This window comes from Janthinobacterium sp. GW460-12-1-14-LB5 (assembly GCF_059423585.1).
Genome location: NZ_JBWKYD010000004.1, coordinates 1 through 57,671 on the forward strand (window position 1 = coordinate 1; position 57,671 = coordinate 57,671).

Annotated in this window: 46 protein-coding genes (1 of these 46 running past the window's edge); 19 read left to right on the forward strand and 27 right to left on the reverse strand. The window is 63.3% G+C overall.

Translation table 11 applies throughout. The features are described from left to right. Window positions 1–357: 357 nt before the first annotated feature. Together AC07X6_RS04635 and AC07X6_RS04640 are read right to left on the reverse strand one after the other, a co-directional pair. Window positions 358–2,493, reverse strand: coding sequence for a DEAD/DEAH box helicase (locus AC07X6_RS04635; protein WP_494790240.1), 2,136 nt, complete (start codon window positions 2,491–2,493; stop codon window positions 358–360). Between the two features lie 200 nt (window positions 2,494–2,693). Further along, window positions 2,694–3,575 carry an alpha/beta fold hydrolase gene (locus AC07X6_RS04640; RefSeq protein ID WP_494790241.1) on the reverse strand — a complete coding sequence of 294 codons (882 nt, stop codon included), beginning with the start codon at window positions 3,573–3,575 and terminating at the stop codon, window positions 2,694–2,696. Window positions 3,576–3,709: 134 nt separating this feature from the next. On the opposite strand from AC07X6_RS04640, the gene AC07X6_RS04645 reads away from it, so the two are divergent. Next, window positions 3,710–5,326, forward strand: coding sequence for a M28 family peptidase (locus AC07X6_RS04645; protein ID WP_494790242.1), 1,617 nt, complete (start codon window positions 3,710–3,712; stop codon window positions 5,324–5,326). 90 nt (window positions 5,327–5,416) lie between these two features. Here the strand turns inward: AC07X6_RS04645 and AC07X6_RS04650 are convergent, their stop codons facing one another. The 3 genes from AC07X6_RS04650 to AC07X6_RS04660 form a co-directional block, all read right to left on the reverse strand. Further along, window positions 5,417–5,833: an SRPBCC family protein gene (locus AC07X6_RS04650; RefSeq protein ID WP_474294468.1), complete on the reverse strand. Its 417-nt coding sequence runs from the start codon at window positions 5,831–5,833 to the stop codon at window positions 5,417–5,419. 140 nt (window positions 5,834–5,973) lie between these two features. Then, a complete protein-coding gene (locus tag AC07X6_RS04655; RefSeq protein ID WP_494790243.1) occupies window positions 5,974–6,672 on the reverse strand; it encodes a dienelactone hydrolase family protein in 699 nt (232 codons plus the stop codon). An 88-nt stretch (window positions 6,673–6,760) separates the two neighbouring features. After that, window positions 6,761–9,670 carry a DUF6701 domain-containing protein gene (locus tag AC07X6_RS04660; protein WP_494790244.1) on the reverse strand — a complete coding sequence of 970 codons (2,910 nt, stop codon included), beginning with the start codon at window positions 9,668–9,670 and terminating at the stop codon, window positions 6,761–6,763. A 151-nt stretch (window positions 9,671–9,821) separates the two neighbouring features. Between AC07X6_RS04660 and AC07X6_RS04665 the strand changes: the two genes are divergently transcribed. Continuing rightward, entirely contained in the window at window positions 9,822–10,826 is a 1,005-nt protein-coding gene (locus tag AC07X6_RS04665) for a GlxA family transcriptional regulator (protein WP_230541379.1), read from the forward strand. Window positions 10,827–10,848: 22 nt separating this feature from the next. On the opposite strand, the gene AC07X6_RS04670 is transcribed toward AC07X6_RS04665, so the two are convergent. Further along, window positions 10,849–11,082: a hypothetical protein gene (locus AC07X6_RS04670; RefSeq protein ID WP_494790245.1), complete on the reverse strand. Its 234-nt coding sequence runs from the start codon at window positions 11,080–11,082 to the stop codon at window positions 10,849–10,851. Window positions 11,083–11,198: 116 nt separating this feature from the next. Further along, entirely contained in the window at window positions 11,199–12,305 is a 1,107-nt protein-coding gene (locus AC07X6_RS04675) for an S-(hydroxymethyl)glutathione dehydrogenase/class III alcohol dehydrogenase (RefSeq protein WP_230541377.1), read from the reverse strand. Window positions 12,306–12,521: 216 nt separating this feature from the next. Here AC07X6_RS04675 and AC07X6_RS04680 point away from each other — a divergent pair, with 216 nt between their 5' ends. The 3 genes from AC07X6_RS04680 (at window position 12,522) to AC07X6_RS04690 (ending at window position 15,385) form a co-directional block, all read left to right on the forward strand. After that, a complete protein-coding gene (locus tag AC07X6_RS04680; RefSeq protein ID WP_494790246.1) occupies window positions 12,522–13,970 on the forward strand; it encodes a PQQ-dependent sugar dehydrogenase in 1,449 nt (482 codons plus the stop codon). Between the two features lie 115 nt (window positions 13,971–14,085). Continuing rightward, a complete protein-coding gene (locus AC07X6_RS04685; RefSeq protein WP_034784316.1) occupies window positions 14,086–14,529 on the forward strand; it encodes a thioesterase family protein in 444 nt (147 codons plus the stop codon). A gap of 70 nt (window positions 14,530–14,599) precedes the next feature. Continuing rightward, window positions 14,600–15,385 carry a substrate-binding periplasmic protein gene (locus tag AC07X6_RS04690; protein ID WP_474294458.1) on the forward strand — a complete coding sequence of 262 codons (786 nt, stop codon included), beginning with the start codon at window positions 14,600–14,602 and terminating at the stop codon, window positions 15,383–15,385. Between the two features lie 104 nt (window positions 15,386–15,489). Here AC07X6_RS04690 and AC07X6_RS04695 read toward each other — a convergent pair whose 3' ends face one another. Then, window positions 15,490–15,993 (reverse strand): DUF3016 domain-containing protein, encoded by a 504-nt coding sequence (locus AC07X6_RS04695; RefSeq protein ID WP_494790247.1) that lies wholly within the window; start codon window positions 15,991–15,993, stop codon window positions 15,490–15,492. Between the two features lie 437 nt (window positions 15,994–16,430). Here AC07X6_RS04695 and AC07X6_RS04700 point away from each other — a divergent pair, with 437 nt between their 5' ends. Beyond that, window positions 16,431–17,942 (forward strand): DUF3369 domain-containing protein, encoded by a 1,512-nt coding sequence (locus AC07X6_RS04700; protein WP_494790248.1) that lies wholly within the window; start codon window positions 16,431–16,433, stop codon window positions 17,940–17,942. Window positions 17,943–18,197: 255 nt separating this feature from the next. On the opposite strand, the gene AC07X6_RS04705 is transcribed toward AC07X6_RS04700, so the two are convergent. Further along, complete coding sequence (locus AC07X6_RS04705; protein ID WP_494790249.1) at window positions 18,198–20,141, reverse strand: GAF domain-containing sensor histidine kinase; 1,944 nt, start codon at window positions 20,139–20,141, stop codon at window positions 18,198–18,200. A gap of 185 nt (window positions 20,142–20,326) precedes the next feature. Between AC07X6_RS04705 and AC07X6_RS04710 the strand changes: the two genes are divergently transcribed. The 5 genes from AC07X6_RS04710 (at window position 20,327) to AC07X6_RS04730 (ending at window position 28,016) form a co-directional block, all read left to right on the forward strand. Next, entirely contained in the window at window positions 20,327–21,874 is a 1,548-nt protein-coding gene (locus AC07X6_RS04710; RefSeq protein WP_494790250.1) for a C13 family peptidase, read from the forward strand. 29 nt (window positions 21,875–21,903) lie between these two features. Continuing rightward, on the forward strand, window positions 21,904–22,266 hold the full coding sequence (gene czcI, locus AC07X6_RS04715; RefSeq protein WP_230541370.1) for a cation efflux protein, CzcI family: 363 nt from the start codon (window positions 21,904–21,906) through the stop codon (window positions 22,264–22,266). A gap of 105 nt (window positions 22,267–22,371) precedes the next feature. Next, the gene (locus AC07X6_RS04720; RefSeq protein WP_494790251.1) at window positions 22,372–23,604 is read left to right on the forward strand and encodes a TolC family protein; all 1,233 of its coding nucleotides are present in this window, start codon (window positions 22,372–22,374) and stop codon (window positions 23,602–23,604) included. Between the two features lie 10 nt (window positions 23,605–23,614). Beyond that, window positions 23,615–24,820 (forward strand): efflux RND transporter periplasmic adaptor subunit, encoded by a 1,206-nt coding sequence (locus tag AC07X6_RS04725; protein ID WP_494790252.1) that lies wholly within the window; start codon window positions 23,615–23,617, stop codon window positions 24,818–24,820. A gap of 25 nt (window positions 24,821–24,845) precedes the next feature. Continuing rightward, on the forward strand, window positions 24,846–28,016 hold the full coding sequence (locus AC07X6_RS04730; RefSeq protein ID WP_494790253.1) for an efflux RND transporter permease subunit: 3,171 nt from the start codon (window positions 24,846–24,848) through the stop codon (window positions 28,014–28,016). 133 nt (window positions 28,017–28,149) lie between these two features. Here AC07X6_RS04730 and AC07X6_RS04735 read toward each other — a convergent pair whose 3' ends face one another. Continuing rightward, window positions 28,150–28,671 carry a hypothetical protein gene (locus AC07X6_RS04735; protein WP_494790254.1) on the reverse strand — a complete coding sequence of 174 codons (522 nt, stop codon included), beginning with the start codon at window positions 28,669–28,671 and terminating at the stop codon, window positions 28,150–28,152. A gap of 365 nt (window positions 28,672–29,036) precedes the next feature. Here AC07X6_RS04735 and AC07X6_RS04740 point away from each other — a divergent pair, with 365 nt between their 5' ends. Further along, on the forward strand, window positions 29,037–29,672 hold the full coding sequence (locus AC07X6_RS04740) for an Npun_F0296 family exosortase-dependent surface protein (RefSeq protein WP_230541366.1): 636 nt from the start codon (window positions 29,037–29,039) through the stop codon (window positions 29,670–29,672). A gap of 91 nt (window positions 29,673–29,763) precedes the next feature. Here AC07X6_RS04740 and AC07X6_RS04745 read toward each other — a convergent pair whose 3' ends face one another. Further along, complete coding sequence (locus tag AC07X6_RS04745) at window positions 29,764–30,000, reverse strand: hypothetical protein (protein ID WP_141171583.1); 237 nt, start codon at window positions 29,998–30,000, stop codon at window positions 29,764–29,766. Between the two features lie 211 nt (window positions 30,001–30,211). On the opposite strand from AC07X6_RS04745, the gene AC07X6_RS04750 reads away from it, so the two are divergent. Next, entirely contained in the window at window positions 30,212–30,586 is a 375-nt protein-coding gene (locus AC07X6_RS04750; RefSeq protein WP_230541364.1) for a hypothetical protein, read from the forward strand. Here AC07X6_RS04750 and AC07X6_RS04755 read toward each other — a convergent pair whose 3' ends face one another. Continuing rightward, complete coding sequence (locus AC07X6_RS04755; RefSeq protein ID WP_494790255.1) at window positions 30,587–33,631, reverse strand: sensor domain-containing diguanylate cyclase; 3,045 nt, start codon at window positions 33,629–33,631, stop codon at window positions 30,587–30,589. A 172-nt stretch (window positions 33,632–33,803) separates the two neighbouring features. Here AC07X6_RS04755 and AC07X6_RS04760 point away from each other — a divergent pair, with 172 nt between their 5' ends. Then, complete coding sequence (locus tag AC07X6_RS04760; protein WP_494790256.1) at window positions 33,804–34,541, forward strand: helix-turn-helix domain-containing protein; 738 nt, start codon at window positions 33,804–33,806, stop codon at window positions 34,539–34,541. A gap of 4 nt (window positions 34,542–34,545) precedes the next feature. Here AC07X6_RS04760 and AC07X6_RS04765 read toward each other — a convergent pair whose 3' ends face one another. Both AC07X6_RS04765 and queC read right to left on the reverse strand, forming a co-directional pair. Further along, window positions 34,546–35,442 (reverse strand): sterol desaturase family protein, encoded by an 897-nt coding sequence (locus tag AC07X6_RS04765; RefSeq protein WP_494790257.1) that lies wholly within the window; start codon window positions 35,440–35,442, stop codon window positions 34,546–34,548. Between the two features lie 79 nt (window positions 35,443–35,521). Continuing rightward, a complete protein-coding gene (queC, locus tag AC07X6_RS04770; protein WP_230506544.1) occupies window positions 35,522–36,235 on the reverse strand; it encodes a 7-cyano-7-deazaguanine synthase QueC in 714 nt (237 codons plus the stop codon). A gap of 223 nt (window positions 36,236–36,458) precedes the next feature. Here queC and AC07X6_RS04775 point away from each other — a divergent pair, with 223 nt between their 5' ends. The 3 genes from AC07X6_RS04775 (at window position 36,459) to AC07X6_RS04785 (ending at window position 43,310) form a co-directional block, all read left to right on the forward strand. Continuing rightward, entirely contained in the window at window positions 36,459–38,375 is a 1,917-nt protein-coding gene (locus tag AC07X6_RS04775) for an autotransporter assembly complex protein TamA (RefSeq protein ID WP_230541359.1), read from the forward strand. After that, window positions 38,375–42,802 carry a translocation/assembly module TamB domain-containing protein gene (locus AC07X6_RS04780; RefSeq protein WP_494790258.1) on the forward strand — a complete coding sequence of 1,476 codons (4,428 nt, stop codon included), beginning with the start codon at window positions 38,375–38,377 and terminating at the stop codon, window positions 42,800–42,802. The genes AC07X6_RS04775 and AC07X6_RS04780 overlap by 1 nt, the downstream gene beginning before the upstream one ends. 241 nt (window positions 42,803–43,043) lie before the next feature. Continuing rightward, the gene (locus AC07X6_RS04785; protein ID WP_230541357.1) at window positions 43,044–43,310 is read left to right on the forward strand and encodes a DUF6289 family protein; all 267 of its coding nucleotides are present in this window, start codon (window positions 43,044–43,046) and stop codon (window positions 43,308–43,310) included. 269 nt (window positions 43,311–43,579) lie between these two features. Here AC07X6_RS04785 and AC07X6_RS04790 read toward each other — a convergent pair whose 3' ends face one another. Together AC07X6_RS04790 and AC07X6_RS04795 are read right to left on the reverse strand one after the other, a co-directional pair. After that, on the reverse strand, window positions 43,580–43,819 hold the full coding sequence (locus AC07X6_RS04790; protein WP_494790259.1) for a hypothetical protein: 240 nt from the start codon (window positions 43,817–43,819) through the stop codon (window positions 43,580–43,582). A 24-nt stretch (window positions 43,820–43,843) separates the two neighbouring features. Then, complete coding sequence (locus tag AC07X6_RS04795; RefSeq protein WP_168208500.1) at window positions 43,844–43,996, reverse strand: hypothetical protein; 153 nt, start codon at window positions 43,994–43,996, stop codon at window positions 43,844–43,846. 222 nt (window positions 43,997–44,218) lie between these two features. Here AC07X6_RS04795 and AC07X6_RS04800 point away from each other — a divergent pair, with 222 nt between their 5' ends. Beyond that, window positions 44,219–44,737 carry a CcdC protein domain-containing protein gene (locus AC07X6_RS04800; protein ID WP_494790260.1) on the forward strand — a complete coding sequence of 173 codons (519 nt, stop codon included), beginning with the start codon at window positions 44,219–44,221 and terminating at the stop codon, window positions 44,735–44,737. Window position 44,738: 1 nt separating this feature from the next. On the opposite strand, the gene AC07X6_RS04805 is transcribed toward AC07X6_RS04800, so the two are convergent. The 8 genes from AC07X6_RS04805 to AC07X6_RS04840 form a co-directional block, all read right to left on the reverse strand. Next, on the reverse strand, window positions 44,739–45,548 hold the full coding sequence (locus tag AC07X6_RS04805; RefSeq protein WP_494790261.1) for a hypothetical protein: 810 nt from the start codon (window positions 45,546–45,548) through the stop codon (window positions 44,739–44,741). Between the two features lie 72 nt (window positions 45,549–45,620). Beyond that, a complete protein-coding gene (locus AC07X6_RS04810) occupies window positions 45,621–46,214 on the reverse strand; it encodes a nucleotidyltransferase family protein (protein ID WP_494790262.1) in 594 nt (197 codons plus the stop codon). Window positions 46,215–46,216: 2 nt separating this feature from the next. Next, a complete protein-coding gene (locus AC07X6_RS04815) occupies window positions 46,217–47,224 on the reverse strand; it encodes a DUF4424 family protein (protein WP_494790263.1) in 1,008 nt (335 codons plus the stop codon). Further along, window positions 47,221–50,052 carry an ATP-binding protein gene (locus AC07X6_RS04820; RefSeq protein WP_494790264.1) on the reverse strand — a complete coding sequence of 944 codons (2,832 nt, stop codon included), beginning with the start codon at window positions 50,050–50,052 and terminating at the stop codon, window positions 47,221–47,223. The genes AC07X6_RS04815 and AC07X6_RS04820 overlap by 4 nt, the downstream gene beginning before the upstream one ends. Window positions 50,053–50,060: 8 nt before the next feature. Beyond that, window positions 50,061–50,795 (reverse strand): hypothetical protein, encoded by a 735-nt coding sequence (locus AC07X6_RS04825; RefSeq protein ID WP_494790265.1) that lies wholly within the window; start codon window positions 50,793–50,795, stop codon window positions 50,061–50,063. Beyond that, on the reverse strand, window positions 50,788–52,158 hold the full coding sequence (locus tag AC07X6_RS04830) for a hypothetical protein (RefSeq protein ID WP_152284932.1): 1,371 nt from the start codon (window positions 52,156–52,158) through the stop codon (window positions 50,788–50,790). The genes AC07X6_RS04825 and AC07X6_RS04830 overlap by 8 nt, the downstream gene beginning before the upstream one ends. Before the next feature lie 223 nt (window positions 52,159–52,381). Further along, on the reverse strand, window positions 52,382–53,143 hold the full coding sequence (locus AC07X6_RS04835; RefSeq protein WP_230541349.1) for a DUF3108 domain-containing protein: 762 nt from the start codon (window positions 53,141–53,143) through the stop codon (window positions 52,382–52,384). After that, on the reverse strand, window positions 53,144–54,253 hold the full coding sequence (locus AC07X6_RS04840; protein WP_494790266.1) for a DUF3108 domain-containing protein: 1,110 nt from the start codon (window positions 54,251–54,253) through the stop codon (window positions 53,144–53,146). A 149-nt stretch (window positions 54,254–54,402) separates the two neighbouring features. Here AC07X6_RS04840 and AC07X6_RS04845 point away from each other — a divergent pair, with 149 nt between their 5' ends. Then, window positions 54,403–55,107, forward strand: a complete 705-nt coding sequence (locus tag AC07X6_RS04845) for a PhaM family polyhydroxyalkanoate granule multifunctional regulatory protein (protein ID WP_474294407.1) — start codon at window positions 54,403–54,405, stop codon at window positions 55,105–55,107. A 21-nt stretch (window positions 55,108–55,128) separates the two neighbouring features. Here the strand turns inward: AC07X6_RS04845 and AC07X6_RS04850 are convergent, their stop codons facing one another. The 3 genes from AC07X6_RS04850 to AC07X6_RS04860 all read right to left on the reverse strand — a co-directional run. Continuing rightward, the gene (locus AC07X6_RS04850; protein ID WP_034753454.1) at window positions 55,129–55,344 is read right to left on the reverse strand and encodes a hypothetical protein; all 216 of its coding nucleotides are present in this window, start codon (window positions 55,342–55,344) and stop codon (window positions 55,129–55,131) included. Window positions 55,345–55,408: 64 nt separating this feature from the next. Further along, the gene (locus AC07X6_RS04855; protein WP_474294405.1) at window positions 55,409–57,139 is read right to left on the reverse strand and encodes a response regulator; all 1,731 of its coding nucleotides are present in this window, start codon (window positions 57,137–57,139) and stop codon (window positions 55,409–55,411) included. Between the two features lie 11 nt (window positions 57,140–57,150). Further along, on the reverse strand, window positions 57,151–57,671 hold the 3' portion of the coding sequence (locus AC07X6_RS04860) for a sensor histidine kinase (protein ID WP_230541344.1). Its footprint extends 199 nt past the window's final position; only the last 521 of its 720 coding nucleotides appear in the window; its start codon lies beyond the right edge, outside the window; it ends in the stop codon at window positions 57,151–57,153.

A 57,671-nucleotide genomic window follows, 5' to 3' on the forward strand; every position in this document is an offset into this window, starting at 1 on the left:
CGACAGTGACGCCAGTCAAACAATTTAATAAAAGATAATTCATTTATGTTTTAGAATTTACTTTGACTCAACTTGGTTGATTTTATTGAAATGCAAAATTCGAATTGGGTGCATATACAATAATTAATAAAAAATTATGTATCGATGCGGCAAGCAATAAACACGGTACTTGTGCCGATAAAAAGACAGCGAGCGGTTGTAATAACGGCCGGCGCATGGCTACGCCTGCCGCCAACCATAACGCGGCAACAATGTTCATTTCTTGAGGGAAAATAAAAACTGGCGCGAACGCGCCAGTGGGGGATGTGTCTCCAATCCGCGACACAGGCGCCGGAGAGGCGCCTGCGTCGGGATGGCTTACTTGAATGATTTACGCGGCGGCGATTTCGGACGCGGTGACGCGGGCTTGCGCTCCGTCGTGCCGTCGTCGAGGCTGATGCGCAGCTTCTGGCCCGAGACCACGACCGATTTCAGGTGGTCGAGGATTTCCGGCGGCATGCCTTCCGGCAAGTCCAGCACGCTGTAGTTGTCAAAGATATCGATGCGGCCGATATGCTTGGCTTCCAGGTTCGCTTCGTTGGCGATGGCGCCCACGATGTTGCTTGGCGTTACGGCGTGCTCACGGCCCACTTCGATGCGGTATGCCGTCACGCCCGGGCGTGGACGTTCCTTCTTCGGCGCGCGCGGCGCAGGTGCTGCCTCGCCCGCATCCGCTGGCGCGGACTTGGCGGCGAACGGCTTGCGCGGCGCGGCTGGCGGCGCCAGATCCGGCGCGTCGCCGTCGCGGCTGATGCGCAGCTGCTGGCCCGCTACCCACACGGTTTTCAGCTGGTCCAGCAATTCTTTCGGCATGCTGTCTGGCAAGTCCAGGACGCTGTAGTCGTCATAGATTTCGATGCGGCCGATGTTTTTCGAATCGATGCCCGCTTCGTTGGCGATGGCGCCCACGATATTGCCCGGTTTTACGCCATGCTGATGACCTACCTCAATACGGAAGGTCTGCATGCCGGCGTCGGCCGGGCGCTGGATGCGCTCTTTTTTCGGGAAGGCCGGGCGTTCGCTGCGCTCGTTACGGTCGAAGCGGTCGCCCCGTTCCGGACGGTCATTGCGTTCGAAGCGGTCTTGGCGCACAGGACGGTCATCTTGCCACGTGGCTTGCTCGCGCGCCTTGTTCTTGTCCAGCAGCAGCGGCACATTGCCACGTGCCATCTTCGCCAGGGCGGCGGCGATTTCGATGGCGGGAATGTTCTGTTCGCGCTCGAAATCTTCGATCAGCGACTGGAACTGCTCCAGCTCGCCCAGGGCCAGGGTTTCGCTGATCTGTTCCTTGAACTTGGCGATGCGCACGTCGTTGACGGCCTGGATGGTCGGCAGCTCCAGCATGCCGATCGGCTGGCGGGTCGAACGTTCGATGGCTTTGAGCAAGTTCTTTTCACGCGGGGTGATGAACAGGATCGCTTCGCCGCTGCGGCCGGCGCGGCCCGTGCGGCCGATGCGGTGGGTATAGCTTTCCGGATCGTGCGGCACGTCGTAGTTGACGACGTGGCTGATGCGCTCGACGTCCAGGCCGCGGGCGGCCACGTCGGTTGCCACGAGGATGTCGATCTTGCCGTCTTTCAACTGCTGAATCGTGCGCTCGCGCTGCGCTTGCTGGATGTCGCCATTGATGGCGGCTGCCGAGAAACCGCGTGCCTGCAGCTTGCTGGCCAGCTCTTCCGTGCCCAGCTTGGTGCGGGCGAAGATGATCATGCCGTCAAACGCTTCCGCTTCCAGGATGCGGGTCAAGGCGTCGAGCTTGTGCATGCCCGACACCAGCCAGTAGCGCTGGCGGATGTTGTCGGCCGTGCCCGTCTTGGCGGCAACCGTCACTTCGGCCGGGTTCACCAGGTAGGTGGTGGCGATGCGCTTGATGACGGAAGGCATGGTGGCCGAGAACAGCGCCGTTTGATGGCCTTCCGGGGTTTCTTTCAAGATACGTTCAACGTCGTCGATAAAGCCCATGCGCAGCATTTCATCGGCTTCGTCCAGCACCAGGGTTTTCAGCTTGGACAGGTCGAGCGAACCCTTGTCCAGGTGATCGATGACGCGGCCCGGGGTGCCGACGATGACGTGCACGCCGCGGCGCAGGGCCGACAGCTGCGGGCCGTAGCTTTGGCCGCCGTAGATCGGCAGCACGTGGAAGCCGGGAATGTGGGCGGCGTACACCTGGAACGCTTCGGCGACCTGGATGGCCAGTTCGCGCGTCGGTGCCAGGACCAGGGCTTGGGGTGAGCTTTGTTTCAGATCAATGCGCGACAGGATAGGCAAGGCGAAGGCGGCGGTCTTACCCGTGCCCGTTTGCGCCTGGCCCAGCACGTCGCGGTTAGCGAGCAATAATGGAATCGTGGCCGCCTGGATAGGCGACGGTGTTTCGTAACCGACATCCTTGAGCGCGCGAATCAGCGGCTCGCTCAGGTTAAGGTCGGAAAATAAGGAAATTGGTGTATCAGACATGAAATCACTCACAAGTTCGCTCGAATCGCCCAATGCGAAAGAGTGTATCTGCTAGTTTACTCTTTACTGGACCGTACCGGGTGGAACGAGGCGGCAGAACGCCATTTTTTGCATCCTAAAACGCAGAAAAATCGGCGATCCGCACGCAATTGGTGCAAAAACCAAGCAATATTATGTGTTTTGCAATAGATATGCCCGTTTTACAGGTGCGCCTCGATATTGCTTGCCGCATCGACCGAGTGGCGCAAGAACTCCAGCAAGTCCTCGTTCAGCCTGTCCTTGTGCGTCGTCGCCAGGCCATGCGGCGCGCCCGCATACACGAGCAATTTGCTGCCGATGATGAGCTCGGCAGTGCGCCGCGCCGAGGCGGCAATCGGCACGATCTGGTCGTCGTCGCCATGGATCACCAGGGTCGGCACGTCGAATTTGGCCAGGTCGCTTGTGAAATCCGTCTCGGAAAATTGCTTGATGCACAAATAGGATGCCGGCATGCCCGCCTGCATGCCTTGCAGCCAGAAATTCTCGCGCACGCCCTGCGACGGCTTCGCGCCGGGCCGGTTGTAGCCATAGAAGGCCTCGCTCAAGTCGAGGAAGAAGGCGCTGCGGTCAGCCTGCACGCCGGCGCGGATGGCGTCGAACGCGGATAGCGGCAAGCCCAGCGGGTTGTCGGCCGTTTGCAGCATCAGCGGCGGCACGGCGCCCACCAGCACGGCGCCGGCCAGGCGCTGCGTGCCATGGCGGCCGATGTAGCGCGCCACTTCGCCGCCGCCCGTCGAGTGACCCACCAGGGTAGCGCCCGCCAGGTCCAGCGCCTCGATCAGGGTAGCCAGGTCGTCGGCATAGGTATCCATGTCATTGCCCTCGAAGGGCTGGCTGGAGCGGCCATGGCCGCGCCGGTCGTGCGCGATGACGCGGTAGCCGCGCGCGGCGAGATAAAACATCTGGTCTTCCCAGGCGTCGGACGACAAAGGCCAGCCGTGGCTGAAGACGACGGGCGGGCCGCTGCCCCAGTCCTTGTAGTAGATCAAGGTGCCGTCGGCGGTACGCAGGGTATTGTTCGATTGCAAGTCAGGGCTAGTCATGGAACGCTCCTTGTCGGTGGACCAGCGGCCATTGTGGCCGCAACGGCGCGCGCGCGCCGCGCGCTACGCTGGAGCATTGCGGTAGAGTAAGATTGCCGCTGCTTTGCTTTCCCGTATTCACTTTTGGAGTTGTCATGCGTTTTCCCCTCGTCCTCGCCGCCAGCCTGTTCGGCACGGCTGCCCTCGCCCAACCACTCGTCGCCGAAGCGCCCTTGCGCGCCCATCTGTCCTTCCTGGCCGACGACTTGCTGGAAGGACGCGGCACGGGCCAGCGCGGTGGCGACCTTGCCGTGCGCTACCTGGAAACCCAGGCGGCCGTGGCCGGCCTGCAACCGTTGCCGGACGGCAGCTACCGCCAGGCGCTGACCATCGTCGGCAGCAAGGCATTGCCATCGAGCACGGTAACGTTCAGCGCGGGCGGCAAGACCTTGTCTCCCGCCTTCGGCAAGGACATCGTCTTTGGCGCGGCGAATGGCCAGCAGACAGTGGCGTTCGACGCCCCCGTGGTGTTTGCCGGTTACGGCATCCGCGCGCCCGAAGAGCAGTGGGACGATTTCAAGGGCGTTGATTTAAAAGGGAAACTGGTCATCATGATGGTCAACGACCCGCAGCCGACCGCCGCCGAGCCGCAGCGCTTTGCCGGCAAGTCGCTCACGTATTACGGCCGCTGGGTCTACAAGTACGAGGAAGCGCTGCGCCAGGGCGCCGCCGGGGTGCTGCTGATCCACACGACCGAGTCCGCTTCTTACCCATGGTCGGTGCCGGCCAACGGCTTCGGCCACGAGCGCTTCAGCCTGGCCGGCGCGGGCAATGCGATGGAAGGCTGGCTGCAGGAAGACATGGCGCGCGCCCTGTTCCAGCAAGCCGGGCAAGACCTGGACGCCTTGCGCGCGCAGGCGGAAACGCGCGACTTCCGCCCCGTGGCCCTGAACGCGACGGTCAAGGTGGCATTGAACAGCCAGATCCGCAGCATCGAGCAATTCAACGTGGCCGGCATCGTGCCGGGCACGGACCCGAAGCTGAAGGACGAAGCCGTCATTTACTCGGCCCACTGGGACCACCTGGGCAAGGATGACGAAGGCAGCGCCCGCGCAGGGCAAAGCGACCATATCTACAACGGCGCCATCGACAATGCCTCGGGCGCGGCGGCCCTGCTGGCCATGGCGCAAGTGGCCGTAAAACAGCCAGCGCGGCGCACGCAGATCTTCCTGTGGCCGGCCGGCGAGGAAACGGGCATGCTGGGCAGCACGGCCTACACGCGCAAGCCCCTGTGGCCGCTGGCGAAAACGGCCGCCGACCTGAATCTCGACAGCATGAATTTCGTCGGCAAGACGCGCGACATCGGCGTGGCCGGCGCCGAGCGCAGCAGCCTGTACGCGAGCGCCGCCAAAGTCGCCAAACGCATGGGTCTGCGCCTGGCGCCCACCATTCCCGACCTGTCCGGCGCGTTTTACCGGGCCGACCATTTTGCGTTTGCCAAGGCTGGCGTGCCCGCCTTCAACGTGGGCTCGGCCGTGTTTTCCGGCGACGGCTCGTTCGATTTCGTGAAGGAGCCGAAAGCGTCGGGCGAGCGCCTGGTGGCCTTTAAAAAGGATTACCACCAGGTAACGGATGAATACCACCCGTCGTGGGACTTGTCCGGCATGCTGCAGCAGGCGCAATTCACCCTGAACCTCGGCTATGAAGTGGCGAATGACAAGAACTTGCCGACGTGGAACAAGGGCGAGGCGTTTGGCAAAGTCAAACGCTAGGAGGGTAACAACGTTTTAACCCGCAAAGCAGAAAGGCTGGGGTCGGACCCTCAGGGTCCGCCCCCGGCATTTGCTATGGGGTTTGGTGATTCAAATGGCCATGATGCGTTTCAGGTCGACGAATGCCGTCTCATACAGGTGCTGGAACGCACCGATCATGACTTCTTCCACGCCTTCGGCCGCGTCGAACTCGCTCGACCATTCCGCCACGCAGGAAGCGCCGCCCGGTTCACCCGTGACGCGCAGGGTGGAACGGTAGTTCTTGACGGGGATCGGGCCCGAGACGATGGTGTAGCTGTAGCTCTTGTCCGCTTCGCTGTAGCTTTGCAGGCGTTCGGCGATGATGGCGCCGTCCGTGGTTTTCAGGCGGCGCACGCGGCCGCCATGTTCGGACAGGCTGGTCTTGATCGAGCTCGACCATTCATTCAGCGACTGGAAGCCGCCGATAAAATCCCACACGCGTTCGGCGCTTGCCGCCAATGTTACAGAAACAATTACTTGGGCCATCTTTAATTCGGTTCCTCATCCAGGTTTGCCGGGCGCCGCGCCCGGCCGGCCGGAGTTGCCCGGCACAGCCGCTATTTTAGCGCCCATGCGGCTTTGCTGCTGAGCAAACCATGGCAACCGGCCAGCCTGGGCTGGCTCTCTTACAGATTTTCCGCCAAGAAAATCAGGGAATTGCCGTGCGCGTGGGCGGCGGCGCGCTGCTGGTAGCTGTCGCGGTGGGTGCAGTTGAAACCGTGCTCGGCGCCCGGGTAGATATGGATTTCCACGTCTTGCCGGTCTTCGAAGCGCTCGGCGATCTTTTGCACGGCTTGCGGCGGAATATGGCTGTCCTGGCCGCCGAAATGCATGAGCAGCGGCACCTTGATTTGGTCGGCCAGGTCCAGCTTGTTCTGGATGCCGCCGCCGTAATAGGCGATGGCGGCGTCGACCAGGCCGGCCGCGGCCGTCTGGAACGACAAGCGGCCGCCGAAGCAGTAGCCGACCGAGGCCAGCTTGCCCGTCACTTCCGGACGCGCGCGCAGGACGGCGACGGTGGCGGCGATATCGGCATCGGCGTGCGGATTGTCGGTGGCCTGCATCAGTTCGACGGCGCGCTTCCAGCCCTCCGCGTCATAGCCCAGCTCGATGTGCGCGCCGGCGCGCCAGAACAGGTCGGGCACCAGCACCACGTAGCCATCGGCCGCGTACTGGTCGGCCACGGCGCGGATGTGCTCGTTGACGCCGAAAATTTCCTGCAACAGGATGATGGCAGGGCCCTTGCCCACGTGCGGCACGGCCAGGTAAGCCTGGAAGCTGCCGTCCGGGCCGGCGATATCGATCCACTGCGAAGTTGTGCTCATAGAAACTCCAGTCTGAGGTTGGGGGAAATGCCACAGCCAGGCATGTTACTGGTTTTTCCCCCTTTCTGCGCCCACCCTTTGTTCTGGCTCAATACATCTCGCGCAGGTAAATCACGGGACCCGATTTGAAGACGCCGAAGACGACGGTGCCCACCGTGCTGGGCAAGTACGTAATGCCGGGCACGGAAACATCGACGCTGCCCGTCTTGCCCCCGCCGGGCGCCGCCAGGATCAGGCGTCTATTCGGCGGCAAGACGCCCTTGTCGACCGTATAAGTAATAGTAGTGCCAGCGGGGAATGCAAAGTCCTTGCACACCAGGGTTTTCTTGCAATTGGCAAACACCACCAGCGTGTTGTCGAACACACTGATGCTGTCCAGCAGGCTGGTGACCCAGGTCTTGCCGTCCCAGTACTGCGTCTGCACGGCCAGCCGCACGGGATAGCGCTCGGAACCGTAGTCATGCGGCACCATCAGGCGGCCGGTGAGCACGGTCAATTGCGCTTCCTGGCCATCGGCCGGCGCCGAGCTCACATTCCCGGCAGCCGGATAGGCATACGTCGTGCGCAACAGCAGACCCGTCGGCGAGGCCAGTGCTTTCGTCTCCTTGGGCACGGCGTAGGCGGCGGGGAAGCTGTAGGCGATGGGGCGCGTGGCGACGCCATTGCTGAAACTGGTGACGGGGACGCCAGTCACGGCCGCAGGTGCTTTTGCCCCATCCGTCAGCGTGCTGCCCGATGGCGCCGTGGGCGGATAACTGTTCTTTCCCGTGGCCGCGTCATACGGTAGCAGCGTCACTTGCGTTTTGTTGATGTCGTCATTCCTGGCGTCGAAATTCTTGGTATCCACGCCACCGGAGTTCTGGGCGCGGATGGTCAGATCGAAGGGCTGGCGCGAATACACGGCGCGGTTGCCTGAGCAGGCGAGCGGCGCGCTGCACGGGAAAGGAAACTCCGTCTTCGCCCCCCCCGGGAGATCCACTTGCTTGATGACCAGTTCCGTCACGAAATGATGCGGGTAAAAGAGCACGGGGTCGCTGGCGCCCGGCGACGTCAGGCTGCTGCCCAGATAACCGTTTTGCAGCGCAGCCGTGAAGTTGATCTTGCCCACTTCGGGCCAGACCAGCGGCGGCGCCGTGATGACGCCCCCTTTTTTCACAAAATCGAGATCGCCGCCAACTTCCGGATTGGCTACGCCTGTATAGAGCGGCGCCAGCAGGATACGATTGAGCACGACTTTTTGCACGGCGACACCGCTTTCGTTGCCAAAGTTCTTGGTCACGGCACCGAGCGCGTTGACGGCCGATAACGTGATGGTCGCACCGGGCGTCAAGGGTGCGGCGGGCAGGCCCGCGCGCTGCGTCGGCGCCAGCCGCGTGAACAGAAATTTCGCTGGCGCCACGATGACCGTGCCGCTGCCGCTCATGTCCAGGCCGCTATCGCTGCCGCTTTTCGGATTGTAGGCAGCCGTCAGGACCAGCGCTCCCGCATCGGCATACAGCATGTTCGGCTTGGCCACGCCATTGGCGCCGAAGGTTACCGTCACCTTGGTGCTCGACCCGGCGCAGCTGCTCTGGTCGTTGGCCGCCAGGGCGACATAGCTATTTGTGGCGCTGTCAAAGATGCGCGCTGGCAATGTCCCCTTATCCGGATTGCTGTACGCGCAACTGAGGGTCAAGTCCTTCTTCTGGCCGCCGAACATGGGCACGCAAACGTCCCGATTGCCGGACGAGGTCTGCAAGGCGCTGATTTCCAGTTCGCCCGCTTCTTCCGCGTAGCGCGGAATGCCGCTCACCTGGAAGCCGCTGGAGAGAAAGCTGATCTGGCAATTGCTCGTATTGCCGCCGCTCTTGCACACCAGCGCCCCCGTCGTGGCGGGCGTGCTGACCAGGCTCAGCGTGGCGATGCCCACCGTGGTCTGGCGCACCGCGACATTGGCGTTGACGCCGCTGGTATCAATCTGCGTCGGCACGCCGCCCGGGCTGACGGTGACGCTGGGGCTGGGACTACCCTTGTAGACCGCGCTGCAGCTGGCATCGGCGCAGGCCGTCACTTTCACCGTGGGTACCTGGCAAGTAAGCGCCGTCAGCGGGTGGTCTATCTGGAAATGGTGCAGTCCGCTCGGCGTACCGGGTCCGCACTTCGGCCCCATCGGCTCATTGAAAGCCCAGCCGCTGTTGTTCGTCACGCAGCTGCACGGGTTCGACGGCGTATAGGCCTTGCAAGTGATGGTTTGCTGCACCCGGCCCTGCCATCCCAGGGTGATGTGGTCGACCTTGGCGTTGCCCGTGATGTAGGCGTTGGACGAGTCGAGCGTGACTTCGCCGGCATCGACATTGCCCTTGATGCCATTGCCGGAAGCGATCGACAAAGAATTGCTGGCCTCCACGTCGCCCGTAACGAGCAGGCCCGATGCCTTCAAGTCGATCGTCGGCGATTTCAGGTTGCCCGTCACCTGGCTGCCGGAACCGATGGTCAGCGAGGTGGTCGCCGTGATATCGCCCTGGATGCGGGTACTGGCGGGCAGGATAGTGACGACGGTACCGCTGATCGGACCGTTGATGACGGAACCGGAGGCGATTTCCACCGGGCCCTTGGCGCTGATCTTGCCCGTCACCGTGACGTTGTTCGAGCCCATCTTGATGGTCGTGGCGGAAATATTCGCCGTAATCGTCTGTTCCTGCGCGCCCATGAGGAAAGTGCCGCCCTCGGCCGTCAAGTTCCCGCCCGTCACATTCAGGTTCGATGGCTTGATGTCCTTGATGTCGAGATTGCCCTTGATCGTCAGCGCGGCATTGCCGCTCATCGTCAAGCCCTGGTTGTAGCTCATCGCCAGGGAACTGTTGACCGTCACGGCATACGCGCTGCCGATGACGATGACGTCGGTAGAGCCCAGCGCCAGCGAGGCGCACGTGTATTGCGCGCCATTGATGGTACAGCCGGCAACATTGCCGCCATTAAAATTGAGCGTGGCCGCATGGGCAAGGGATGTGCCCAGCAAGCATGTCAGGGCAACAAGAAAATGGAATAGGCGCACGATGTCCTGGGGTCTGATGTGTGGGAAGCCAGCCGGCGCGTGGATATTTCCATGCTAATCTACGTCCCCGCTGTTGTTGCATTATGGCAGTATTTATCCCCCTCGCGCATATCGCATGATCAAGCAAAGTCCCAAAGAATTCCCCCTGCGCACCGTCGACATCATCGTCTATCCCGGCTTCAAGGCGCTCGAAGCCATCGGCGCCATGAAAGTGTTTGACTACGCCAACACCCATTTGCGCCTGCGCAATCTGCCCGGCGGCTACGACGTGCGCATCGTATCGACGGCCATCGGCCCGGTCGAGTCGGACACGCTGATGTCGCTGCACGCCAGCAAGGCGCTCGATGCGCACCGCCTGCCCGACCTGGCCGTCATCGTCGGCTGCCACCACGTCGAGCAAGTCTTGCAAGACATTCCCGCCCTCGCCGCCTGGGTGGCCGAGGCGGCGCCGCGCATCGATACGCTGGCGGCCCTGTGCACGGGCTGCTTCTTCCTGGCCGAGGCCGGTGTGCTCGACGGCAAGAGCGCGGCCACGCACTGGAGCGCCGTGGACAGCCTGCGCCAGCGCTATCCTTTGATACAGGTCAATGCCGATGCGATTTTCGTGCGGGAAGGCAAATTCTGGACGTCGGCCGGCGTGACGGCCGGCATCGACCTGGCGCTGGCCCTGGTGGAAGACGATTTCAGCCGCGATATCGCGCTGGAAGTGGCGCGCGACCTGGTCGTGTATCTGAAGCGGCCGGGCGGCCAGTCGCAGTTCTCCGTGCACCTGTCGAGCCAGATGACGACGCATCCCACCATCCGTCAGTTGCAGGGCTGGATCATGGAACACCTGGCCGACGAGCTTACGGTGCCGCTGCTGGCGGCCAGGCTGGCCATGAGCGAGCGCAATTTTACGCGCGTGTTCCAGCGCGAAACGGGCGCCAGCCCCACGGAATTCATCGAAACGGCCCGCTTCGAAGTGGCGCGCCGTTTGCTGGAAGACAATGTATCTTCCTTAAAACAGGTGGCCGTGCAGGCGGGCTTGCACAGCGAGGAAAGGCTGCGCCGCCTGTTTCAAAAGAAGCTCGCCATCACGCCGCGCGACTACCGCGAGCGCTTTTCCAGCACGGCGCGCTAGGCGCAGCGAAGGTCCGCGAGACTCAGCGCAACTTGCCGTGACGCACGTGGCGCGTGGCCAGTTGGCGGCTCTGCCGGGCCAGCGGCGTAAACATCAGCGCACACAGCAGGTAGGTGGCCAGCAGCGCCAGCCAGATGGCGGGCGTGGCGAGGTTGGCGGCATTGCTCCACCACAAGGCCAGCAGGGAAGACAGGGCCGCGCCGAGGAAGACGGGCAACATGCGGCGCAGGGTCGCGAGGTAGGCAGTGGCAAACATGAACGGCTCCCAAAGCAAGGCGGTATGTCTTCACACTAGCAGGGGCAGGCAGCGAAGTACAGCCTGCCGCCCTGCCCCGTCCGTCAAGTGTTGCGCAATGAGTACATCCGATAAAATTAGTACAACACGACGGAACGGATCGATTCACCGCTCTTCATCAGGTCGAAACCTTCGTTGATGCGTTCGAGCGGCAGGCGGTGCGTGATCAGATCGTCAATGTTGAGCTTGCCTTCCATATACCAGTCGACGATTTTCGGCACATCCGTGCGCCCGCGCGCGCCGCCGAAGGCCGAACCGCGCCATTCGCGTCCCGTCACCAGCTGGAATGGACGGGTGGAAATTTCCTGGCCGGCCGCCGCCACCCCGATGATGAACGATTTGCCCCAGCCCTTGTGCGTGCATTCGAGCGCCTGGCGCATCAAGTTGGTGTTGCCGACGCATTCGAAACTGTAGTCGGCGCCGCCGTCCGTCAGCTGCACGATGGCGTCGACGACGTTTTCCACCTCGTTCGGGTTAATAAAATGCGTCATGCCGAACTTGCGCGCGATGGCCTGGCGCGCCGGGTTGATGTCGATGCCGATGATTTTATCGGCGCCGACCATCTTCGCCGCCTGGATCACGTTCAGGCCGATGCCGCCCAGGCCGAACACGGCCACGTTGGCGCCCGCCTCGACCTTGGCCGAGAACAGCACGGCGCCCACGCCCGTCGTCACGCCGCAGCCGATGTAGCAGACTTTATCGAACGGTGCGTCTTCGCGGATCTTCGCCAGGGCGATTTCCGGCACGACGATGTAATTGGAAAAGGTGGACGTGCCCATGTAGTGGAACAGCGGCTGGCCGTTCAGCGAAAAGCGGCTGGTGGCGTCCGGCATCAGGCCGCGGCCCTGCGTGGAGCGGATGGCCTGGCACAAGTTCGTCTTTTGCGACAGGCAGAACTTGCACTGGCGGCATTCCGGCGTGTACAGGGGAATGACGTGGTCATCCTTTTTCAGGGTCGTCACGCCCGGGCCCACGTCGACGACGACGCCGGCGCCTTCATGGCCGAGGATGGCGGGGAAGAGGCCTTCCGGATCGGCGCCGGACAAGGTGTAGTAATCGGTATGGCAAATGCCCGTGGCTTTCAGTTCGACCAGCACTTCGCCGGCGCGCGGGCCGGCCAGGTCGACTTCTTCGATGGTCAGCGGGGCGCCCGCCTTCCAGGCAATCGCGGCTTTGGTTTTCATGGGGTGTCTTCCTGCTCGGTTTCAGATGCGCCATTATCTGACAGCAACGGACGTGACGGCGCGGCTGGCGCGGCGCTTGTCTGAAAACGCGGCGCATTTGTCCGATGCCGCCGCACGTTTGCGCCAGCTCAATCTTCGCCCCTTCAAGAGGCGCATTCTTGGCACGCACCACAGCACTATTGAGCAGCGATTGCCGCGTTTCCGCAGGAGACTGACATGCGCCATTACCTTTCCCGCTTTCCGCTGCCCTGGCTGGCCCTGCTGCTGGCCTGCTGCCTGGCCCTGCTGTCCTCCTGTGGCGGCGGCCATCACCACCCTGCGCCCGGCGCCACCACGGGCAGCCTGACAGTCACCATCGGCGGCTTGCCGGCCGGCGTGGCGGGCGCCGTCACCGTCACGGGGCCCGCGTCGTACAGCAAGACGCTGACGGCCACCACCACGCTCACCGGCCTGGCGCCCGGCGCCTACGCCATCAATGCCGCCAGCGTGGCGCAGGGCACGGGAACCCTGGCGCCCACGCCCGTCACGCAGCAGGTGCAGGTGAATGCGGGGGCCACGGCCAGCGCCAGCGTCAGCTATGCAGCCACGGCACCGCTGGCCCTGGCCCTGCAAGAGGTGGCCAGCGGCTTGAGCACGCCCATCTTCCTCACGGCGCCGCCCGGCGACAGCCGCCTTTTCATTGTCGAGCGCCCCGGCCGCATCCGCGTGGTGCAGAACGGCAGCCTGCTGGCCACGCCCTTCCTCGACATCAGCCCCCTCACCACCACCAGCGGCGAACGGGGCTTGCTGTCGCTGGCCTTCCATCCGCAATACGCGAGCAATGGCTATTTCTTCATTTATTACACCAACCTGGCCGGCGATATCGTCATCGAGCGCCGGCAAGTGTCGGCCGGCAACGCCAACGTGGCCGATCCCCTGTCCGCCCTGACCATCCTCACGATTGCCCACCCCACGTTCAGCAACCACTATGGCGGCTTGCTCAGCTTTGGCCCGGACGGCTACCTGTATGCAGGCACGGGCGACGGCGGCAGCGCGGGCGATCCGCCCGGCAATGCGCAAAACACGCAGGTGCTGCTGGGCAAGCTGCTGCGCCTGGACGTCAACGCCAGCACGGTAGCCCAGCCGTACGCCATTCCACCCGGCAATCCATTTGCCACGGCAGGGGGGCGCCCTGAAATCTGGGCCTACGGCTTGCGCAACCCGTGGCGCTACGCCTTCGACGTGCCGGCCCAGCTGCTGTATATCGCCGACGTGGGCCAGGCCAATTGGGAAGAGGTCGACGTGCGTCCCGTGGGCCAGGCGGGCAACAATTATGGCTGGAACATCATGGAAGGATTGCATTGCTACAACAGCGCCAGCTGCAACCAGGCGGGGCTGGTTTTGCCCGCCATCGAATATGGCCACGATGCGGCTGGCGGCTGCTCGATCACGGGCGGCTATGTGTACCGCGGCACGGCCCTGCCGGAACTGGCGGGACAGTACCTGTATTCCGACTACTGCAGCGGCTGGCTGAAAAGTTTCAGCTACAGCAATGGCACGGCCTCGGCCGTGACGGACTGGGGCATCAACAACGTGGGCAATATCCTGTCGTTCGGCCAGGATGCGCAAAACGAGCTGTACATGCTGAGCGGCACGGGCAAGGTGTACCGGATTGCACGCAAATAAGCGTGCGCAAGCAGGCATGACGGCGCACGGCTGGGAGCGTTTTTCGACGGGTCGCGGGGAACCGGCTAGAATTGAATTTTCGCCGCGCCCCTGCGCCCCAGCCCAAGAGAACACCATGGCCCGTTTGAAACTTGAATTTCCTGAAGACCAGTACTGCTATTCCTCGCAACTGACGGTACGCACGACGGACATCAACGCCGGCAATCATCTCGGCAACGATTCCATGATTTCCATGATTTCCGAGGCGCGCGCCCGCTTCCTGTTCGAATATGGCGTGCGCGACATCGAAGCGGACGGTACCGGCATCATCGTCACCGACCTGGCCACCACCTACCGCGCCGAAGCCCATGCGCGCGACCAGCTGCTGTTCGAAGTGGGCGTCATGGATTTCAACAAGTATGGCGGCGACATCACCTTCCGCATCACGCGCCCCCGCGACAACACCCTGATCGCCATGGCCAAGTCCGGTTTTGTGTTTTTCAACTATAAGCTCAGCCAGGTCGTGCCCATGGCGGAAGATTTCGGCAGCAAGTTCCCCCAGGTGAACTGGATCGATTAAAGGGGAAATTAAGCGGGTCGCTTGCCGCCATGCTGTATGCTTGCCAGGAAGATATTAAACCTGGAGCGGCATGCAATCAGCGAAAACGGCAAGACTGTGCCTGGCCCTGGCGTTGCTGGGCGTGTGGCAGGCCGTCCTGGCCGCGCCGCAAACCGTCATCCTGTACGGCGACGACGACTATGCGCCGTACAGCTATGTGGAAAACGGCGTCTTCAAGGGCATGTACATCGATATCCTGCGCCTGGCGGCCAGTTCGATGCCCGGTTACCGGCTGGAATTGCAGCCGCGCCCCTGGAAACGGGGGCTCGATGCGCTGGAAAAGGGCCAGGTTTTCGGCCTGTTTCCACCCGGACGCAAAACGGAACGGCCGTACGTGCAACCGTACTCGGCCATGCTGCACCGCGAATCGGTGGTGCTGTTTTGCCATGACGCCGTCATGCGCACGCCGCGCACGCGCTTCCCCGCCGACTTTGCCGGCCTGACCATCGGCGTCAACACGGGTTTTTTACTGTCGGAAAAATTGATGGCGCCGGCCCGCGAAGGACTGCTGCGCCTGGAAGCGGCCAAGGGCAATGAAGCCAATCTGAAAAAACTGGCCTTGCGGCGCATCGATTGCTACGCCAGCGACCGCGGCGCGGCACGCCACACGGCGCGCCAGCTGCAAGGCGAACTGGACAGCTACGGCTTTGAATTGCACGAAGTGCTGGAACTGTCGTCCGAAGCCACCTATATCGCCTACAGCGCGCGCAATACGCCCGCCTACAAGGCCGATTTCATCGAGAAGATGAATGCCGCCATTCTGGCGCTGCGCCAGAACGGCCAGCTGGCGCGCATCGAACAGGCTTATTTGCGCTGATTACCTGCTTTGCTTACCTGCACTTCGCGCGGCGGCAAGGTCATGGCGGACTTGCCGCGCCCGGAATGGGCCGGAATCGCCGGCCGCCCTCCCGGCTGGCATGCTTATTTGCGTGCCGGACGCTTCACTTGCGTGCCGAACGTGCTCGAGAACCAGTCATCGATCATCTGTTTCTCGTAGCGCAGCTTGTCGCCGCTGGAATAACGGTTGATGCGCGTCAGATAGGACATATCGGACAGGGCAGCGTCGGCGCTGCCGATGACCTTGCCATCCTGCTCCAGCACATAATGCAGGCGCATGCGCGGCCAATCGGCCTGGCCGGTCATCACGCGGAAATCCTGCAGGGAGCGCATGGCGGGATTTTCACGGCCAGCCATGTCCAGGTCCGTCACGTCGATCTTCAGGTTCAGTCCAGGCTTGAGCGACTCGCCCAATTTCTCGAAATGCGCAGCCAGGTCCTTGAGCACCTTGTCACGCTCCGTCTGATCGAAAGACAAGTCCGTGAATTGTTCCGGCTTGGTGAAATGAACTTCCGTGCCCGCCCAGGCGGCACTGCTCGCCAGCAAGGCCAGACCAGCAATGAAGGTACGCGTCGTTTTCGTTTTCATGATGAGTCCTTTCAAGAATGTTGATGGCGCTCGGGCCACTTTTTACGTTCTAATATAGCGCGATGCGTTTCATTCTAAAGGGAAACTAATACATTGTTACTTTTCTTGCACCGCGTAACGAACAGGGGGTTCGCCCACAGACTTTTTTTACAGATTCATTGGCAATATTAATTAAAACAAAGTATTGTCTTGAAAATATAGTTGCCTAAGCGATAAAGTATGGATGATGTTGCCAACATAAATTTAAAATATCTTTTTGACATTTATGTTGCATGATTTTAGTCAATTGTTCTTGCTTATTGTTAATACTTAGCTGTCGGTCTACAATCGACAAAATGCGCCCGAAAAACGCGCAACGCCGGTAGTGGCGCACAGGAATTCCTGGCGCGGGCGTTTCAGCATTGCGTCAGTTATGCCTTTTAGCGGAACTCGCCCCTATGTCATTTTTGTCTTCAGCATCGCCCAAGTTACCTCCCTGGAAAGTCCTGCTCGTCGATGATGAACCCGACATCCACGACATCACCAAACTGACGCTGAGCCGTTTCCGCCTCGAAGGCCGCGCCCTGAGCTTCGTGCACGCGTATAGCGGCGCCGAGGCCAAGCAGGTGCTGGCGCGCGAGGAGGGCATCGCGCTGGTGTTTCTCGACGTGGTGATGGAACGCGAAGACAGCGGCCTGGAAGTGGCGCGCTGGATGCGCGAAGACCTGGGCAACCAGTTTACGCGCATCGTGCTGCGCACGGGACAGCCGGGCCAGGCGCCGGAAGAGCGCGTGATCGTCAACTACGACATCAACGACTACAAGGAAAAGACGGAACTGGACCGCACCAAGCTGTTCACCACCACCTTTGCCGCCCTGCGCGCCTACCGCGACATCATGAAGGTGGAAGAGGCGCGCCAGGCCCAGCTCCATTACCGCGAAGGCCTGGAGCGCGTCATCGCCGCCTCGGCGCACATTTTCAAGCAGCGCAACCTGCGCGACTTCGCCAGCGGCCTGCTGCAGCAAGTCGTCGCCCTGCTGCGCCTGGAAACAAGCATGCTGCTGCGCCTGCGCGGCGCCAGCGCCATCACGGGCGAGCAGGACTATGAAATCCTCGCGCAGATCGGCGACCTGGACGCCGACGGCGGCATGCTCAGCCCTTCCCTGCTGTCGCAGCTCGATCACGCCAAGAGCAACAAGATTTCTCGCCTGCATGGCGACACCTATGTCGGCTATTTCCCGAACAGCAGCGGCAAGGCATCCTTGCTGGTATTGAAGGGCGTGGAAGAGATTTCCGACCTCGACGCGCAATTGCTGGAAGTGTTCTGCTCGGGCGTGGCCATCGCCTTCGACAACATCCTGCTGACGCAGGAAATCACCGATACCCAGGCCGAACTGATCCTGCGCCTGGGCGACGTGGTCGAATCGCGCTCGCACGAAGGGGGCAACCACGTGCGCCGCATGGCCGAAGTGTGCCAGCTGCTGGCGCAGGCGTCCGGCATGTCGGAAGAAGAAACCATGGTGCTGCGCCACGCGGCCCCCATGCATGACATCGGCAAGATTTCCACGCCCGACGCCGTGCTGCTGAAACCGGGCAAGCTCGACGCGGCCGAATGGGAAATCATGAAGCAGCATCCGACGGTGGGCATGTCCATCCTCGACGGCTCGCAGCGCCCGCTCTTGAAGGCGGCCGCCGTGATCGCCCACCAGCACCATGAAAAATACGACGGCAGCGGCTATCCGCAAGGCCTGGTCGGCGAAAACATCCACAAATACGCGCGCATCGCCGCCGTCGCCGACGTCTTCGACGCCCTCATGCACAAACGCTGCTACAAGGACGCCTGGCCCCTGGAGCGCGTGGTCAGCTACCTGCGCGAAGTGAGCGGCAGCCACCTCGATCCGCAATATGTGGAGTTGCTGATTGCGAACCTCGATGCAGCGCTTGCGTTAAATCAACGTTTCCCGGATTAGGCTCCAGATTTAACCCAAGAACAAATACCGGGGTCAGACCCTGAGGGTCTGACCCCCTAAGCAATACGCACACCGGCAAATCACGCTGCGGCCCAAGACCCCAACTTGGGCATTCCGGGCCAAGCGGACCTGAAAAATGTCGAGGGCAAGGCGCGGCGACGCAGACAGTACGCATGTACGGCAAGGAGCCGCAACGCCGCCATCGGCATTTTCTCAGGCCCGCGTCTCCGGCCCACCGTTTTCAAGTTTCAAATTTCAAGCACTCTTCGGCTCCAGCGGGAAACGGATCTTGTAATGCAATCCCATCCCCGGCGCACTGACCACCTTCACCGTCCCGCCCAGCGGCCCCGTCACCAGGTTATACAGAATATGCGCCCCCAGGCCGCTGCCGCCGGAACCGCGCTTGGTCGTGAAGAAGGGGTCGAACAGCTGGCCCAGGGTGGCGCTATCCATGCCCATGCCGTCGTCGCTGTAGTCAAGTTCCAGCATGTCGCCTGCCGTCCGCACGCTGATCTTGATCTTGCCCGGCTCGCCTTCGACAAAACCATGCACGAGTGAATTGACCACCATGTTCGTGACGATCTGCGAAACGGCGCCCGGATAGCTGCGCAGCTGCACCTCGGGCGCGCAATCGATCTCGACCTTGATCGGCTTGCCCTTGAGCTTTGGTTGCAATGAAAGCAATATTTCATCGAGGTATTTGCGCAAGTTAAAACTGCGCAATTCGTCCGAAGACTGGTCGACGGCCACCTGCTTGAAGCTGCGCACCAGCGCCGCGGCGCGCTGCGTGTTCGTCGTCATGATGCGCAAGGTCTGGTCGATGATGTCGAAAAATTGCCGCAAGCCATCTTCATCGAGCTGGCCGCCTTCCAGGTCTTCGCGCGTGAGCTTCAATTCCTGCACCAGGTGGCTGGTGGCCGTCACGCATATGCCCAGCGGCGTATTGATTTCATGCGCCACGCCCGCCACCAGCCGGCCCAGCGAGGCCAGCTTTTCCTGGCGCACCAGTTCCGACTGCGCTTCCTGCAAGGCGTTCAGGGCGCTGTTCAGGGCCGCATTCTGCTCTTCCAGCGCTTCCTTGGCGCGGCGCATGGCGCTGTCGGCCTGGATGCGCGCCATCGCCACGGCCACGTGGCTGGCCATGAAGGCCAGCACGTCCAGTTCCGCCTGGCCATACACGACGGACGTGTCATAGCTTTGCACGATGATCACGCCATATTTGCGGTCGCCCAGCAGCATGGGCGCGCCCATCCAGCTGGCGATGCTGGTATTGCCCAGCGGCTCTTCCATTTCGCCGCTGGCCACCAGCGCCGCATAGCTGCCGGCATCGAGCAGACACGCCTGGCGGCGCGCCAGCACATAGGAACTCATGCCGATGCCGTAATGAAAGCGTTTTACGGGCGCCTGCGCATCCTTTTCATCGACGAAATACGGAATCGTGATGTCCTTGTTGTCCGGGTGATACAGGGCGATCAGGAAATTCTTCGCCGTCACCAGCTCGCTGATGATGGCGTGCAGGCGCGTATACAGGGTGGTGGCGTCGGCCGCCTGCGCCGACAGGTTGGCGATTTCATACAGCGCATGCTGCAGGTTTTCCGCGCGGCGGCGCTCGGCCACCTCGTGCGCCAGCAGGGCCGTGCGCTCCTGCACCGCCTTTTCCAGCCGGTCCATGCTTTGCATGCCCTGCAGGGCGCTCGACACGTGCGTGGCGATCAGCGCGAACAGGGCCTGGTCTTCCAGGCTGAAGCGGTGCTGCGCGTCGTAGCTCTGGATGACGATGGCACCGAGTACCTGGTGCTGCTGGTCCAGCAGCGGACAGCCGATCCAGTGCTCGGCCGCCGTGCCGCCGCCCCAGGCGCCGCCGCCGATGGCGCGCATGGCGTCGTCGTCGGCCGTCATCACCAGTTGCTTGCGGTTGACGATGACCCAGGCCGTGGGCGACTGCGCGGCGCTGGCCAGGCGCACGCCCTCGTCCGGGTCGGGCGCGGCGTCGAATTCGTCGACAAAATACGGAAAGCGCACGAGGCCGTCGTCGCGGTCGCTGAGCGCCACGTAAAAGTTGGCCGCATACATGATGCGCCCCAGCGCCGCATGCACCGCCTGCAGGAATTCGCTGATATCGCTGCAGGTGCTCGAGCGCTGCCCGATTTCCAGCAACACGGTTTGAACGGCTTCCAGGCGGCTGAGACGGCTTTCCATGGGTTACTATGTACCTTGTGCAAGTATATGTTCTGAAAATCAATATTATCAGTTCAGTCCCGCCTTGGCACGGCATAAAACGCAGAATCTTGCCTTGAGGTGGAGCAACACACGCCACGCGCGCATTTGCCACCTTGGCGATACAGTGGCAGACTAGGCCCCTTCCTACAGACCAGACCGTCCTCATGACCGCCACGCTACGCGCCTCGCTTCGCCCCTACACCCTCGCCGGCCTGCTGGCCTTTGCCGCGCTGGGCATGCCGCCCCTGTGCGCCGCGCCAGCCAAGGCGCCGACGGCGGAAACGGCCGATGGCGGACGCTATTTCGGCCCCCTCGTCGCGGGCAAGATGCATGGCCAGGGCCGGCTCGAATACGCGAGCGGCGCGTTTTACGAAGGGGGCTTCGCGCGCGGCGTGTTTTCCGGCCAGGGCAAGCTGCGCCAGGCGTCCGGCGTCGAATACACGGGCGCCTTCCGCCAGGGCGCCTTCGACGGCATCGGCCGCTACACCTCGCCCAAGGGCGAGATTTACACAGGCAGCTTCGTCAACGGCAGCTTCGAGGGGCAAGGCCGTTTCCAGGGCGCCGATGGCGCCACCTTCGAAGGCCATTTCCAGCACTGGCGCCCGCACGGCGCCGGCAAGCTGACCGACACGGACGGCACCGTCTTCGAAGGCGACTTCGTCCAGGGCCAGGTGCAGGGCAAGGCGAAAGTCACCACCAGCGACGGCATCCACTACGAAGGCGAACTGAAAGACTGGAAATTCGAAGGCGAAGGCGTGCTGCGCACGGCCGACGGCGACGAATACCGGGGCGGCTTCAAGAATGGCCAGTTCGACGGCAAGGGCGTGCTGCGCTACGCCGTGGCGCAGGCGGACGGCCGGCGCGAAGACAGCGGCAACTGGACAGAAGGCCAGCTGGACGACCCGGCCGCAGACAAGCTCACGCGCGACAATATCGAACTGGCCCTGTACAACCAGCGCACCCTGCTCGACGGCGCCCTGGCCCGCATCGCGCCGCGCGATGCAACGAAAAAGATCAATCTCTACCTGCTGGGCGTGGCCGGCGACGGCGCACAGGAAGTATTTCACCGCGAAACGGCCTTCGTGCAGCGCCAGTTCGACCGCGATTACGGCACCGTGGGCCGCTCCTTGATGCTGGTCAATAGCCGCAACACGGTGGCGCAGCAGCCGATGGCGACCTTGACCAGCCTGCGCGCCAGCCTCGACAGCCTCGGTACAAAGATGGACAAGCAGAACGACATCCTGTTTTTATTCCTCACCAGCCACGGCTCGCCCGAGCACGAACTGGCGCTGGCGCAAAACGGCATGGACTTGCACAGCCTGCCCGCGCAAGAGCTGGCCACCATGCTCAAGCACAGCGGCATCCGCTGGAAGGTCATCGTGATCTCGGCCTGCTATGCGGGCGGCTTCATTGCACCATTAAAAGATGACAATACCCTCATCATCACGGCCGCGCGCAGCGACCGCACCTCGTTCGGCTGCGACGACCAGAACGATTTTACGTATTTCAGCGAAGCGTATTTCAAGGAAGCCTTGCCCAAGAGTACCGGCTTTGCCGAAGCCTTCGACAAGGCCAAGGTGCTGGTGCAGGCGCGCGAGGAGGCCGATTTCCTCGAAGGCGGCATGGAGGCGGAAGAGCATTCCGAACCGCAGCTGTTCCAGGGCAAGGCGATTGCCGCGCAGTTGAAGGCGTGGCGCGCCCAGCCACGCTAAGCGCTACTTTCTGTACAATAGCCGTCACCATGCGTAAATTCTTCCTCATTTTGCTGCTGTTCGTGCTTCCGCTCCAGATGTCCTGGGCCGCGGCGAGCGCGTATTGCCTGCACGAGGAAGGCAAGGCGGCCCAGCACCTGGGCCACCACAGCCACCAGCACAAGGCCGATGCGGACAAAAAACCCGCCGGCGATAAAGCTGAGCAGCAGAAAAAAGGCCAGCCGCACAGCGATTGCAACGTCTGCCACGGCATCGGCCACGCATGGCTGCCGGCCGGCTCCAGCCTGCCCGTCGGCGACATGACTTCCGTCAATGCGGACACGTCCCCCTTCTTTTACGCTTCCCACATCCCGGACGCTCCCAAGCGCCCTGACTGGTCGTCGGCCACCTAGGCCGACGGGACGTTACTTTCACTGATCGCAATATGCGGGCCTGACTAAAGAAGGCGCCAGCCTGCGCGTCCCGTCGAATTCTTTTTCCATTCCCTGGAGAATTCGATGTACCGAATCATCTTGTTATTTTCCGCTGGCCTGCTGGCCGGCAACTTTGCGCACGCGCAAACACCTGAAGAACCCGCCGCGCCCCTGACCCTGCCCGCCGCCCTGCTGCTGGCCGAAAGCGGCAACGCCACCCTGTCGGCCGCCCGCCATGAACTGGCGGCCCAGGGCGGCGCCCTGCAGCAGGCGCGCGCGCTGCCCAATCCGGAACTGCAAACGGTGCTGGAAGACACGCGGCGCGCCACGCGCAGCACCACCGTGCAGCTGAACCAGCTCATAGAACTGGGCGGCAAACGGGGCGCGCGTACAGCCGCAGCCCAGCGCGGCGAAGACCTGGCGCAAGCGGGCCTTGCACTGCAGCAAGCCGACACGCGCGCGCAAGTCACGTCCGCCTTCGTCGACGTGCTGGCGGCGCAGGAAGGCTTGCGCCTGGCTGACAGCGCGCAAGCGCTGGCCGCGCGCGCCAGCGACATCACGGCGCGCCGGGTGACAGCCGGCAAGGCCTCCCCCGTCGAGGAAACCCGCGCCAGGGTCGCCGAAGCGAGCGTGCGGCTGGAGCTGAACCTGGCCCGCAGCACGCTGGCTGGCGCCCGCAAGCGCCTGGCCGCCCTGTGGGGCAATGCCGCGCCCCGCTTTAGCGTGGCCGAAGGCCGCCTGGAAACCTTGCCGCAGTTGCCGCCAGGCAGCGAACTGGCGGCACGGCTGGAGCAAGCCCCGGCCGTGCGCCAGGCCCGCAGCGCGCTTGCCCAGCGGCAAGCCATGCTGGACGTGGAACAGCGGCGCGCCACGCCCGACGTCACGCTCAGCATCGGCATGAAGCGCTCGGAAGAGCTGGGCCGCAACCAGGCCATCATCGGCCTGGCCCTGCCGCTGCCCCTGTTCGACCGCAATGCGGGCAACAAACTGGACGCCTTGCGCCGCAGCGACAAGGCCAGCGACGAGCTGGCCGCCGCCCGCATCGCCGTGCAGACGGCCGTGGGCGCCGCCAGCGAACGGCTGGCCACGGCCCGGCTCGACGTGGAAAGCTTACGCCAGGACATCTTGCCCGGCGCCCAGAGCGCCTACGACGCGGCCAGCAAGGGCTTTGAGTTCGGCAAGTTCGCCTTCCTCGACGTGCTCGATGCCCAACGCACCTTGCTGCAAGCCAAAAACCAATACCTGCGCGCGCTGACGGAAGCGCAGCATGCCGCCGCCGAGATCGAGCGCCTGCTTGGCGCCTCTGCTTCCCTGTAAGGAATCCCTGATGAATATCACACTCAACAAAAAGCAGGCGATCGCCATCGCCTCCATCGCGGCCGCCGGCATCGTGCTCGCTACCCTCATCCTCGGCACGGGCAATTCCAAGACCGCGCCGCCCGCCGCCGCCAAGGTGGAAGCCCATGCTGAAAAGAAAGACGAACACGGCCACGAGGAAGTGGAAGGCCGGCTGGAATTGACGGCTGCGCAAAGCAAGGCAGCCGGCGTCGTCATCGCCACGGCCGCGCCCGGCCGCATCAAGACGACGGTCGCCCTGCCCGGCGAAATCCGTTTCAACGAAGACCGCACGGCCCACGTCGTGCCCCGCCTGGCCGGCGTGGTGGAAGCCGTGCAGGCCGACCTGGGCCAGCTGGTGAAAAAGGGGCAAGTGCTGGCCGTCATCGCCAGCACGGAACTGTCGGAACAGCGCAGCGCACTGCTGTCGGCGCAGCGGCGGCTATCGCTGGCCCGCTCCACGTATGAGCGCGAAGAAAAACTGTGGCGCGAGAAAATTTCGGCGGAGCAAGATTATCTGCAGGCCCAGCAAGCGTGGCGCGAGGCGGAAATCGCCGTGCAGAACGCGCAGCAAAAGCTCAGCGCGCTGGGCGCCAGCGGCGCTGCCAAGGGGCCGCTGAACCGCTACGACATCCGCGCGCCGTTCGACGGCATGGTGCTGGAAAAACACATCACCCTGGGCGAAGCCGTCAAGGAAGACGCGAACATCTTCGTCATTTCCGACCTGTCGACCGTGTGGGCGGAAATCGCCGTGCCGGCGAAAGACCTGGCCACCGTGCGCATGGGAGGCAAGGCGGAGGTGAAAGCCAGCGCGTTTGACGCCAGCGCGCAAGGCACGATCACCTATGTGGGCGCGCTGCTGGGCGAGCAGACACGTACGGCGAAAGCTCGCATCAGCTTGCAGAACCCGGACATGGCCTGGCGCCCGGGCCTGTTCGTCAGTGTGGAAGTGGTGTCCGGCGAAGCGGACGCGCCCGTCACCGTGCACAGCACGGCCATCCAGACGGTGGAAGACAAGCCCGTCGTCTTCGTGCAAATCAAGGATGGCTACCAGGCCACGCCCGTGGTGCTGGGCCGCAGCGATGGCAGCTTGACGCACATCAAGCAGGGCCTGGCCGCCGGCACGCCGTACGCGGCGCAAGGCAGTTTTGTCCTGAAGTCCGAGCTGGGCAAAGACTCCGCCGGCCACGAACATTGATCACGTCAAAGCTAAGGAAACCATCATGTTTGAACGCTTGATCCGCTTCGCCATCGACCAGCGCTGGCTGGTGATGCTGGCCGTGGCCGCGATGGCCGGCCTGGGCATCTACAGCTATCAAAAGCTGCCCATCGACGCCGTGCCCGACATCACCAATGTGCAGGTGCAAATCAATACCCAGTCCGCCGGCTATTCGCCGCTGGAAACCGAGCAAAGGGTCACTTTCCCCATCGAGACGGCCATGGCCGGCTTGCCGAACCTGGAACAGACGCGCTCGCTGTCGCGCTATGGCCTGTCGCAAGTGACCGTGATCTTCAAGGATGGCACGGACATCTATTTTGCCCGCCAGATGATCAACGAGCGCCTGCAGGAAGCGAAGGAAAGCTTACCGGCCGGCATCACGCCGAAGATGGGGCCCGTCTCCACGGGACTCGGTGAAATCTATTTGTGGACGGTGGAAACGCAGGACGGCGCGAAAAAGCCTGACGGCACGCCGTACACGCCGACGGACTTGCGCGAAATCCAGGACTGGATCATCAAGCCGCAGTTGCGCAATGTCACGGGTGTCACGGAAATCAATGCCATCGGCGGCTACGCCAAGCAATACCAGGTGGCGCCGTATCCGGAAAAACTGGCCGCCTACGGCATCAGCCTGCAAGACGTGGTGACGGCGCTCGAGCGCAACAACAGCAACGTGGGCGCCGGCTACATCGAACGGCAGGGCGAGCAACTGCTGATACGCGCGCCGGGCCAGGTGGCGTCCAAGGATGACATCGGCAACATCGTCGTCGCCAATGTGCAGGGCGTGGCGATCCGCATCCGCGACGTGGCCGACGTGGTGCTGGGGCGCGAGCTGCGCACGGGCGCGGCCACGGAAAACGGCCGCGAAGTGGTGCTCGGCACCGTCTTCATGCTGATCGGGCAGAACAGCCGCGCCGTGTCGCAAGCCGTCGATAAAAAGATGATCGAAATCAACCGCAGCCTGCCGAAAGGCGTGCACGCCGTCACCGTGTATGACCGCACGGTGCTGGTCGACAAGGCGATTAATACGGTGAAGAAAAACCTGCTGGAAGGCGCCGTCCTGGTGATCGCCATTTTGTTTTTGTTCCTCGGCAATATCCGCGCGGCCGTCATCACGGCCATGGTGATACCGCTGGCCATGCTGTTCACGTTTACGGGCATGGTGCAATACCATGTGAGCGCCAACCTGATGAGTCTGGGAGCGCTGGACTTCGGCATCATCATCGATGGCGCCGTGGTGATCGTGGAAAACTGCGTGCGCCGCCTGGCCCATGCGCAGCAGAAACTCGGGCGACCCTTGACCTTGCAAGAGCGTTTTCACGAAGTGTTTGCGGCATCGCAAGAAGCGCGCCGGCCCTTGCTGTATGGTCAGCTGATCATCATGGTCGTGTACCTGCCCATCTTCGCGCTGACGGGCGTGGAAGGCCGCATGTTTACGCCGATGGCCCTGACGGTAGTGATTGCCTTGCTCGGCGCCATGCTGCTGTCGATCACCTTCATCCCGGCCGCCGTGGCGCTGTTTATCGGCGACAAGGTAGCGGAGAAGGAAAACGCCATCATGCGCGCGGCCAAGCGCTGGTATGCGCCGCTGCTCGGTAAAGTGATGCGCAACACGCCCGTCGTGCTGACGGGCGCGGCGGTGGCCGTCGTACTGTCAGGCTTGCTGGCCACGCGCATGGGCAGCGAATTCGTGCCCAGCCTGAACGAGGGCGACATTGCCATCCAGGCCTTGCGCATCCCCGGCACCAGCTTGACGCAATCGCTGGCCATGCAGCAGCAGCTGGAAAGCAAGCTGATGGCAAACCACAAGGAAATCGCGCGCGTGTTCGCCCGCACGGGAACGGCCGAGATCGCCTCTGACCCCATGCCGCCGAATATTTCCGACGGCTACATCATGCTGAAACCCCGCAGCGAGTGGCCAGAACCGAAGAAGTCGCGCGAGCAATTGCTGGCGGAAATCGAAGCGACGGCCACCAGCTTGCCAGGCAACAACTACGAGTTTTCGCAACCGATACAGCTGCGCTTCAATGAACTGATTTCCGGCGTGCGCAGCGACGTGGCCGTGAAACTGTTCGGCGATGATATGGGCGTGCTCGACAGCACGGCGGCGAAGATCGCCGGCGTGCTGGGCAAGATACCCGGTGCGACAGAGGTAAAAGTCGAGCAGACGACGGGGCTGCCCATGCTGACGGTGCAGATCGACCGCGAGCAGACGGCCCGCTATGGCCTCAACATTGCCGACGTGCAAGCGGCGATTGCCACGGCCATCGGCGGGCAAGAGGCGGGCACCCTGTTCCAGGGCGACCGCCGCTTCGACATCGTCGTGCGCCTGCCCGACAGCCTGCGCAGCGACCTGGAGCAACTCAAACGCCTGCCCATCGCCCTGCCCCTGGGCGCGGCGGCGGAAGGCCGCGCGCGCTTCATCCCGCTCGGCGAAGTGGCCAGCCTGCAAGTGGCGCCGGGGCCGAACCAGATCAGCCGCGAAGACGGCAAGCGCCGCATCGTCATCAGCGCCAACGTGCGCGGGCGCGATATCGGCTCGTTCGTGGCCGACGCCACGCAGCAGCTGCAGGCGCAGGTGGCCATTCCCGCAGGCTACTGGACCAGCTGGGGCGGCCAGTTCGAGCAGCTGCAGTCGGCCACGAAACGCCTGGAACTGGTCGTGCCCGTGGCGCTGGCCCTCGTGTTTGTGTTGCTGTTCGCCATGTTCGGCAACGTCAAGGATGGCTTATTGGTCTTCAGCGGCATCCCGTTCGCCTTGACGGGCGGCATCGTCGCCCTGTGGCTGCGCGACATCCCCATGTCGATCTCGGCCGCTGTCGGCTTCATCGCCCTGTCCGGCGTGGCCGTGCTGAACGGCCTGGTGATGATCGCCTACATCCGCCAGTTGCGGGAACAGGGCATGCCCTTGCAGGAGGCGATACGCGAGGGAGCGATCACGCGTCTGCGGCCCGTCCTGATGACGGCGCTGGTGGCGTCGCTCGGTTTCGTGCCGATGGCCATTGCCACGGGCACGGGCGCCGAAGTGCAGCGTCCGCTGGCCACCGTGGTGATCGGCGGCATTTTATCGTCGACGGCCCTGACCCTGCTGGTGCTTCCGCTGCTGTACCGGCTGGCGTACCGTAAGGAAGACGAGGTGGAAATGCAGGCCGCGCCCGAAGGCGCGGCGGTGTAATCCTGGAACCAGGCGTAGCAAAATCGTAGCGAGCGGCTTCGAGGCTCGGCGCCCCCTTGTGGCTGAGAAGCGCAGCTTTACTTAAGTACAGCGAGCATCGGAGGCCGCAAAGCGTGCCGCGCAGTAGATTTTGCTAGCCTGGCCGGCGGTAGCCGCCTTCGATCCAGTTCGCGGCGGACGTCGCGTTGAACTTGAAGGCGGCCGAGGTGCGCACCTTGGCGATCTGTTCGCCGTCGGCGTCGTAGGCGCTCAATTCCGCGTACGGGTGGTCTTCGTCGGGCACGATGTCGAACATCACCTTGATCTGCCCCTCGTCGGTGGCGACGAACACATTCTTGTGCAGTTGCGCATGCAGCTGCTGCTCGTGGCGGCGCAGCACCTCGGACGCCGTCTTGACCAGGGTATTGAAGGCGTTGACGTCGAGCGGCTTCGGGTTTTTCTTGTCGCGGCCCATGGTCCACGGGCCCACGAGGGCCGGCTCCGGCTCGCCATCCTTGATCATGGCCACGGCCCAGCCCTCATCTTCCTCGTTCTTGATCACGCGCGCCGTCCAGCCATTGCCTACCCACAGGCGCGGCTCCTGGATCGGGGCGTCATTGTCCGGCTCGGCGGATTCATCGGAAAAATCGGAAAAATCGGGAAAATCGGTACTCATGGCGGTGCTCGTGATGGAAGGTCGGGGCTAGCATGATAGTCGAAAATGCCCACCCGTGCCGCCTTGCCGCAAGGTAAGACGCGGCCCGCCGTAGTCGATCCCGGCAAGAAGACAAGCTATCAATTTAGTAGCTTTATTCTAGCAATTGGGCTTTGATATTTCTCAAGCAAGACTATTATTATTTTGCAATCTGAATTGTGTTTTTTGTATTTAAATATTGCACGTAGTAATGCTTGGCCTCAAGTAACTCCTTGACCATGCGACGTCCCTCGCCCCTGCACGCCGCACTGCTTCGTCACGCCGGGCACTTTCGTCTTTCCTGATAAAAATAGCTGTGCACACCATATACATTCGAGGGAACCACCATGAAAATCTTGTCCACTCTGGCCTTGGCGACGCTCGCTGCGGCCGCCGGCAGCGCCAGCGCCCTACCCACCTTCACGGCCGGCGGCACGGCACTGGCCGGTGAAGGCCTGGTGACGTCGGTTGCAGGCGCCACCACGATCGATTTCAACAGCGGGATCTTGCCAGCCAACTACATCGACGGCGCCCTGTTCACGGGCACGGACGGCAACCATGCCGCCCCTCCCGGCGACACGAGCATGTATTTGTCCGTGGGCATTTCGTCCGACCAGCACCCGCTCGTGACGGCCAGTTTCGCCAGCGGCCTCAGCTATTTCGGCTTCTACATGGGTTCGCCAGACGGCTACAACAGCGTGACCTACACCTTTGCCGACCAGAGCAGCACCACCCTGACGGGCACGGAACTGGCCAGCCTGGCCGGCAACTTGCCCGATGGTAATCAATCGGTGGGCATGTACGTAAACGCCTTCGCCGGCGAGGGGGAAAAAATCACCTCGGTGGCCTTCCACTCCAGCTCGAATGCCTTCGAGACGGACAACCACGCCTTCATCGCCGCCGTGCCGGAACCGGAAACCTATGCCATGCTGCTGGCGGGCCTGGGCTTGCTGGGTTTCATGCTGCGCCGCAAAGCGTCGTAGCAAGCGTCGTCCAAGACATGCCGTGATCAAGCCAAAGCCCGCAACGCGGGCTTTTTTTTACGGCAACCATCGCACAGCGACGGCGCGGGCTTCAGCACATGGACATGGCAGGCCGGTTGGGCCAGGTCAGCGGCGGGCCGGGCGGTACCCAGCGCGGATCGATGGCCGGCAGCGGCGCATGGTAATTGAATGGGTTGATGATGATCGGCGGTATCGCCGATGGCGCGCCGACGGGCTCGGCACAGGACTGCGGGGCGCTACGCTGGCGCGTGCTTCGATGGTGGGAAAGGGATAGCGATTGATCCCCGGTATCTGCAAACAAAAGCATGTTGCCCTCCTTGCGAGACTGAGGTGTTCAGTATAGGACGGCTTGCGCGTATTACAAGAAAAGAAATCTTGTTGCAGATCAGTGTTTCCTGCCCGTGCAGACCTTCCATACCGTGAAAATGACCGCCTGTCGCACGCCGCTGGCGGCCAGAGGGGCGTGCCCCTACAGTGTGAGCATGCAACACCCCATCCCCCATCCACAGAGGCCCATCATGAAAAAATTGCTCACCTTCGTACTCATCGTCATGCTCGCCTGCCTGTTCCTCGACAAGATAGCCGGCAGCGACATGCACATGCAGTTCCACGGCGACGATATCGACGGTCCGCTGGAATGGCTGTTCGGTCTGGTGTTTGCCGGCGGCGGCCTGCTGATCGCCGCCATCGCGCTGGTGTGCGCCGCCGTCGTCACGGGCGTCGTGCTGGCCGGCGTGGGCGTGGTGCTGGTGGCCGTGGTGGCCTTGTGCGTGGTGCTGGCGCTGGCCTTGAGCACGCCCGTGCTGCTGCCGCTGCTGATACCCGTCGCCATCGTCTGGCTGATCGTCAGCCGCAACCGCAAGCAGGCGCAAGCGCGTCAGCACAGCCTGTAATCACTGCGCCATGAACTTGCTGAGCACGCCGTCGCTGCCGCCGTCATTCTGCTCGATGCGGTTGCGCCCGCCACGCTTGGCCCGGTACAGCGCTTCGTCGGCGCGCGCCAGCACGGCGTCGCAATCGGCATCCGTGCCGGCCATGGCGGCCATGCCGATGCTCACCGTGATGGTGATCAGGATGCCGCCATCGGTGGTCAAGGAACTTTCCGCCACGCGCCGGCGCAGCCGTTCGGCAAACACGGCCGCCGCCGGCAGATCCGTGCCCGGCAGCAAGATGGCGAATTCCTCGCCGCCCACGCGGCCCGGCACGTCGACCTTGCGCAGCGCCTGGCACATCAGCGCGCCCAGGTGGCGCAGCACGGCATCACCCACGGCGTGGCCGTACTCGTCGTTGACGCGCTTGAAGTGATCGATGTCGAGCATCAGCACGCTGGCGCAGCTGGCCAGTTCGCGCTGCAGCCGGGCATGCTCGTTTTCCAGCGCCGCCATGAAGTGACGGCGGTTCGGCAAGCCGGTGAGGAAATCGGTGGTGGCCAGCTGCAGCAGTTCCGCATTCATGCGCTTGCGCTCGGTGATATCGAGCGAGGAAACCATGATGAAGTCCAGGCTGTCCGCATGGCCGGGCATCACCAGCAAGCTCAACTCATTTTGCCGCGCCGCGCCATCGAGGCGCACGAAGCTGCTTTCGCACTCGTACAGGTGGGCGCCGCCAGCCAGCGCCAGCAGGGCATCGCCGAAACGGGGCAAGGCGCTGTCGTCAAAATTCTGCGCCAGGCTCAGCGCGCCGCGGCGCTGGTCGTCCTCGTTGGCGCGCACCTGCGCCAGCGCGGCGCCGTTCGCGTCGATGATGCGCACCAGTCCCGCCAGTTGCTGCAGCGCAGCAGGATTGGCCTGGAAGTACGCCCCCAGGTCGCGCACGCCCCCTTGCTCAAGCGTATCGAGCGCGGCGCGCACGGCCGACCAGTCCTGTTCCCACAAGGCCACGGGCGCATGGTCATACAGACTGCGGAAGCGGGCTTCGCCGGCGCGCAGGGCCAGCGCCACCTGCGCCTGTTCGATGGCCATGCCGGCCAGGTGCGCCGCCTCGCTGAGCCGCGCCAGATGCGCCGCGCCCGGCAAGGTGGGCTGGCGGTGATACGCCATCAGCACGCCCAGCAGCTTGCCCGAGCCGCCACGCACGGGCTCGGCCCAGCACGATTGCAGCTGGGCCCGCCACGCCAGTTCCATCGTTTCCTGCGTATCGGCGGCGGCATGCAGGTCGCCGACGATCACGCGCTGGCCGTCGCGCAGCGCTTGCACGGCGATGCCATGCACGCCTTGCAGGGTGTCGAGGCCATGGCCATGGCTGGACAGGTTGAAAAACGCAGGCAAGCCCGGCGCGGCGCCCAGCACCAGGCGGTGGCGGCTTTCATCGAGCAGCAAGATGCTGCACAGCATGGCGGGATGGTCGGCTTGCACGCTGAGCACCACGCTTTCCAGCACGCGTTCCAGCGGCGCGCCCGTAGCCAGCATTTCCAGCACTTGCCGCCGCGTGTGCTCGCGCCGTTCCATCTGGCTGCGCTCGCTGATGTCGCGGAAGGTCCACAAGCGTGCCTGCTCATTGCCCAGCTGCATGCTGCGCACATATTGCTCGACCACCCGTCCATCGCGCAGGTGCAGCACGTCGCGCCGCTCGCGGTGGCCGTGCGGCGCATGGGCGCGGGCGCCCAGAAAAGGCGCCGCCTGCTCCAGCTGGCTTTCCACATGGCGCACCAGGGCCGTGCCATCGGCTTGCCAGTCGAGCGCGTCGGGCACTTGCCACAGGTCGCGGAAGCGCCGGTTCGAGGTGAAGATGCGGCCATCGATGTTGTCGACCAGAATGCCGTCGATGGTCGAATCGAGGATGCTGCGCAACATGGCCTGGCTGCGCTGCGCCGCCTCGGCCATCGCCAGCACGCTCGCCTGGCCCTGCTCCAGCTGGCCCGTCAGCTCGCTCGAGCGCGCCAGTGCCGCCTGCGCGCGGGCGCGGCCCGCCGCCAGCAGCCAGGCGGCCAGCGCCAGCACGATGCTGGCCAGCAAGCCGGTCAAGGCCACCAGGCGGGGCCGCGCCAGCAGCTCGCCATCGAAGCCCGGCAGGGCGCGCACGCGCAAGGTCCAGGCATGGCCGGCGATGCTGATCGCCTGCTGCGACACCAGGCTGTCCGAGGCGGCAAACGATAGCGGGCCCGGCAAGCTGTCATACATCAGGGCCGCCTCGGCCAGTTGCGCGCCATCATAGATTTCCAGGTCCAGCTGGCGCGCCCCCTCGCCGCCCACGCCCGCCATCAGGTCGCCCATGCGGAACGGCGCAAAGACCCAGGCGCGCAAGGCCGCGCGCCGCTGCGCCACGCTGGCATGCAGCAAGCCATTGTCATACACGGGCAGCACGACGAGGAAGCCATGCGCCTGGGCGCTGCCGCCATCCTGCACCAGTTGGATCTTGCCCGTCATGGCGGCCTGGCCCGTGTCGCGCGCCTGCTCGAGCGCGGCGCGGCGCACGGGCTCGGACCAGATGTCATAGCCGAACGCCAGCAGGTTGCTCTCGCTCAAAGGTTCCAGATAGGTGATGGGCGCGTGCCAGGCCCGCTGCCCCTGCGGACGCACGGCATAGCCGGGATAGCCTTCCGCGCGCACGCTGGCCTCGTGCCGCGCCAGGGCGGCGCCGGGCAACAGCGGCAGGTAGCCGATGCCGTGGATGCCGGGAAAGTGGCGGTCCACCTGCTGCACCGCCAGGTAGGCGTGGAATTCGCGGCGCGTGACTTCCTGCGAACTGGCATACAGCCCTTGCACCCCGTGCAGCACCTGGATGTAGGTCTGCATGCGGCCGACGATGTTATTCACCAGTTCGCGCACGCGGAAATCGAAATCGGCCTGCACCTGCTGTTCGCTGGCGTCGCGGGCATTGCGCCAGGCGCCATACGTCAATCCCAGGCACAGCGCCAGCACCAGCGTGGCCAATACGCGCGGTCCCACCCAGTGCGACACTGGCCGGGCAAACCACGACGAAGACGCGCGTGTAGGCATGGCAGGCTGACAAGCAGAACGGGTATCCAACCGCTACACGGCCAGCAACATGGCTGGCAGCGGGCTGCACGATTACCATCGGTAGTCGATGAGAATGATAGTACGTTACAGCGGGCAGCCTTGCAATGCTGAATATTGTATGAAAAAAATCACAAATTTCGTAAATGCAATAATGTGTACTTCGGGAAAATTCGATGCCGTAGAAACCATCACGCAGGAGTCGCGTTTGCAGCAAGATAGCTGGCAGGGAACACTATGGCTGGCGCCTGACTTTGCCATCCTGCATGGCGCAGCGGGCGCCACGGCCAGCCACGCCCATTATGCGCACCAGCTGATGCTGAGCACGGGAGCGCCCTTCACGGCCGAGCTCGACGGCATCGTCCACACGGCGCGGCACTTGCTGGTCGACAGCCTGCGCCCGCACGCCATCCTGGCCGCGCCGGCGCCCATGCTGACCATCTATGCGGAACCGCAACGGCTGGGCGGTGCGGCCCTGCTGGCGGCCGCCGGCGGCGCAGGCGCACCCACCCTGGACGGCATCGCCGCCGCGCTGCAGGCACAGCCGCGCCAGATCCTGGCCGACGCGCGCCTGCAGCGGGCGCTGGACCAGGTCGATGCGCTGCTGTCGGGCAAGGTCAGTGCGGCCGCCGTGGCCGAAGCGGCACACTTGTCGCTGAGCCAGCTGGAGCGGCTGTTCAGCGCCCAGCTGGGCTTGCCCGTGCGGCGGCTGGTGCTGTGGCGCCGCTTGCGCCTGGCCATCCGTTTCATCTTGCTCGGCAGTACCTTGACGGAGGCGGCCCACGGTGCCGGCTTTGCCGATGCCGCGCATTTTTCGCGCACCATGCGCAGCCTGTTCGGCGTGCGCGCCGACCGCAGCTTGCGCCAGCTCAAGGTCAAGCTGCTCGATTGAGTGTTCACTTCAGCGCCTGCTTCAAGCCGTCCGGCAGCTCGGGCGCGCGCACGCCCTCTTCCGCGCGGAACGGTTCGAGCAATTGCGGCAGGTAGGCCACGGGATAATCGGGACGGCTGCCGATGCCCAGGTCCTCGCCCCGCATGCGGTAATCCGGTGCGTCGAAACGGGTGCCCAGCAAGCGGTCCCAGCAGGTAAAGAACAGGCCGAAATTCACGTCGCCCGCCGTGCCGTACTTCATGTGGTGAAAGCGGTGCACGGGCGCCCAGGCAAACACGTGGCGCAGCGGCCCCATGCGCATGTCCACATTCGCGTGCTGCAGCAGCAGCTGAATCGCCACGGCAAACGCCAGCACGGCCATGACACGCTCCGGGATGCCCAGCAGCAACAAGGGCAGCATGCCGCCCGCCGCTTCCAGCAGCAGGTGCAGCGGATGCTTCATCCAGCCATTGAAACCATACAGGCGCTGCACGCTGTGGTGCACGGCATGCAGTTTCCACAGAAAGTAATAACGGTGACTCAGGTAATGCACGAGCGTGATGCCGCAGTCGGCAATGACAATCGCCAGCAGCAGCTGCAGCCAGAACGGCCAGGCGACGGGCCAGAACGGCCCCAGCGCCAGGTGCCCCGCCAGCAGGGGGAAGGCCGCCAGGCCCGGCAGGTACAGCGCTTCGTTGACGAGCGCATGCACGGCGTCGCGCCAGCCATCGCCTTGGGCGTGGTTCCACGCGCCATCGTATGGCAGATACCGTTCGGCAAGGAACGAGGTGAGCAGGGCCAGCAGCAGCAAGGGCGGCAAGACCCAGAGGGAATGTTGGCTAACCGCAATCAGATAACTGGCGGCGCCGATGAAGCCGGCCCAGAACACGGGGCCGTACAGCGCGGCAAAGAGGGATGTCATAACAAGATGCTCCTGTGGCAAAAACCACAGCATGGCTTGTCCCCCTGCCGCGCCGCTTGAAGAAACGGCGCAACACCACTTACTTGGCGGCCTTGCGCGCAGCGTATTGCTGGTAGCCGTTCGCGCGCAGGGCGCAGGCCGGGCAGGTGCCGCAGCCATAGCCCCAGTCGTGCAGCTGGCCCCGCTCGCCCAGGTAGCACGTGTGGGTGCCGCTGCGGATCAGGTCGACCAGCGGCTGGCCGCCCAGGTCTTCCGCCAGATCCCAGCTTTGCGCCTTGTCCAGCCACATCAGCGGCGTTTCCAGCTTCAGACGCGTATTCATGCCCAGGTTCAGGGCCACTTGCAGCGCCTTCATCGTGTCGTCGCGGCAATCCGGGTAGCCGGAGAAATCCGTCTCGCACATGCCGCCCACCAGCACTGTCAAGCCGCGGCGGTAGGCCACGGTGGCGGCCACCGTCATGAACAGCAAGTTGCGTCCAGGAACAAAAGTGTTCGGCAAGCCGTTTTCCTGCATGACGATCTCGACGTTCTGCGTCATGGCCGTATCGGAAATGGCGGAAATCAGCGACAGGTCGATCATGTGGTCCTGGCCCAGGCGGCTGTCCCATTCAGGCGACTGCCGGCGCATCTGTTCCAGCACGCCGGGACGCACGGTCAGCTCGATCGCATGGCGCTGTCCATAGTCAAAACCGATGGTTTCCACTCGGCTATAGTGCTTGAGGGCCCAGGCCAGGCAGGTGGTGGAATCTTGCCCACCGCTAAAGAGCACCAGTGCGGAGTCAGTTGCTAGCATAATTTCTTTCTTTTCAGTTTTACTCTGTTGCAATCGTGCGCGGGGAAACGTAATTCCCTGCGCAAAAAATACTTATTCGTCCGCCATCAGTTTACCTATTCCGGTAACATGCAGTCAGCATTTACTCATCTGGAGCACCATGTTTTCTGCACGACCCATACGGCATACAGCTGCCGGCAAGGCGATACGACCACGAATTTTGGCACAAGTAGTGACAAAAGCAATGGGTCAACTGACACTGGCGGCCGCCGGCAGTGTCATCTCGCTGTTTCCCATCGCCCATGCCGGCGCGCAGGAGGGTACGCAGGAACGCACGCAAGACGCCGTTGCGGACAGCCCCGCCACGGAAGCGGCGCCCGCCCCGCTGCAGTACGAGGTCAAGGTGAACGCGCCCGGCGACCTCGATGAGTTGCTGGAAAAAAACCTGGACCTGGAACGCTTCCGCGGCAACCCGCGCATGGACCGCGAGCAATTGCAGCGCCTCGTGCGCGATACGCCCGAGCAAGCCAGGAACCTCATCGCCACGGCCGGCTACTACACGCCCGTCGTCACGGTGCGCGTCGATACGACGGGCGCCAAACCCGTCGTCATCGTCGACGTCGACCCAGGCCAGCCCGTGACCGTCGACAAGGTCGAGCTGGAATTGCGCGGTTTCGACCCCACGCCGCCGCTGGCCGCTTCCGAGCCCTTCGATACGGAAGCCCTGAAGCGCAGCTGGTCGCTGAAATCGGGCAGCGTGTTCCGCCAAGCGGAATGGGAGTCCGCCAAGCGTGCGCTGCTGCGCGAAGTGGTGCAGACGCGCTACCCGCGCGCCCAGCTGGTCGATACGCAAGCCGTGGTCGACCCGGAAACGCACAAGGTGTCCTTGCTGGTGGTGCTCGACAGCGGCCCCGAGCTGCGCTTCGGCGAGCTGCGCATCGAAGGCTTGAAGCGCTACGATGCCAGCATCATCCGCAACCTCGACAAGATACGCCCGGGCGACTATTACAGCGAATCGGCGCTGCAATCGTTCCAGGCGCGCCTGCAGGACACGGGCTACTTTGCCAGCGTGGAAGTGAGCGCCGACATGAGCAGCATCCTGGGCGAACAGATCGAGGCAGGCCAGGAAAGCCAGCAAGCCGAGGCCGAAGGTGCCAGCGCCGGGGCCGCCGCCGAAACCAAGCCCGCCAACCGCGGCCCCGCGCCGCTGCTGCCGCTGGTCGTGCGCGTGACGGAAAACAAGCAGCAGAACGTCAGCGCCGGTCTCGGTTTCAGTACGAATACGGGTAATCGTGCCCAGCTCAACTACGACAACCTGAACGTGTGGGGCACGCGCTTCAAGAGCGCGCTCACCATGGAAACGAAGAAACAGGCGGCGCACGCCAATTTTTACTTTCCGACGACCGAGCGCGGCTACAACGACAGCGCGGGCGCCTCGTTCGAGCGCAGCGACATTTCCAACGAAATCACGGCCGTCACCACCATCTCGGCCAAGCGCAACTGGGGCGGCACCAACCTCGAACGCAGCCTGACGTTCGAGTTCCTCAGCGAAGACAAGACCGTGGTGGGCCTGGAACAGACGCGCAGCAAGAGCTTGCCGCTGACCTATGCCATCACCAAGCGCAGCCTCGACAGCCTGCTGTTCCCCACCAAGGGCTATGTCATCAATGCCCAGGTGGGCGGCGCACTGCTGCCCGTGCTGACGGACGAGCGCTTCGTGCGCGTGGCCGGCAAGGCCGTGTATTACCGTCCGCTCGGCGAAAAGGGCGAGCTGATCGTGCGCGGCGAAATGGGCGCGCTGGGCTCGAAGGAAAAACGCGGCGTGCCGGCCGTCTACCTGTTCCGCGCGGGCGGCGACCAGTCGGTGCGCGGCTATGCCTACCAGGAACTGGGCGTCAAGGAAGGCGACGCCACCGTCGGCGGGCGCTACATGGCCACCGCCAGCGCCGAATACCAGTACTGGTTCAAGCCGAAATGGGCCATCGCCGCCTTCTACGACGCCGGCAACGCGGCCGATACCGTCAAGGCGCTGACGCCGAAATCGGGCTATGGCCTGGGCGGGCGCTACAAGAGCCCCGTCGGTCCCATCAATGTCGACGTGGCATATGGCCACGCCGTCCACGCCTACCGTTTGCACTTTTCTCTGGGATTCACTTTCTGATGTCCGATATTTCTACCGAGTCCCCCAACGGCGCCGCGCCGCCACCGCCGGCGAAAAAACCGCGCCGCTGGCCCCACTACGTGCTGATCGCCGTCGCCAGCCTGGCCGTGCTGCTGGGTGGCGCCTTCTGGTTCCTGGGCCGCGAATCGACCCTGCAGATGCTGGTGCAAAAAGTGGCCAGCGCCAGCGGCGGCGACATTGAAGTGTCGGGCGTGTCCGGCTCGCTGTACAACCGCATGCACCTGGGCCACGTCAGCTACCGCAGCAAGACGCAGCACATCACGGCCGACAACATCGACATCAACTGGTCGCCGTTCCAGTTCTTTTCGGAAGGCATCGCCATCAGCGAACTGCACGTGGCCAGCCTGGCCGTGGAAAGCACGGCGCCGTCCGAGGAACCGTCGACCATGCCCGCCAGCCTGGCCGCGCCTTTTAAAATCGGCATTGCCGACGCGCGCCTGGACAAGGTGACCCTCGTCAGCGCGGGCGGCAACACGGTGTTTGAAAAGATCCATTTCACCTTGTCGGGCGACAAGTCGCAATGGCAGCTGGAAGATGCCTCGGCCCTGACGCCGTTCGGCCAGGCCACGGCCAGCGCGACGATTGCCGCCACGCAACCGTTCAAACTGTCAGGCAAGGCGGGCTTGACGCAGGTCAATCCTGCCGCCGGCGAAAAACCGGCCGCCCTGGCGCTGCAGCTGGGCGGCGACCTGAACCTGCTCAACGTGACGGCCAAGGGCAGCGCAGGCGCGGCCATGGCCGACGCCCGGCTGGCGCTGGCGCCGTTCGACCCCGTCATCATCCTGCGCTCGGCCAGCATTCAGGGCCGCAACATCAATCCGGGCAAGTTCGACGCCACCTTGCCGCAGGCGGACCTGAGCCTGGAACTCGATGCCGCCATCGACACCCGGCCGGCCAGGCAAACCGTGTCGGGCAAGCTGGCTATCCTCAACCACGCGACGCCGGGCCCCATCGACCAGCAAAAGCTGCCGCTGCGCCAGTTCGAGGCGCGCCTGGGCGGCACCCTGACGGCCACGACCCTGGAATCGGCCATCATCGATTTCGGCAACGCGGGCAAGTTCACGGGCAGCGGCAAGCTCAACCGCGACGCCGTCGATGGCCCCATCGGCAATGCGCAATTGACCTTGCACACGGACAAGATCGACTTGCAGCACATCTACAGCAGCATCAACAGCACGAAGATCGTCGGCGATATCGTGCTCGACAGCGACGGCAAGACGCAAACCCTGCGCGCCAAACTGGGCGAAGCCAAGCTGCGCCTGGACGTGGAAGCGACGCTGGCCGACTCTCTGGTGCAACTGCGCAAGGCCACCTTGCAGGCAGGCAAAAGCAGCGTCAATGCGACGGGCCAGATCAGCCTGAAGGACGAGCAACCGTTCAAGGCCGTGGCCAGCACCAGCCGCCTCAATCCCGCCGACTTCGGCGCCTTCCCCGTGGCCGACCTGAACCTCGACGTGCGCGCCAACGGCCACGTGGCCCCCAAGTGGCTGGCGAATGCGGACTTCACCGTACGCCCCAGCAAGCTGCTCGATCAGCCCCTGTCCGGCAAGGGCAAGCTGACGGCGGACGCGGCCCACTTCAGCGGCATCGACGTGCAATTGGCGCTGGGCAAGAATAACGTCACGGCGAAAGGCAACTTTGGCGGCGCCGGCGAAAAACTCAACTGGAACGTCGATGCACGCCAGCTTTCCGCCCTGAAAAGCGACTTGCTGGGCGCCGTGCAGGCCAGCGGCGTGGTGCAAGGCACCGTGCAGCAGCCGCGCACGAGCTTTGTGGCCGATGCGAAAGGACTGGGTTTAACGAGCGGCAAGCGCCCGGCAGCGGACAGCGCCATCCACGCCAGCGGCGAAGTGGGCTTGACGGGGCCGACGCAGCAGGCGGAATTGAAAATGACGGGTTCCTTGCAAAAGATCAACCCGGCCGCATTTGGCGCATCGCTGCCCAACGGCAACGTCAATGCGGATTTCAACGGCAGCGGCCGCCTGACGAGCGACTGGCAAGTGGCCCTCAACCTGGCCCTGCGCGAATCGACCCTGCAAAACGCCCCGCTGGCCGGCTACGCCAAGCTGTCGGCCAACGCGAAACGCATCGACAGCGTGGATACGGAATTGCGCCTGGGGCCGAACAGCCTGCTGGCCAAGGGTGCGCTGGGCGGCGCCACCGACAAGCTGACGTGGAAACTCGATGCGCCGCAACTGTCGATCCTGGGTCCCCGCTTTGCCGGCGTGCTGCATGCGGCCGGTTCCGTCTCGGGCAAGATGGACGCGCCCGCCGCGCAACTGACCCTCGATGGCAAGGACCTGACCTTCTTTGGCGACCAGCAATTGAAAGCCGTCAAAGGCAGCGCCAGCGTGGGCGCCGGCCAGGGCGCGCTCGACCCCATGGTCAGCAGCCTGGAGATCACGGGCTACGCCACACCCACCTTCAAGCTGGCCAGCGCCCGCCTGGGCACGACGGGCACGCGCGGCAGCCATACGCTCAGTTTGACGGCGCGCAATGACGATTTCGATGCCACCGTGCAAGTCAAGGGCAGCCAGAGCGGCGCCGCCTGGACGGGCAGCATCGACAGCCTGCAAAACAAGGGCCGCTACGCGCTCGTGCTGCAGGCGCCCGTGCCCGTGAAAGTGGCGGGACCAGCCGGCAGCGGCGTGGCGGGCCTGGGCCAGCCGGAACAGATCAGCGTGGGCAACACCGTCATCAAATTGCCGGCAGGCAGCATCACCATGCAAAACCTGGTCAAGAACGGCCCCCGCTGGACCAGTTCCGGCCAGGCGGCCGGCGTGGCCCTGACCTATCTGGCGCAAGTGATTCCCTCGCTGCAAGCCAATGCGCGCAGCGACCTGACCCTGGGCGCGCAATGGTCGCTCGACATGCAGGTGCCGACGGCGAAGCAGAAAGACCCGTCTTTGGCGGGCATGCTGCACATCTACCGCGAAAAAGGCGACGTGACGGTGGGCGTGGAACAGCCGCTGGCGCTGGGCCTGCGCACCTTCGATGCCCGCGTGGATGTCGCCAACCAGCAGCTGCGCCTGGCCGTGAAACTCGATGGCGCGCGCGCGGGCCAGAGCGATATCAATGCCACTGTGCAAATGTTGAACGGGCGCATCAGCAACGACAGCGCCCTGTCCCTGACGGGTACCACCAGTATCGATTCACTGGCCTGGCTGGCGCCGCTGACGGGCCAGCCAGGCCTGGAGCTGGGCGGCGCCCTGAAAGTGGCACTGGCCGGCAGCGGCACCATCGGCGCGCCACAATTGAATGGCGACATCAACGGCAGCAAGCTGCTGGTGAACTGGGCCGACCAGGGCTTGAAATTGCGCAATGGCGTGCTGCAAGCCAAGCTGGCCGGCGATCAACTGCAATTGCAGCGTTTGAGCTTTGACGGCGGCGATGGCAAGGTGCAGGCAGATGGCTGGGTACGCTTTGCAAATGGCGAGGCGAGCCTGGAACTGAAGCTGATGGCCGACCGCCTGCAGGCGCTGTCGCGTCCCGACCGCACCTTGATCCTGTCCGGCAACAGCACCCTGGTACGCAACGACAAGCGCTTCAGCTTCGAGGGCAAGTTCAAGGCCAACCGCGCGCTGATCGAACTGGCGCCGCAGGATACCCCGACGCAAAGCAATGACGTGGTGGTGCTGGGCAAGGAAGCCAAGGGTGGCAAGGAAGCGCCTTCGCTGCCCCTGAATATCGACCTGGAATTTGACCTGGGCAACAACTTCCACCTGCGCGGCATGGGGCTCGATGCGGACCTGGCCGGCAATGTGCGCGCCAGGGTCATCAACCGCGCCGCGCCGCGCGTGACGGGCAGCATCAAGGTTGTCACAGGTCAATACGCGGCCTACGGCCAGAAACTGTCGATCGAGCGGGGCCTGATCGCCTTCACGGGCGCCTACGACAACCCGTCGCTGAACATCCTGGCCGTGCGCAAGCGTCCCGAAGGCGAAGCCCTGTCGGAAACGAATGTGGAAGCGGGCGTGGAAGTGCGCGGCACGGCCCAGGCGCCGACGGCCAAGCTGGTGTCCACGCCGAGCGTGTCGGACAGCGACAAGCTGGCCTGGCTGATCCTCGGCCACGGCGCGGAAACGGCGGCCGGCGATGAAATGGCCTTGCTGACGACGGCCGCAGGCGCCCTCTTCGGCGGCTCCGGCGGCGGCTTGCAGGGCAAGCTGGCCAATTCGCTGGGCCTGGACGAAGTGGGCCTGTCGCAGGCGCAAGGGCTGGAAAGCACGGTCGTCACCGTCGGCAAGCGGCTTTCGTCGCGCGCCTACCTGACGTTCGAGCAAGGCACGAGCACGGCGACGAGCCTGGTCAAGCTGCGCTACAAGCTGAACCGCCGCATCACTTTGCAGTTCCAGACGGGCACGAACAATGCGCTCGACGTGCTGTACACGTGGGCGTTCGATTGACCGTCCGACCGCTCGACAATACGGACAGCCGGTAATCAATGCCGCTCAGTGCAAACTGAGCGGCATTTTTTTATCGATGGCTGATCACGAAACGCATAGGCGTAAAAACAAAGAATGGCGAAATTGGCGCAACCAAGAATTCCCGAGAATCATGCCAAAAAAATAAATTATTAAGATACAATCAATTCGCAGCAAATTTATGGGGATATATTTTTTTGAATTTTATAATCAAGGAAAATAGATGAAAACCAAAAAGAAAATTGCTTTTGCCGCTACGCTTGCAACATTGCTGGTTGCCGCCGCGGCTTACGCCCGGCCGATGTATTCCATTAGCTACACTTACTATTCCGATGCATCGTACTCGGACTACGTAGGCGGCGCAGAGTTCACCTGCTCGGGCAGGATGATTTATTGGGGCGAACAAACACCGTACCGCACGGAAGACATGCAAATGCCATGCTCCTCCACCGGACCGGAATTGCCCGGAACTGGCCACGGCTACCCATAAAATATTTACGCAGAAATAATAGAATATCGTGAAGCACGGGACAGCATGCATTTGGCATGCATGAATATTGCACTTTTAAAAACATGAGCACCGAACCCGGAAAATGACATGTTGTTCCGTAAAAAAAGCCCGCTACGCGGGCTTTATCTTTTCAGGACTTTTAAAAATGCATTCCAGGGCCGCGATGACGGCCGGATTTTCGCCCCCATATCGGAAGGAATGATGGGGCAGGAACCCGCCGCACTCTTGCGGCAAAGGACGCCAACGGCTTACTCAGCCACGTCGAGTCCCCGCTCGATCATGCCTTCGACATACGCGCGCAGGTATTGTTCCAGCGCGGGGCGGGACAGCACGTTGGCCGTCAGCGCGCCGTGCGGCGAGCCTTTCAGCACGCCGTCGTGGTACACGCGCGCAATCCAGGCCACGTCCGCGCCCTGGGTGTAATCGAGTTCATAGTCGAACGATTCTCCGCTGACTTTGCGTGTGTAGACTTCCTTGACAATTGCCATCTAAAACAGCCTTTCTTGACGAGATTAACTGGGATGCGGGTGCGGCACGGGATCGTCCTGCGGCACCGGGTGCACGGGCCCCGGATGGTGCCCGGGCGCTTCTTGCGGCTCCGGCGCCGGCATGGGTTCATCGACGGGCGCCGGGTCGGGCGCGCGGTGGGCATGGATGACTGACATGGCTGGCCTCCCTGCAGACAAAAGAAGACCATACCACGAGATGCCCGCCACCTGTCCATATTTGCCTGCCGGCCTGGCGTCCGCGAACGGCGGCATGGCGCGACAGGGCATAGTGCTTGCATGCCATGTAAATGTCAACAAGCAACTTTTACCGTTTGACAAGCATCGCCGCCCGCCCCCATCTGGCTTACAATCGCTGTTTTACCGTACCCGAATGCCTACATGGAAACCACTACCCTTGCCCTGCTGTTACTGGTCCCGCTGCTGGTCTGGCGCATTTATTCGCGCCTGAAGAAACTGGTGGCGCGCCAGAAGTCGCAGCTGTGGCGGCACTGGACGGTGGCGATCGCGTTTCCCGCGCTGCTGCTGTTCCTGGCGACGACGACGAAATTCGACGTCCTGCCCCTGTCCAGCCTGGGCGCGGCGGCGCTGGCCGGTGGCTGGCTGGGCGTGCTGGGCCTGAAGCTGACGCGCTTCGAGCAGGTCGGCAAGGATTTCTTCTTTACCCAGCACCGCTACCTGGGCCTGGCCATCACGATGCTGTTCATCGCCCGCTTGCTGTACCGCGGCATGGAAATCTACCTGAACTCGCGCCTCGACGTGCCCGTGCCGCCGCCGCCGTTCGGCCAGAGCCCGCTGACGATGGCCGCCTATGGCCTCGTCATCGGCTACTACGCCGTCTACGCGTGGGGCCTGGTGCGCTGGCGCCAGCGCAACCAGCCCTTGCAGGCTGCCGAGTAACTCAGTAGTACTGGCACAAGCCGGTACACGTCGTCACCGACAGCGCCTGGCGTATCGTCGCCAGCGCCGGCGCCAGGGCCGGATCGAGGTCCTGGTCCGCCTGCGCAAGACTGCCCAGCAAACGCTCGCGCAACGGCGGCGCCATCAGCGCCACATTGGCCGTGGCGTGCTGCGCCGCCGCTTCCAGCATCCGCTTCTTTTGCGCCACGCTCCAGAACGGCACTTGTACGAACTGCACCACGCCAACATACATGGTGGTCGAACCCTTGCTGAAGGCGCGCGCGCGCATGCGCTCGGGTCCGCTCACCGCATCCGCTGGCTGGGCACTGAATTCCTGCTCCATCAGCCCGATCAAATGACCATGGCAATGCATGCCAAAGGCAAAAAAGGTGCTCATTTCATCGCCATAATTGGCCAGGTTCTGCGTTACCTGGTCCGTGCGCGCCTGCTGCAATTCGGCCCCGGACAGCGGCAGCGGCCGCTCGCTGCCGAACGTGTAATACGCCTTGCCGATGTTGGTTGCCCGCTCGCACAGTGCCACGCTCTGGTTCAGGTCCTGCAGCGCGGCGACGGGCGCCTGGAACAGGCGCGGCGCATCGGTAATCCGCTCAAACAACGCTGCCACGCCAGGATCGCCCAGGCGCGGCAAGCCGCTCTGCATCGTTGCCTTGGCCATCAGCGCTTCCAGCTGGCCGCTGGCTTGCTGGAAATCGGTATAGCTGTCGGCCCAGGCGGCGGGCGCCACGAGGACGGAGGAAAGGCAGAACAGGCGGCCGAGGCGGCGCAGCGGCATGGAAATTGACAGGGACATGGGATCAGGAAAACACTATTGGAAAATTGGCAATTATAGGCAATTTGTATCCACAGTGCATTTAATTGCGTTTTACACCACACTTACCTGGGCGATGATGGTGACGCGCGGCCAGCGCGCCGCATAGTCCTTGCCGGCCAGGCGCTGCGCATAACCGTCTTCGCTGATGCGCGTGGGGTTGCGCCGGATCACCATATTGAACAAGTCATCGAGGCCATGCGGCGCGACGATGCCGATCTCGCCGTCGGGCTGCAGCCAGATGCCAACCGAGGTGGCAAATTCGGGCCAGGTAGCGATGGCGTCGTCGAGCGACAGCAGGGGCGGCACGGCGTAGCCAAACTCAGCTTCGAACCACAGGTGCACCCGGGCCTGGTTGCATACTTCCCATGGCAGGCCTGGCAGCACAGCTTCCAGGCGCTGGCGCAGCTGCACCTCGCTCTCCGCCAGCACATCGTGCGCATCGAAATACGCCACGTCGATGTCGCTCAATGCCGACGGTTGCGCGTAGCCGTGCAAGGCATCCCACACGAGGTTGCGCACGGCGCCGACGCCGATGCAGCAGTGGGGCAAGCCCAGCTGCGCCACGGCTTGCAGGGCCTGCATGCACCACGGCGTGGCGCGGGCGATGGCGCGCAGGCGCGCGGCCAGCGCTTCCTGCGTGCGCATTCCTATGGCCGTATCTGCGGCGCCACGCCGTCGTTGCTCACCGTGCCTTCGACATTGCCGAAATACACGTCCAAATCCTGCTTCGGATGGAAGTTGCGCAGCTTGACTTGCAAGGTGGTGGGGTTGATCTTGGTGAACGTGCCGGGGAAGCACAGGCTGATCAGCTCGTCCGGTTTGCCCTTGATCAAGTTCAAGGTGAAATCCTCGATGCCATTCTTCCAGGTGTTGCCCGTCGTCAAAATGTACGAGACCCACACGGCATTGACGAAGCCGCTTTCGCCCTGCTGGGCCGCCAGGCGGTTCCACGTCTTGTAGAACGCCTTGTCGCCGCAGTATTTCTTTTCGAACTCGTTGCCATCGCCCAGGTAAGAAGCGCCGGGGCCGGCCGCGACGAATGGCGCATATTGATGGCGCACGCGCACGACCTTGCCGGCGGGGAATTTCTGCTGCCACAGGTAGATGACTTTCACGGTCCAGGCCGGCACCCACTCCTCGTCGTACAGCTGGGCCAGCAAACCCTCCTTGATCATGATCTTGCTCTGCGCGGCCGTCAACGGCGCCACCTTCTTGTCGAACGGCGTGTGCGACGGGAAATACGCGATCTGCGCGTCGGACAGACCCAGCTGGCGCAAGCGGGCCGTCACGTCGTTGCTGTCGATCTTGGCGACAAACGTGGTCTTATAGTCCTTGCGCTTGCCATCCACGTCGACGGTAAACTGCTGCGGCTGGCCATAATACGTGGGCGAACCGTGGTAGCCGGCAGAGTATTCGGGCAGCGGGAAAAAGATCGTTTCTTCCACGTCCCTGGCCGATTCATTAAGGAATTCGTACTCGACCTTGATCAAGTCCGTGCTCACGCTGAGCACTTCCTTTTTCATGGCCACGGCGTCCGTCTTGCCGAACAGGATGCCGCCCGCGCTGACGGAACCGATGCCGTCGTTGGCCATGGCTGGCGCCGAGCACGCCAGCGCCATGGCCGCGGCCAGAACGAGCTTGCGCGCGGTCATCATGCTGCCTTGCCCGGTGCGGGTTCGATCCGGCGCTGCAGCACGAAAATCGGTTGCGCCCATTGGGTATCCTTCTTTTTCTTGCTCGTGATCAAAGTGAGCTCCGATGGATCGTAGACATCCGTGTTGTGCGTCAACGGCGTCGTCATCAGGTATTGCGCTTCCGTGTTTTTCAGGAATTCGCCGACCAGTTGAATATTGCGGATATCGAGGTGGGCAAACGGTTCGTCGATGAAGACGAAGCCGCCGGAACCGTCTTCCGATTTCAGCAAGCCAATCAAGAGCACCAGCGACTTCATCACCTGCTGGCCGCCCGACGCTTCGCCATCGTTCATGCCGATGACGCCCTTGCCATCGAACTTGAAGCGCACGTGCAAGCCCGCCTGCGACAGCTGCACGTCGTCGTTTTCCAGGCGCACGGGGTCGGCATGCACTTCGATGCCGGCCAGCTCGCCCAGCTCCTTGATGTTCTTGCTGTAGGTCTTGATGGTATAGCGCAAGCGCTCCATGTAGGCGCCGCGCGCATTGCCCGTCGCTTCGATGGCGCGGTTGTTCTGGTAGCGGCGCTCGTCCGTTTCCGACTGGCGGCCATGCAATTGATCCGACAGGCGGTGGTGCTGGTCGATGACCGTGGCGTCGAGTTCCCAGTCGTCGCGCGCCAGGCTGTTTTGCAGGCTGGCCACGCGCAAGTCGACCTGGTGCGCATTCTGGTGCTCGGCGACAAGCGCCGCGCGGCGCGCTGGTCGGCGCCAGCTCTTCGGCAAATGGCGCCACGCATGGCGCAGGGCCAGCAAGGCACGCGCATGCTCGGCGCGCTGTTCAATTTGTTTCTTGTAGCCAAGGCGCGCACCCGCTTCCGCTTCGGACAGGGCCAGGCGCGCGTTTTGCCACACGGTATCGGCGCGCGTGCGCGCCACGGTGGCGTTCTTCGTCAGATTCTGCAACTCGCCCAGACGGCCGCCCACTTCCAGGCGCTCTTCCTTGAGCGGCTTCGAATTGCGCAGCGCTTCGGCGAATTCTTCCTGGCGCGCACTGAGTTCCTTGGCGGCATCGACGCCGGCGATGCGCGCTTTTAACGCACCCACTTCCGCCGCCAGCTTCGAGATCGCCAGGGTGAGCGTGTCTTCCTGGCCTTCCAGGCCCGGCAGCGAGCGCAGCAGCGCTTCCAGGCGGCCGCTGCGGCCAGCCTGGCCGAAGCGGTAGCGCGACGCTTCCACGAACAGCGAGCGTCCGCCGCGGCGTTCACGGTGATACGCCTCGGGCGTGATCCATTCCTCGTGGTTGCCCAATTTAAAGCCTGCTTCGACGGAATCAACGCGGGCAATGCGCGACAGCTGCTCGATCAGCCAGCTGGGCACGGGCGCGGAAAATTTCACCACCGCCAGCAGGCTCTCGTCTTTCGCCACCGGCGCCGTGACCAGGTCGGGCACGATGAAGTGGCGGTAGCGCTCCTTCTCGGCCAGGCGATAGGCAGCGGCCGCATCCTTGGCCTTGTCGAGCAGCACCACCGAGGCGTAACCGCCCAGTACGCCTTCGACGGCGCCCTGCCAGCGGCTGTCCGTCACTTCGACGATATCGGACAGCATCGCGTGGGCAATGCCCGCGTCGCGCAGCGCGCGGCGCATGCCGCGTACATTGTCCGGCTCCGGCATGGCCGTCTTGCCTTGCAGCGCGGCAATCGTTGCCTGCTCGCCCGCGATACGCGCCGACAGGGCGTCGCGCTGCTGGCGCTGCTGCAGCAATTGCGCTTCCTTCTGTTCCAACTGGGCCGCCACTTCGGCGATGTCGCTGCCCGAGTCGGCCGCCAGCTTGTGCAAACGGTCCTTCTGTTCCAGCAGGCTGTCCAGCGGTTTCAGTTTGGCATTGATCAAGGACAAACGGCTCTGCAAGCCGATCGACTCCTGCTCCAGCAGGGTTTCATTCATCTGCGCGTCGGACAGGGCCTTCGCCTGCGCGGCCAGCGCATTGCGTTTATCCGTCAGCTGCTGGTCGGCCTGCGCCATTGGTTTACGCGCATCGCGCAATTGCCGGCTGGCAATGGCCGCCTTTTCGCGCGCCTCGTGGTATTGCAGGCTGGGCAATACTTCTTCCAGCAGGTTGCGCCGTTCCTTATGTAAACCTTCCCACTGGTGGTAATTGGCCACGCGCAAGCGCAAGCCTTCCAGGTTGGTCTTTGACGCTTCCAGTTCCGTTTCGAAGCGTTTCAGCTCCACTTCCGTATCGCGCTGGTGGCGCTTGGCTTCGTCGTAGGCGTCCAGCACTTCCTTGTCGCCGAACACCTGGAACACTAGGTCGAGCAGCTGGCGCGGCGCGTATTCGCACAATTTATCCGTCTCGCCCTGCTCCAGCGCCAGCACTTTCGACATGGCGGGCGACAGGCCCGCATTGGCCAGGCGCTTGCGGTAGTTTTCCACGCCGAGCCAGTCGTTGGCGTCCGTGATGTCCTCGATCTGCACATTGCCCGGGCGCATCAAATACTGGCGCTTCCAGTCGCCGCCGTTCTTCTGGATCTGGCAAAACAGGGTCACTTCATCGTCGCTGAAGAAGCCGGAGCTGCGGAACGGGCGGTTCGACAGCTGCTTGCCCACGTTCTTGTTGTCGACCACGGCGCGCAGCCAGGCCGTCTGCTGGCCCGAATGGCGCGCATAGTGTTTATACGTGCGGCCCATCGAGCAATCGAGGCCGAACAGGGTGCGCAAGGCGTCGAGCAAGGTCGTCTTGCCCGAGCCGTTCTGCCCCGCGATGGTGATGATCTTCGCGTCGAGCGGAATATTCTTGATGCGCTGCCAGTAATCCCAGTGCACCAGTTCAAGTGATTTGATATGAAACATGGGCGCTTTCAGTGAGGGAGGTCGGACACGGGCTCGTCGCCCGCGTCTGGCAAGTCGCCGATATCGGCGGACAGGTCGTCTGTCAGGTCGGCATCCGGGTCGACGGCCACCAGGCGCGCCGGCGCCCGCTTGAACACGTCGGCCAGGGCGCCGTTGATGATGCGCTCTTTCAGGACGTCGGTATCCATCATCAGGTCGAGCAGCGGGCCTTCCAGGATGAAGTCGCCGCGCCGCTCGATGAAGCCCAGCTTGGCCAGGGTGCCCAGATTCATGTCCATGCGCGTCTTCTTGCCCAGCTTGTCGCCGAAGTCGGACAGCAGCGCCTTGTAGGAAATGCCGATCGACGCGTCTTCCGCGCGCGGCAGGGGCTTTTCCGTGCCAAACATGTCATTTTGATCATCATCGGCGTGCTGGTGCGTTTCCTGGCGTTCGCGCTTGGGCAGGATGATCTGCGCCCACAGCACCACCAGCAAGGCCACGCCATCGCGCGCCAAACCAAAATTGTTGTTTTGCCACACGTCGCGCGCGCCGAAGATCTTCGGCTCGATGGTGCGCGTCAGGGCCAAAGTCACATGGTCGGCATACACGTTGTCGAGCAGTTTCAAGCCGCAGGCCAGCAGGCGCGCATCGATTTCGGCGCGGAACAGCTCGTCGGACAGCACGCGCTTGACGAGCTTGTCGTCGCGGCGCAGGGTTTGATGCGTGAGCAGGCGCGCAATCAGGATTTGGGAATCGTCATTCATCGGCGGTGCCGCTATCTAAATCAAGTGAAACATTCAGTGAAAGCGAGGCGATCGACATGGCCGCCACGTGGGGGTCGGTCAGTTGGACCATCTCGTCGGTCGGTGTAAAGGTAATCGGCAAGCGGGCCAGTTCGGCCGTCGAGCCTTGCAAGCTCGCTTCGGACACGTCGCCCAGCAGCGGCAGCATCGAGGCGCGGTAGGACGCCACGGCAAAGCTGGCCGGCAGCAGCGAATCCTGCACCGGTACGCTCTTCGGGCCCTCTTCGCCGATGCTGGGGAAATTACCCAGGCTGGCAAAGTTCGACAGGCGTTCGAGCAAATCATCGAGTTCAAGCTGCATGGCGGGACCGTCGCTGATGGTGGTGGGCGCGTCCTCTCCGCTGGGCAGGCCCGTGTTGGTGACGCCTGCCGCCCGTTCGGACAGCAGTTCCGTTTCGGCCACGTCGATCATTTCGGCCGGCGTGGAGAACAAGGGCACGACGGGCTGGTCGATGGCGCCTTCGGCCAGGCTGGCCAGGTCGTCGTGCAGCAAGAGCCAGCGCTTGATGTCGGTGGTCGACAGGCCCGACTGGCCCAGGTGCACCCGCTGGCGCTCGATCTGGTTCAGGGCGCGCGAAAACATGCCTTGCATGTTCAGCAATTTACTTTGCGCGCGGCCAATCGCCTGCGCCGCCTTGTGCGTGGCGCTGTCCGCGTTTTCATCGGAGGTGATGGCCACGAGAATCTCGGACCCCTTCTCGACCCAGTCGCAAGCCATGTTCCACTTCGCCTGCGCCGTGCGCAGCCGGAATTCCGAACCGGAGGCAATCGCGTCGGAGAATTCCTCCGTCAAGTCGACCAGGCGCCCCAGCAGATGTTGCAATTGTTCCACGGACACGCCGCCGACGGCTTGCGCGCCGGCCACCTGCGACAGCAAAAAGCCCATTTCGGCCTCGTCTTCCGTCTGGCCCAGCCCCAGCAAGCTGTCGATGGCGGACAGCACATTGCGCGCCATGGGCGTGACGCGGTACACGCCCTGCTGCGCATCCCAGGCCAGCAGCTGGTTCGAGCGCAGGCGCAGCAAGACCGTTTCCAGGCTTTCCGGCAACAGATAGGCCAGTTTCGTGTTGATATCGGCGCGCGTATAGGCGGACGTGGCCGCATCGGACGCCAGCTCGCGCAACACCAGCAGACGCACCAGCACGCCATCGAAACCGCCATGGAACAGGGCCGTAAACACTTGCAGCAAGGGTTGCGCCCGCTTCAAGTGAAAGACTTGCTCGATCTCGTCGGCCGAAATATTGGGCTGGAAATGCGCCTGCAAGGAATCGTGATGCTCCTGCTCTGTCTGATTTGCATCCGTTGCCACGGCTGCACTTGCCATTATATCAATCATTCTTTTCCGGATGAGTGTTCAGCGGGCGGCGCTGCGGGCTAACGCGGCGCTGCGGGGCGGGGGCGTCAGTATATCAGTTCTAACATGCAATTTAGCGCGTGGGAGGGGGAGGTGCGGACACGGCGCAACACAGCCGCAGCGCCGTGCCGGGCTAGAATGGCAAAACAGGGAAGCAAACCCTGCCTGCCTGGCCCCGCACACTGGTGAGCACTTACTTTTTATTGATCTTCTGCAAGGTTTGTTCGACGTAATCGCCGTCTTCATCGGCGAACGTCACCTTCACGGGATACCATTCCAGCGACGGCGCCAGCCACAGGTCCACTTGCTGGCCCTTCTTGTCCGGCGGCGGCGCCTTGACCAGGTGGATGGCGGCCACTTCGCCCAGGCCGGTGGCGACCTTGTCCTCCTTGACGACCTTGAAGGTCCACGGCTCGGCGTCGTGGCGGCCGGCAACGAAGAAGCTCCATTCCGAGCCCGGCGTGAATTTCTCGGGTGCGGCGCGCGCCACACTGACCAGTTGCCAGACGGTGCTGTTGCGGTCCTGCTCGCCGCCTTTCAGCGGATAGCTGTCATCGCCTTCGCTGAAGACGATGGTCTTGCTGTCGCGCTTGAAGGTGGTGGTGGCCGCTTCCTTGCGGAAGCGTTTTTCCACGAACTGGACCGGCGCCAGGCCGTAATCGTCGACCGCGCCTTCGCTGCGCTGCTCGAGGATCTTGCCGAACAGGGCAGCCTTGGTTTCGGCCAGCAGCGAATACTTGCCATCGCCGGCGCGCCAGTTGCTGACGGATTCGCCCGACAGCGCAATGCCGCGCTGCCTGGCCTTGATCGAGTAGACGAGGTCTGCCGATGGCGCCAGCTTGTACGGGCGCTTGATGACGGGATGCTCCACGGGCGCGTCGGCCATGGCTGGAGTCAGGGTGGCGGCCAGCAGGCTGGCGAACACAACGCGTTTTAAAGTAGTCAAAGTAATCATTTATTTTCCTGTAGCGTCATTGACGCGAATTTGGGTCACGGTTTGCGTAGTCAGCGCCCCGTTCGCTTCGGTATTGCGTATTTGTACCGGATACCATTGCATGGACGGCGCCAGCCAGATATCGAGCTGCGACGAATACGTGCCGGGCTTCGGTGGCCGGCGCACATGCCAGGTCACCAGGCGGCCCATTTTGGTCTCCAGTTCTTCCTCGCCCACCAGCTGGAAGCGGAACACGGTCGCTTCCTTTTCCTCGCCGACGAGGATGTCGATATTGCCCGCCAGCTGGTTGACGTCGGCGCGGCCGATGGCGGCCAGCTGGAACGGCACGGTCGCCTTGTCCTGCGCCCCCTCCTGCCATGGCACCGTCGCCGTCGTGGCCGAAAACGTGATGGCCCTGGCGTCGCGCTTGAAATGCGTGGCCGTTTGCGCGCGGCCCTTGCGTTTTTCCGTGGCCGTGACGGGCACGATGCCGCTGCCATCGATCAAGCCCTCGCTGGTCAGCACCAGCAGGTTGATGCGGGTGATCAGCATGCTCAAGCCCACTTCCAGCTTCAGCTGATACGTGTCGCCCCGGTTTTCCCACGCCATGGCGGCCACGCCCTGCCACTTGGTACCGTCCGCATCGCGCCGGTCCACGTGCAGGTCGAACTGGGCCGAGGCAGGCGCGTTCGTCTTGTAATGCCGGGCCTGCTCCACGGGCGGTGGCGGCGCGGCAGCCGGCGCGGGCGCGGCAGCCACGGCTGGCGCGGGCGCCGTGATGGCCGGGGCAGCCACGGCTGCCGGCTCGGAGGTGGCAGGGCCTTCCGGCGCGTCGCTGGCAGGCGCCGTCCACTGTGGCACTTCGCTCGACGGCAGCGCCGTCGGCAGCGGCGGTGGCGGCAAGCGGGGCTCGGGCACGGGCCGCAGCTTCGGCGGCGGCGCCACCGGCACGGGCCTGGGCGGCTCGGCGATCAAGGCCATGCTGACCATCTGCGCATGATCCTGCCCCAGCGGCACCATGCCGGCATGCGAGGTGAGCCATTCCAACGCCACGTAATGCAGTGCGCCGATGACCGCGACAAAGACGACGGTACGGCGGCGCGGTGGCGAAAAGAAGGAGTCAGGCATCATAGGCCGTAGTGTAACGCTTCCGCCCCGCTTCCCGCTTCTTGCCCGTGCTCAACTCTTGATGTTTTATGTAAGAAAATGTTGGTGGCATTGCGTCAGTTGCAAGCCGATATCTGCTACGCTAAGGCTATCCATCTACCAGGAGATTTCGCATGGCAAACCCGCAAATGCCCCAAATGCCGGGCGCAGCAGTTGTGACCGATACGCTCGACTTCGTCAAAAACCTGTGGGGCAGCATGAGCGTGCCCGGCATGGGCGTGCCTGGCATCACGGCGCCTACCATGTCGGTGGAAGAGCTGGACAAGAAAATCAGCGACCTGAAAGCCGTCGAAGCATGGCTGAACCTCAATACCAGCATGCTGCGCGGCAGTATCCAGGCATTGGAAGTGCAGCGCGGCACCATCGCCACCCTGAAATCGATGGGCGCTTCGCTGGCGGCGGCCATCACCCAGCCCGGCGCCAGCGAGAAAACCGTGTTTGAATCGGTGCCCTACGCTTCCGCGTTTTTCCAGCAGGCAGCACCTGTACCTGAACCAAAACCGGCTCCCGCACCTGTGCCCGCGCCGGAACCGGCTGCGGCGGCGCCCAGCGATGCCGGCAGCCAGGCGGCAGCCCAGCTGGCCAATCCAAGTGCCTGGTGGAATTTGTTACAAGATCAGTTCAAGCAAGCCGTGTCGACGGCCATGTCGCCCGACGCCGCCAGCGCGGCAGCGGCCAGCTTTGGCAGCGCGAGCAAAGCCAAACCGGCAGCGGGCAAGCCTGCAGAAGCAGGCACGGCAGCCAAGGCCAAGGCCCCGCTGCGCAAGGCGCCGGCAAAACGCGCGGCACCCAAGTCCAAGGCGCCAGGCAAATCCTGACGGCCCGGAGAGGCGATATGATCAGGCGATACGATGAATGCGGATCGCCTCGATCTGATTGTCGGCCTGGCGTTTTACGTCACCGATCGTGATCAGGCCTTCGTCGGCCAGCGCCTTGGCGTGCTCGTACGAAGACTGGAATGTTTCCAGCGTGTCTCCCTTGGCGGCCACCGGGCGTACCCAGGCAACGGCGCCGACTTTCATTTTTTTGTATACTTCATTGACCACATCACGCATAGTTTCTTCCTTATTGTTGTAGAGCAACTCAAGCGCAGGCGAACCCACGCTGGCCCCTAGTTTATCATCCGGCACGCTCCCGCACGGCTTTTCCCCCTTTTTCCGGCGCCGGCGGCGCTTTTTCCGCCACCACGACGGCCTCTTCCGGCCCGGGCGGGGGCGTCAGCTGCACCAGTTGCTCCATCAATTGCGCGAAGCGCTGCTGTCCTGGTGCAATTTTGTCTACATACAACAACACTTCCATCGCTTCGGCCGCCAGCTCCGCCTGGTAGCCGCGCTGTTCCAGGAAGGAAACGATGATTTGCGCGGAATTGAACAGGATGCGCAGGTTGTTCGGCAGTTTTTCGCGCGCCGCGCGCATCCACGCCACGGCTTCGTTCAGCTTGTCCGTCTTCCACAGCAGCACGCCCTTGTTCATCAAGTCCGACGCTTCCTTGCGCGAGGCGATGATCAGGCTCGTGCCCTCGTCGCCCATCTTCGCCTTGTCGAAGATTTTCTGTACTTCGTCCTGCACCACCTGGTTGTCGTGGTTGTTCTTCACCACGTAGCACAGCAGGCCGGCCGGCGCATCCTTGACGCCGACGGCGAACAGCAGGGTCGCCAGTTCCATGCAGATACTTTTTTCAGGCCGCGCCGGGTCTTCCAGCAGCATGGCTTCCAGTTCGTCGCCGCACTTGCGCGCGCGCCGGTAGTCGCCCGTTTCGTGGTGCACCATGCCTTCCGTGATCTTCGCGCGCAAGCCGATCTGCTCGGGCGAGAATTCGCGCTGCGCCAGCAGCAGCCATTGCAGCGCTTCCTTGGCATCCTTTTTCAAGCCGCACACGCGCGCCAGGCCCAGGTAGGCATCCGGCGTCTTCATGACGGAAAATTCCCCGATGGAAATACATTTGCGGAAAGCCTTTTCCGCCATGCTGACATTGCCTATTTTTAAGGCAGCGAGGCCCAGGTTGCGCTGGCGCGGCACGGAATTGGGCGACAGGCGCGCCGCCTTTTCCAGCACGCCGCACGCTTCCTCGTGCTGGCCCATCAGCTGGTAGGCGACGGCCATCTGGTCGTAGGCATCGATGTAGTACTTGTTTTCGACGATCACGCCCTGGAAAATCTGCCGCGCCGCCTCGTGTTCGCCGTTATTCATGCGGATCTTGCCCAGGCCCGCCCTGGCCCAGCTGTAATCGCGCTCGGCCAGCACTTTTTCGTACACGGCGCGGGCTTTTTCCGGCTCGCCGCTTTTCAGCAGCAAACTGGCCTTCATGCGCAGCAATTCCAGCTCGTGCAGCTTGTTGACCTCGATCTGCGCATCGCACAACTTGGCCGCGCGCAGATAATCCTTTTCCATGCAGGCCTGGTCGATTTCGCGGAATACCTGCTTCTTGTGCCACACGCGGTTCAGGCGCGTCAGCAGCACGCCTTCCGTGATGGGCTTGATCAGGTAGGCGTCGGGCTGGTGCTCGGCCGCGCCCATCACGGATTCCACGCTTTTTTCGGCCGACACCATCAGCCACACGCTGGACGGCGCCGTCAGGTTGCGCACGCGCGTCTCTTCCAGCACTTGCTGGCCATTCTTGCCTTCGCCCAGGTTGTAATCGCACAGCACCACGTCGTAGCGCGTCTTGGCCAGCAGCTTCATGGCTTCGCCGCCGCTGGCCGCCTGGTCGATATGGCGCGCGCCCAGGTTGCGCAGCGATTCGCGCAGCAGGATGCGGATGCCGATGAAGTCGTCGACCAGCAGATAATGCTTGTCGGCCCAGTCGGTGCTGCCCGCTTCGGCGGCAGTGGCGTGGCTGTCTGTCGTCATGGCATCCTCGTTCAGGGCAGGCGCAGGATGAAACAGCCGCCGCCCAGGGCGCCGCCGTTTTCCAGGGCGATGCTGCCGCTGCTGCCCCTGTGCTTGTGCATCTTTGCCACTTCGCTGGAAAAATACAGGCCCAGGCCCGTGCTGTTGGTGGAAAAATTCACGCCGGCCGCCATACCATCCATGGCCGCGCTGCCCGCGTCGAGCAAGGCCTGCGTATAGCCGTCGCCATTGTCTTCCACGCGCAGCTCCAGCATGCCCTCGTGCTCCCGCACCGACAGGCGGATCGTGTCCTTTGTGTAGCGGATGGCGTTGTTGATGGCATGCGCGAGCACGCCGATAACGAGGTCTTCATCGAGGGTCCAGATCAGCTCCGGCGGGCAGGCGGTTTCCAGATGGATGCCTTTCGAGGCCAGCAGGATCTTTTCCTGGTCCACCACCTGGTCGATGACCTGGCTCACCAGCTGCGGCTGCACGTCGAACGGGTAGCCGGGCTTGCCCACTTCCTTGTACAGGGCCAGCAGCTGGATCAGGT

Coding starts and splice junctions, on each gene's coding strand:
- AC07X6_RS04635 (WP_494790240.1), bottom strand. CDS start 2,493: ATGTCTGATACACCAATTTCCTTATTTTCCGACCTTAACCTGAGCGAG.
- AC07X6_RS04640 (WP_494790241.1), bottom strand. CDS start 3,575: ATGACTAGCCCTGACTTGCAATCGAACAATACCCTGCGTACCGCCGAC.
- AC07X6_RS04645 (WP_494790242.1), top strand. CDS start 3,710: ATGCGTTTTCCCCTCGTCCTCGCCGCCAGCCTGTTCGGCACGGCTGCC.
- AC07X6_RS04650 (WP_474294468.1), bottom strand. CDS start 5,833: ATGGCCCAAGTAATTGTTTCTGTAACATTGGCGGCAAGCGCCGAACGC.
- AC07X6_RS04655 (WP_494790243.1), bottom strand. CDS start 6,672: ATGAGCACAACTTCGCAGTGGATCGATATCGCCGGCCCGGACGGCAGC.
- AC07X6_RS04665 (WP_230541379.1), top strand. CDS start 9,822: ATGATCAAGCAAAGTCCCAAAGAATTCCCCCTGCGCACCGTCGACATC.
- AC07X6_RS04670 (WP_494790245.1), bottom strand. CDS start 11,082: ATGTTTGCCACTGCCTACCTCGCGACCCTGCGCCGCATGTTGCCCGTC.
- AC07X6_RS04675 (WP_230541377.1), bottom strand. CDS start 12,305: ATGAAAACCAAAGCCGCGATTGCCTGGAAGGCGGGCGCCCCGCTGACC.
- AC07X6_RS04680 (WP_494790246.1), top strand. CDS start 12,522: ATGCGCCATTACCTTTCCCGCTTTCCGCTGCCCTGGCTGGCCCTGCTG.
- AC07X6_RS04685 (WP_034784316.1), top strand. CDS start 14,086: ATGGCCCGTTTGAAACTTGAATTTCCTGAAGACCAGTACTGCTATTCC.
- AC07X6_RS04690 (WP_474294458.1), top strand. CDS start 14,600: ATGCAATCAGCGAAAACGGCAAGACTGTGCCTGGCCCTGGCGTTGCTG.
- AC07X6_RS04695 (WP_494790247.1), bottom strand. CDS start 15,993: ATGAAAACGAAAACGACGCGTACCTTCATTGCTGGTCTGGCCTTGCTG.
- AC07X6_RS04700 (WP_494790248.1), top strand. CDS start 16,431: ATGTCATTTTTGTCTTCAGCATCGCCCAAGTTACCTCCCTGGAAAGTC.
- AC07X6_RS04705 (WP_494790249.1), bottom strand. CDS start 20,141: ATGGAAAGCCGTCTCAGCCGCCTGGAAGCCGTTCAAACCGTGTTGCTG.
- AC07X6_RS04710 (WP_494790250.1), top strand. CDS start 20,327: ATGACCGCCACGCTACGCGCCTCGCTTCGCCCCTACACCCTCGCCGGC.
- czcI (WP_230541370.1), top strand. CDS start 21,904: ATGCGTAAATTCTTCCTCATTTTGCTGCTGTTCGTGCTTCCGCTCCAG.
- AC07X6_RS04720 (WP_494790251.1), top strand. CDS start 22,372: ATGTACCGAATCATCTTGTTATTTTCCGCTGGCCTGCTGGCCGGCAAC.
- AC07X6_RS04725 (WP_494790252.1), top strand. CDS start 23,615: ATGAATATCACACTCAACAAAAAGCAGGCGATCGCCATCGCCTCCATC.
- AC07X6_RS04730 (WP_494790253.1), top strand. CDS start 24,846: ATGTTTGAACGCTTGATCCGCTTCGCCATCGACCAGCGCTGGCTGGTG.
- AC07X6_RS04735 (WP_494790254.1), bottom strand. CDS start 28,671: ATGAGTACCGATTTTCCCGATTTTTCCGATTTTTCCGATGAATCCGCC.
- AC07X6_RS04740 (WP_230541366.1), top strand. CDS start 29,037: ATGAAAATCTTGTCCACTCTGGCCTTGGCGACGCTCGCTGCGGCCGCC.
- AC07X6_RS04745 (WP_141171583.1), bottom strand. CDS start 30,000: ATGCTTTTGTTTGCAGATACCGGGGATCAATCGCTATCCCTTTCCCAC.
- AC07X6_RS04750 (WP_230541364.1), top strand. CDS start 30,212: ATGAAAAAATTGCTCACCTTCGTACTCATCGTCATGCTCGCCTGCCTG.
- AC07X6_RS04755 (WP_494790255.1), bottom strand. CDS start 33,631: ATGCCTACACGCGCGTCTTCGTCGTGGTTTGCCCGGCCAGTGTCGCAC.
- AC07X6_RS04760 (WP_494790256.1), top strand. CDS start 33,804: ATGTGTACTTCGGGAAAATTCGATGCCGTAGAAACCATCACGCAGGAG.
- AC07X6_RS04765 (WP_494790257.1), bottom strand. CDS start 35,442: ATGACATCCCTCTTTGCCGCGCTGTACGGCCCCGTGTTCTGGGCCGGC.
- queC (WP_230506544.1), bottom strand. CDS start 36,235: ATGCTAGCAACTGACTCCGCACTGGTGCTCTTTAGCGGTGGGCAAGAT.
- AC07X6_RS04775 (WP_230541359.1), top strand. CDS start 36,459: ATGGGTCAACTGACACTGGCGGCCGCCGGCAGTGTCATCTCGCTGTTT.
- AC07X6_RS04780 (WP_494790258.1), top strand. CDS start 38,375: ATGTCCGATATTTCTACCGAGTCCCCCAACGGCGCCGCGCCGCCACCG.
- AC07X6_RS04785 (WP_230541357.1), top strand. CDS start 43,044: ATGAAAACCAAAAAGAAAATTGCTTTTGCCGCTACGCTTGCAACATTG.
- AC07X6_RS04790 (WP_494790259.1), bottom strand. CDS start 43,819: ATGGCAATTGTCAAGGAAGTCTACACACGCAAAGTCAGCGGAGAATCG.
- AC07X6_RS04795 (WP_168208500.1), bottom strand. CDS start 43,996: ATGTCAGTCATCCATGCCCACCGCGCGCCCGACCCGGCGCCCGTCGAT.
- AC07X6_RS04800 (WP_494790260.1), top strand. CDS start 44,219: ATGGAAACCACTACCCTTGCCCTGCTGTTACTGGTCCCGCTGCTGGTC.
- AC07X6_RS04805 (WP_494790261.1), bottom strand. CDS start 45,548: ATGTCCCTGTCAATTTCCATGCCGCTGCGCCGCCTCGGCCGCCTGTTC.
- AC07X6_RS04810 (WP_494790262.1), bottom strand. CDS start 46,214: ATGCGCACGCAGGAAGCGCTGGCCGCGCGCCTGCGCGCCATCGCCCGC.
- AC07X6_RS04815 (WP_494790263.1), bottom strand. CDS start 47,224: ATGATGACCGCGCGCAAGCTCGTTCTGGCCGCGGCCATGGCGCTGGCG.
- AC07X6_RS04820 (WP_494790264.1), bottom strand. CDS start 50,052: ATGTTTCATATCAAATCACTTGAACTGGTGCACTGGGATTACTGGCAG.
- AC07X6_RS04825 (WP_494790265.1), bottom strand. CDS start 50,795: ATGAATGACGATTCCCAAATCCTGATTGCGCGCCTGCTCACGCATCAA.
- AC07X6_RS04830 (WP_152284932.1), bottom strand. CDS start 52,158: ATGGCAAGTGCAGCCGTGGCAACGGATGCAAATCAGACAGAGCAGGAG.
- AC07X6_RS04835 (WP_230541349.1), bottom strand. CDS start 53,143: ATGATTACTTTGACTACTTTAAAACGCGTTGTGTTCGCCAGCCTGCTG.
- AC07X6_RS04840 (WP_494790266.1), bottom strand. CDS start 54,253: ATGATGCCTGACTCCTTCTTTTCGCCACCGCGCCGCCGTACCGTCGTC.
- AC07X6_RS04845 (WP_474294407.1), top strand. CDS start 54,403: ATGGCAAACCCGCAAATGCCCCAAATGCCGGGCGCAGCAGTTGTGACC.
- AC07X6_RS04850 (WP_034753454.1), bottom strand. CDS start 55,344: ATGCGTGATGTGGTCAATGAAGTATACAAAAAAATGAAAGTCGGCGCC.
- AC07X6_RS04855 (WP_474294405.1), bottom strand. CDS start 57,139: ATGACGACAGACAGCCACGCCACTGCCGCCGAAGCGGGCAGCACCGAC.